General features: G+C 59.3%; 62 protein-coding genes (2 of these 62 only partly in view). 53 read left to right on the top strand and 9 right to left on the bottom strand.

The window, feature by feature from the left end; genetic code table 11:
- The 39 genes from rplK to bfr all read left to right on the top strand — a co-directional run.
- Positions 1-13, top strand: partial view of a 50S ribosomal protein L11 gene (gene rplK / locus NTD82_RS00990; RefSeq protein ID WP_095160013.1) — the end only. Its footprint begins 419 nt before the window's first position; 13 of the gene's 432 nt are visible here — the last part of the coding sequence; its start codon lies off the left edge, out of view; it ends in the stop codon at positions 11-13.
- Positions 13-708, top strand: a complete 696-nt coding sequence (gene rplA / locus NTD82_RS00985) for a 50S ribosomal protein L1 (RefSeq protein ID WP_095160012.1) — start codon at positions 13-15, stop codon at positions 706-708. Before rplK ends, rplA begins: the two co-directional genes overlap by 1 nt.
- Before the next feature lie 200 nt (positions 709-908).
- Complete coding sequence (gene rplJ, locus NTD82_RS00980; protein WP_095160011.1) at positions 909-1409, top strand: 50S ribosomal protein L10; 501 nt, start codon at positions 909-911, stop codon at positions 1407-1409.
- 78 nt (positions 1410-1487) lie between these two features.
- Entirely contained in the window at positions 1488-1853 is a 366-nt protein-coding gene (gene rplL, locus NTD82_RS00975; protein WP_054916699.1) for a 50S ribosomal protein L7/L12, read from the top strand.
- 219 nt (positions 1854-2072) lie between these two features.
- Positions 2073-6146: a DNA-directed RNA polymerase subunit beta gene (gene rpoB / locus NTD82_RS00970; RefSeq protein WP_262127457.1), complete on the top strand. Its 4074-nt coding sequence runs from the start codon at positions 2073-2075 to the stop codon at positions 6144-6146.
- A gap of 64 nt (positions 6147-6210) precedes the next feature.
- A complete protein-coding gene (gene rpoC, locus NTD82_RS00965; protein WP_095160009.1) occupies positions 6211-10410 on the top strand; it encodes a DNA-directed RNA polymerase subunit beta' in 4200 nt (1399 codons plus the stop codon).
- A gap of 209 nt (positions 10411-10619) precedes the next feature.
- Positions 10620-10991, top strand: a complete 372-nt coding sequence (gene rpsL / locus NTD82_RS00960; RefSeq protein WP_003257088.1) for a 30S ribosomal protein S12 — start codon at positions 10620-10622, stop codon at positions 10989-10991.
- Between the two features lie 116 nt (positions 10992-11107).
- Positions 11108-11578, top strand: coding sequence for a 30S ribosomal protein S7 (gene rpsG / locus NTD82_RS00955; RefSeq protein ID WP_008089143.1), 471 nt, complete (start codon positions 11108-11110; stop codon positions 11576-11578).
- Positions 11579-11608: 30 nt separating this feature from the next.
- On the top strand, positions 11609-13756 hold the full coding sequence (fusA, locus tag NTD82_RS00950) for an elongation factor G (protein ID WP_095160008.1): 2148 nt from the start codon (positions 11609-11611) through the stop codon (positions 13754-13756).
- Between the two features lie 30 nt (positions 13757-13786).
- Positions 13787-14980 (top strand): elongation factor Tu, encoded by a 1194-nt coding sequence (gene tuf, locus NTD82_RS00945; RefSeq protein WP_095160007.1) that lies wholly within the window; start codon positions 13787-13789, stop codon positions 14978-14980.
- A gap of 140 nt (positions 14981-15120) precedes the next feature.
- The gene (gene rpsJ, locus NTD82_RS00940) at positions 15121-15432 is read left to right on the top strand and encodes a 30S ribosomal protein S10 (RefSeq protein WP_003186070.1); all 312 of its coding nucleotides are present in this window, start codon (positions 15121-15123) and stop codon (positions 15430-15432) included.
- An 81-nt stretch (positions 15433-15513) separates the two neighbouring features.
- Positions 15514-16149: a 50S ribosomal protein L3 gene (rplC, locus tag NTD82_RS00935; protein ID WP_095160006.1), complete on the top strand. Its 636-nt coding sequence runs from the start codon at positions 15514-15516 to the stop codon at positions 16147-16149.
- 12 nt (positions 16150-16161) lie between these two features.
- Positions 16162-16764 carry a 50S ribosomal protein L4 gene (rplD, locus tag NTD82_RS00930; protein ID WP_095160005.1) on the top strand — a complete coding sequence of 201 codons (603 nt, stop codon included), beginning with the start codon at positions 16162-16164 and terminating at the stop codon, positions 16762-16764.
- Positions 16761-17060 carry a 50S ribosomal protein L23 gene (rplW, locus tag NTD82_RS00925; protein ID WP_095160004.1) on the top strand — a complete coding sequence of 100 codons (300 nt, stop codon included), beginning with the start codon at positions 16761-16763 and terminating at the stop codon, positions 17058-17060. Before rplD ends, rplW begins: the two co-directional genes overlap by 4 nt.
- Positions 17061-17074: 14 nt before the next feature.
- Positions 17075-17899, top strand: coding sequence for a 50S ribosomal protein L2 (gene rplB / locus NTD82_RS00920; RefSeq protein WP_095160003.1), 825 nt, complete (start codon positions 17075-17077; stop codon positions 17897-17899).
- Positions 17900-17915: 16 nt separating this feature from the next.
- Positions 17916-18191: a 30S ribosomal protein S19 gene (gene rpsS, locus NTD82_RS00915; protein WP_002555486.1), complete on the top strand. Its 276-nt coding sequence runs from the start codon at positions 17916-17918 to the stop codon at positions 18189-18191.
- Positions 18192-18202: 11 nt separating this feature from the next.
- The gene (gene rplV / locus NTD82_RS00910) at positions 18203-18535 is read left to right on the top strand and encodes a 50S ribosomal protein L22 (RefSeq protein WP_003103908.1); all 333 of its coding nucleotides are present in this window, start codon (positions 18203-18205) and stop codon (positions 18533-18535) included.
- A 14-nt stretch (positions 18536-18549) separates the two neighbouring features.
- Positions 18550-19236: a 30S ribosomal protein S3 gene (gene rpsC / locus NTD82_RS00905; protein WP_095160002.1), complete on the top strand. Its 687-nt coding sequence runs from the start codon at positions 18550-18552 to the stop codon at positions 19234-19236.
- A 12-nt stretch (positions 19237-19248) separates the two neighbouring features.
- Positions 19249-19662, top strand: a complete 414-nt coding sequence (gene rplP / locus NTD82_RS00900) for a 50S ribosomal protein L16 (protein ID WP_009397508.1) — start codon at positions 19249-19251, stop codon at positions 19660-19662.
- Positions 19662-19853: a 50S ribosomal protein L29 gene (gene rpmC / locus NTD82_RS00895; protein ID WP_002555481.1), complete on the top strand. Its 192-nt coding sequence runs from the start codon at positions 19662-19664 to the stop codon at positions 19851-19853. The genes rplP and rpmC overlap by 1 nt, the downstream gene beginning before the upstream one ends.
- Before the next feature lie 2 nt (positions 19854-19855).
- Positions 19856-20122: a 30S ribosomal protein S17 gene (gene rpsQ, locus NTD82_RS00890; protein WP_031303185.1), complete on the top strand. Its 267-nt coding sequence runs from the start codon at positions 19856-19858 to the stop codon at positions 20120-20122.
- 23 nt (positions 20123-20145) lie between these two features.
- Positions 20146-20514: a 50S ribosomal protein L14 gene (gene rplN / locus NTD82_RS00885; RefSeq protein WP_002555479.1), complete on the top strand. Its 369-nt coding sequence runs from the start codon at positions 20146-20148 to the stop codon at positions 20512-20514.
- Positions 20515-20525: 11 nt separating this feature from the next.
- Positions 20526-20840, top strand: a complete 315-nt coding sequence (gene rplX / locus NTD82_RS00880; protein WP_008374158.1) for a 50S ribosomal protein L24 — start codon at positions 20526-20528, stop codon at positions 20838-20840.
- Between the two features lie 20 nt (positions 20841-20860).
- Entirely contained in the window at positions 20861-21400 is a 540-nt protein-coding gene (gene rplE, locus NTD82_RS00875) for a 50S ribosomal protein L5 (RefSeq protein WP_009397500.1), read from the top strand.
- 13 nt (positions 21401-21413) lie between these two features.
- Positions 21414-21719, top strand: a complete 306-nt coding sequence (gene rpsN / locus NTD82_RS00870) for a 30S ribosomal protein S14 (protein ID WP_095160001.1) — start codon at positions 21414-21416, stop codon at positions 21717-21719.
- A 206-nt stretch (positions 21720-21925) separates the two neighbouring features.
- Positions 21926-22318 (top strand): 30S ribosomal protein S8, encoded by a 393-nt coding sequence (gene rpsH / locus NTD82_RS00865; RefSeq protein ID WP_095160000.1) that lies wholly within the window; start codon positions 21926-21928, stop codon positions 22316-22318.
- A gap of 12 nt (positions 22319-22330) precedes the next feature.
- On the top strand, positions 22331-22864 hold the full coding sequence (rplF, locus tag NTD82_RS00860) for a 50S ribosomal protein L6 (RefSeq protein WP_095159999.1): 534 nt from the start codon (positions 22331-22333) through the stop codon (positions 22862-22864).
- 10 nt (positions 22865-22874) lie between these two features.
- A complete protein-coding gene (rplR, locus tag NTD82_RS00855; protein ID WP_009397496.1) occupies positions 22875-23225 on the top strand; it encodes a 50S ribosomal protein L18 in 351 nt (116 codons plus the stop codon).
- Between the two features lie 3 nt (positions 23226-23228).
- The gene (gene rpsE / locus NTD82_RS00850; RefSeq protein WP_042123536.1) at positions 23229-23729 is read left to right on the top strand and encodes a 30S ribosomal protein S5; all 501 of its coding nucleotides are present in this window, start codon (positions 23229-23231) and stop codon (positions 23727-23729) included.
- 2 nt (positions 23730-23731) lie between these two features.
- Positions 23732-23908 carry a 50S ribosomal protein L30 gene (rpmD, locus tag NTD82_RS00845; protein ID WP_010220317.1) on the top strand — a complete coding sequence of 59 codons (177 nt, stop codon included), beginning with the start codon at positions 23732-23734 and terminating at the stop codon, positions 23906-23908.
- Between the two features lie 3 nt (positions 23909-23911).
- Positions 23912-24346 (top strand): 50S ribosomal protein L15, encoded by a 435-nt coding sequence (gene rplO / locus NTD82_RS00840; RefSeq protein WP_095159998.1) that lies wholly within the window; start codon positions 23912-23914, stop codon positions 24344-24346.
- Positions 24347-25678, top strand: coding sequence for a preprotein translocase subunit SecY (gene secY, locus NTD82_RS00835; protein WP_095159997.1), 1332 nt, complete (start codon positions 24347-24349; stop codon positions 25676-25678).
- 26 nt (positions 25679-25704) lie between these two features.
- The gene (rpmJ, locus tag NTD82_RS00830) at positions 25705-25821 is read left to right on the top strand and encodes a 50S ribosomal protein L36 (RefSeq protein WP_002555468.1); all 117 of its coding nucleotides are present in this window, start codon (positions 25705-25707) and stop codon (positions 25819-25821) included.
- 131 nt (positions 25822-25952) lie between these two features.
- Positions 25953-26309, top strand: a complete 357-nt coding sequence (gene rpsM, locus NTD82_RS00825) for a 30S ribosomal protein S13 (RefSeq protein WP_095159996.1) — start codon at positions 25953-25955, stop codon at positions 26307-26309.
- 30 nt (positions 26310-26339) lie between these two features.
- Positions 26340-26729 carry a 30S ribosomal protein S11 gene (gene rpsK / locus NTD82_RS00820; protein WP_002555466.1) on the top strand — a complete coding sequence of 130 codons (390 nt, stop codon included), beginning with the start codon at positions 26340-26342 and terminating at the stop codon, positions 26727-26729.
- A 15-nt stretch (positions 26730-26744) separates the two neighbouring features.
- The gene (rpsD, locus tag NTD82_RS00815; protein ID WP_095159995.1) at positions 26745-27365 is read left to right on the top strand and encodes a 30S ribosomal protein S4; all 621 of its coding nucleotides are present in this window, start codon (positions 26745-26747) and stop codon (positions 27363-27365) included.
- A gap of 22 nt (positions 27366-27387) precedes the next feature.
- Positions 27388-28389 carry a DNA-directed RNA polymerase subunit alpha gene (locus NTD82_RS00810; RefSeq protein WP_003186012.1) on the top strand — a complete coding sequence of 334 codons (1002 nt, stop codon included), beginning with the start codon at positions 27388-27390 and terminating at the stop codon, positions 28387-28389.
- 42 nt (positions 28390-28431) lie between these two features.
- Complete coding sequence (gene rplQ / locus NTD82_RS00805; protein WP_002555463.1) at positions 28432-28818, top strand: 50S ribosomal protein L17; 387 nt, start codon at positions 28432-28434, stop codon at positions 28816-28818.
- A 281-nt stretch (positions 28819-29099) separates the two neighbouring features.
- The gene (bfr, locus tag NTD82_RS00800; RefSeq protein ID WP_095159994.1) at positions 29100-29564 is read left to right on the top strand and encodes a bacterioferritin; all 465 of its coding nucleotides are present in this window, start codon (positions 29100-29102) and stop codon (positions 29562-29564) included.
- Between the two features lie 64 nt (positions 29565-29628).
- On the opposite strand, the gene uvrA is transcribed toward bfr, so the two are convergent.
- The gene (gene uvrA / locus NTD82_RS00795; RefSeq protein WP_262127449.1) at positions 29629-32463 is read right to left on the bottom strand and encodes an excinuclease ABC subunit UvrA; all 2835 of its coding nucleotides are present in this window, start codon (positions 32461-32463) and stop codon (positions 29629-29631) included.
- A 129-nt stretch (positions 32464-32592) separates the two neighbouring features.
- On the opposite strand from uvrA, the gene NTD82_RS00790 reads away from it, so the two are divergent.
- The 3 genes from NTD82_RS00790 to NTD82_RS00780 all read left to right on the top strand — a co-directional run bounded on the left by NTD82_RS00790 (position 32593) and on the right by NTD82_RS00780 (position 35489).
- Positions 32593-33987, top strand: a complete 1395-nt coding sequence (locus NTD82_RS00790) for an MFS transporter (RefSeq protein ID WP_095160022.1) — start codon at positions 32593-32595, stop codon at positions 33985-33987.
- 9 nt (positions 33988-33996) lie between these two features.
- Positions 33997-34512 (top strand): single-stranded DNA-binding protein, encoded by a 516-nt coding sequence (locus NTD82_RS00785; RefSeq protein ID WP_262127448.1) that lies wholly within the window; start codon positions 33997-33999, stop codon positions 34510-34512.
- Positions 34513-34868: 356 nt separating this feature from the next.
- Entirely contained in the window at positions 34869-35489 is a 621-nt protein-coding gene (locus NTD82_RS00780) for a hypothetical protein (protein ID WP_262127446.1), read from the top strand.
- A 10-nt stretch (positions 35490-35499) separates the two neighbouring features.
- On the opposite strand, the gene NTD82_RS00775 is transcribed toward NTD82_RS00780, so the two are convergent.
- Positions 35500-36300, bottom strand: a complete 801-nt coding sequence (locus tag NTD82_RS00775; protein WP_095160064.1) for a DNA-binding transcriptional regulator — start codon at positions 36298-36300, stop codon at positions 35500-35502.
- Between the two features lie 341 nt (positions 36301-36641).
- Between NTD82_RS00775 and NTD82_RS00770 the strand changes: the two genes are divergently transcribed.
- From NTD82_RS00770 to NTD82_RS00735, 8 genes are all read left to right on the top strand, one after another.
- On the top strand, positions 36642-38309 hold the full coding sequence (locus NTD82_RS00770; RefSeq protein WP_262127445.1) for a bifunctional 3-(3-hydroxy-phenyl)propionate/3-hydroxycinnamic acid hydroxylase: 1668 nt from the start codon (positions 36642-36644) through the stop codon (positions 38307-38309).
- Between the two features lies 1 nt (position 38310).
- Positions 38311-39273 carry a 3-carboxyethylcatechol 2,3-dioxygenase gene (mhpB, locus tag NTD82_RS00765; RefSeq protein WP_262127444.1) on the top strand — a complete coding sequence of 321 codons (963 nt, stop codon included), beginning with the start codon at positions 38311-38313 and terminating at the stop codon, positions 39271-39273.
- A 2-nt stretch (positions 39274-39275) separates the two neighbouring features.
- On the top strand, positions 39276-40133 hold the full coding sequence (locus NTD82_RS00760) for an alpha/beta fold hydrolase (RefSeq protein WP_262127443.1): 858 nt from the start codon (positions 39276-39278) through the stop codon (positions 40131-40133).
- A gap of 13 nt (positions 40134-40146) precedes the next feature.
- Positions 40147-40941, top strand: a complete 795-nt coding sequence (gene mhpD, locus NTD82_RS00755; RefSeq protein ID WP_262127442.1) for a 2-keto-4-pentenoate hydratase — start codon at positions 40147-40149, stop codon at positions 40939-40941.
- A gap of 31 nt (positions 40942-40972) precedes the next feature.
- Positions 40973-41899 (top strand): acetaldehyde dehydrogenase (acetylating), encoded by a 927-nt coding sequence (locus NTD82_RS00750; protein WP_262127440.1) that lies wholly within the window; start codon positions 40973-40975, stop codon positions 41897-41899.
- Positions 41900-41908: 9 nt separating this feature from the next.
- The gene (dmpG, locus tag NTD82_RS00745) at positions 41909-42919 is read left to right on the top strand and encodes a 4-hydroxy-2-oxovalerate aldolase (protein WP_262127439.1); all 1011 of its coding nucleotides are present in this window, start codon (positions 41909-41911) and stop codon (positions 42917-42919) included.
- A gap of 103 nt (positions 42920-43022) precedes the next feature.
- A complete protein-coding gene (mhpT, locus tag NTD82_RS00740; protein WP_262127437.1) occupies positions 43023-44234 on the top strand; it encodes a 3-(3-hydroxy-phenyl)propionate transporter MhpT in 1212 nt (403 codons plus the stop codon).
- 71 nt (positions 44235-44305) lie between these two features.
- Positions 44306-45580: an OprD family porin gene (locus tag NTD82_RS00735; RefSeq protein WP_262127435.1), complete on the top strand. Its 1275-nt coding sequence runs from the start codon at positions 44306-44308 to the stop codon at positions 45578-45580.
- A gap of 57 nt (positions 45581-45637) precedes the next feature.
- On the opposite strand, the gene NTD82_RS00730 is transcribed toward NTD82_RS00735, so the two are convergent.
- Both NTD82_RS00730 and NTD82_RS00725 read right to left on the bottom strand, forming a co-directional pair.
- Positions 45638-46627 carry an asparaginase gene (locus NTD82_RS00730; RefSeq protein ID WP_262127433.1) on the bottom strand — a complete coding sequence of 330 codons (990 nt, stop codon included), beginning with the start codon at positions 46625-46627 and terminating at the stop codon, positions 45638-45640.
- A 92-nt stretch (positions 46628-46719) separates the two neighbouring features.
- Positions 46720-48162, bottom strand: a complete 1443-nt coding sequence (locus tag NTD82_RS00725; RefSeq protein ID WP_262127432.1) for an alanine/glycine:cation symporter family protein — start codon at positions 48160-48162, stop codon at positions 46720-46722.
- 177 nt (positions 48163-48339) lie between these two features.
- Here NTD82_RS00725 and NTD82_RS00720 point away from each other — a divergent pair, with 177 nt between their 5' ends.
- Entirely contained in the window at positions 48340-49158 is an 819-nt protein-coding gene (locus NTD82_RS00720; RefSeq protein ID WP_262127430.1) for a helix-turn-helix domain-containing protein, read from the top strand.
- Between the two features lie 3 nt (positions 49159-49161).
- Here NTD82_RS00720 and NTD82_RS00715 read toward each other — a convergent pair whose 3' ends face one another.
- Both NTD82_RS00715 and NTD82_RS00710 read right to left on the bottom strand, forming a co-directional pair.
- Positions 49162-49959 carry a TSUP family transporter gene (locus tag NTD82_RS00715; RefSeq protein WP_262127429.1) on the bottom strand — a complete coding sequence of 266 codons (798 nt, stop codon included), beginning with the start codon at positions 49957-49959 and terminating at the stop codon, positions 49162-49164.
- 21 nt (positions 49960-49980) lie between these two features.
- Complete coding sequence (locus NTD82_RS00710) at positions 49981-51024, bottom strand: TauD/TfdA family dioxygenase (protein ID WP_262127428.1); 1044 nt, start codon at positions 51022-51024, stop codon at positions 49981-49983.
- Between the two features lie 294 nt (positions 51025-51318).
- On the opposite strand from NTD82_RS00710, the gene NTD82_RS00705 reads away from it, so the two are divergent.
- Together NTD82_RS00705 and NTD82_RS00700 are read left to right on the top strand one after the other, a co-directional pair.
- On the top strand, positions 51319-52203 hold the full coding sequence (locus NTD82_RS00705) for an NAD(P)-dependent oxidoreductase (RefSeq protein ID WP_262127427.1): 885 nt from the start codon (positions 51319-51321) through the stop codon (positions 52201-52203).
- Positions 52196-53125, top strand: a complete 930-nt coding sequence (locus tag NTD82_RS00700; protein ID WP_262127425.1) for an NAD-dependent epimerase/dehydratase family protein — start codon at positions 52196-52198, stop codon at positions 53123-53125. The genes NTD82_RS00705 and NTD82_RS00700 overlap by 8 nt, the downstream gene beginning before the upstream one ends.
- 145 nt (positions 53126-53270) lie before the next feature.
- Here the strand turns inward: NTD82_RS00700 and NTD82_RS00695 are convergent, their stop codons facing one another.
- The 3 genes from NTD82_RS00695 to NTD82_RS00685 form a co-directional block, all read right to left on the bottom strand.
- Positions 53271-53951: an OmpW/AlkL family protein gene (locus tag NTD82_RS00695; protein WP_095159385.1), complete on the bottom strand. Its 681-nt coding sequence runs from the start codon at positions 53949-53951 to the stop codon at positions 53271-53273.
- Positions 53952-54059: 108 nt separating this feature from the next.
- Positions 54060-54581 (bottom strand): DUF3299 domain-containing protein, encoded by a 522-nt coding sequence (locus NTD82_RS00690; protein WP_262127424.1) that lies wholly within the window; start codon positions 54579-54581, stop codon positions 54060-54062.
- 11 nt (positions 54582-54592) lie between these two features.
- Positions 54593-54807: the final stretch of an ABC transporter permease gene (locus tag NTD82_RS00685; RefSeq protein ID WP_262127423.1), read on the bottom strand. Its footprint extends 1051 nt past the window's final position; only the last 215 of its 1266 coding nucleotides appear in the window; its start codon lies beyond the right edge, outside the window — the gene reads right to left on this strand; it ends in the stop codon at positions 54593-54595.

Here is a 54807-nt window from a genome sequence, read left to right as displayed (position 1 = left end):
GGAGGGTGTGTAATGGCTAAGCTGACCAAGCGTCAAAAGGCGATCGCTTCTAAAGTAGAAGCGGGCAAAGCCTACAACTTCGAAGACGCAGCAAAGCTGCTGGCTGAACTCTCTACTGTAAAGTTCAGCGAGTCCGTCGACGTTGCTGTCAACCTCGGTGTTGACCCGCGTAAATCCGACCAGGTCGTTCGTAGCGCTACCGTGCTGCCTCACGGCACTGGCAAGACTGTCCGCGTAGCTGTCTTCACCCAGGGTCCTGCCGCTGAAGCCGCTTTGGCTGCAGGCGCTGACCGTGTAGGTATGGACGATCTGGCTGCCGAAATGAAAGCCGGCGACCTGAACTATGACGTCGTTATTGCTTCCCCGGACGCAATGCGTGTTGTAGGTCAACTGGGTCAGGTTCTGGGGCCTCGCGGCCTGATGCCTAACCCGAAAGTTGGTACCGTGACTCCAGACGTCGCTGGCGCTGTCAAAAACGCCAAGGCTGGTCAGGTTCGTTATCGCACCGACAAAAACGGCATCATCCACACCTCCGTTGGCAAAGTCGGCTTTGAAGCTGACAAGCTGAAGGAAAACGTTGAAGCACTGATCGCTGATCTGAAGCGTATCAAGCCAGCTTCCTCGAAAGGTATCTACGTCAAGCGCGTTACCCTGAGCACCACTATGGGCCCAGGTCTGGTCATCGATCAGAGCTCGCTGGACGCGTAATGAAACGACGGGGTGAGTAATCACCCCATCGTTGAAAAAATTGGGGTCCCTGCCTGGCGGGGGCTATCCAAGACCGTAGGCGGCGCAAGCCTTAAACCAAAAGCCTACGCAGATGGTGCTCCCGGTTCCTTACCGAATCAGACACCAAAACGACATCCGGCTTCGGCCAGATGAAACGGTAACAAGCAGGAGTTAAACCCGTGGCAATTAGACTCGAAGACAAGAAGGCCATCGTCGCTGAAGTCAACGAGGCTGCCAAAGTCGCTCTGTCTGCTGTCGTGGCTGATGCCCGTGGCGTGACTGTAGGCGCAATGACCGGACTCCGTAAAGAGGCTCGTGAAGCTGGCGTATACGTACGTGTAGTGCGTAACACCCTGCTCAAGCGTGCTGTTGCTGACACTGAATACAGTGTCCTCAACGACGTCTTCACCGGCCCGACCCTGATTGCTTTCTCCAACGAACACCCGGGCGCTGCTGCTCGTCTGTTCAAAGAGTTCGCCAAGGGTCAGGACAAGTTCGAGATCAAGGCAGCTGCGTTCGAGGGCAAGTACCTCGCAGCAAACGAGATCGACGTGTTGGCATCGCTGCCGACCCGTGACGAAGCCATTGCAAGGCTGATGAGCGTGATTCAAGGCGCTACCAGCAAGCTGGCTCGTACTCTGGCGGCCATTCGCGACCAGAAAGAAGCTTCTGCTGCCTAAGGCACCGAAAGCGCTTTCAAAATCATACGTTTAATTTGATGGCTGCGTAGGCTGTCACCCCAATACAGGATTCAAGTCATGTCTCTGACTAACGAACAAATCATCGAAGCAATCGGCCAGAAAACCGTTCTGGAAGTTGTTGAGCTGATCAAAGCAATGGAAGAAACCTTCGGCGTTACCGCTGCTGTTGCCGCTGCTGGCCCAGCTGCTGCTGCTGCCGTTGTTGAAGAGCAAACCGAGTTCAACGTTGTTCTGGTTGAAGCCGGCGAGAAGAAAGTCAACGTGATCAAGGCCGTTCGTGAACTGACCGGTCTGGGCCTGAAAGAAGCCAAAGAGAAAGTTGACACCGCTCCTCAAGTCGTAGCTGAAGGCGTTTCGAAAGAAGCTGCTGAAGACGCCAAGAAGAAGCTGGAAGAAGCAGGCGCTAAAGTCGAAGTTAAGTAATTTCGACTTTGCGACTCCAGCCCAAGCGTTAAGCAAACGGCTGATGGCTGGTGGCTCTTGCCACCGGCCTTTTTCCGTTATTGGCTGCCGGTCAGGCCGGCGCCGATAACGAGATGCAACCACCGACGATGGTGGCGCAAACCAAGGGGTTTGCACGATTTTCTGGCTACTCCCGCCGGGGGGGGCCAAACAAGCAGGTGACCAAGCTGGGGAACGCTGATGGCTTACTCATACACTGAGAAAAAACGTATCCGCAAGGACTTTAGCAAGTTGCCGGACGTCATGGATGTGCCTTACCTCCTGGCCATCCAGCTGGATTCGTATCGTGAATTCTTGCAAGCGGGAGCGACCAAAGATCAGTTCCGCGACGTGGGCCTGCATGCGGCCTTCAAATCGGTTTTCCCGATCATCAGCTACTCCGGCAATGCTGCCCTGGAGTACGTTGGCTATCGTCTGGGCGAACCGGCCTTTGATGTCAAAGAATGCGTACTGCGTGGCGTAACCTATGCCGTTCCGCTGCGGGTAAAGGTCCGTCTGATCATTTTCGACAAAGAATCGTCGAACAAAGCGATCAAGGACATCAAAGAGCAAGAAGTCTACATGGGTGAAATTCCCCTGATGACTGAGAACGGTACCTTCGTTATCAACGGTACCGAGCGTGTAATCGTTTCCCAGTTGCACCGCTCGCCAGGTGTGTTCTTCGACCACGACCGTGGCAAGACTCACAGCTCCGGCAAACTGCTGTACTCCGCTCGTATCATTCCTTACCGCGGTTCGTGGTTGGACTTCGAGTTCGACCCGAAAGACTGCGTGTTTGTCCGTATCGACCGTCGCCGCAAGCTGCCGGCTTCGGTGCTGCTGCGTGCGCTGGGCTATAGCACTGAAGAAGTGCTGGACGCCTTCTACACCACCAACGTATTCCATGTGTCCGGCGAGAAGCTGAGCCTGGAGCTGGTGCCTCAGCGCCTGCGTGGTGAAATCGCGGTGATGGACATCCAGGACGAGAACGGCAAGATCATTGTCGAGCAAGGTCGTCGGATCACTGCCCGCCACATCAACCAGTTGGAAAAATCTGGCGTCAAGCAACTGGAAGTGCCGATGGAGTACTTGCTGGGCCGCACCACCGCTAAGGCGATCGTGCACCCGGCTACCGGCGAAATCCTTGCCGAGTGCAACGTCGAGCTGACCACTGAGCTGCTGATCAAGATCGCCAAGGCTCAAGTTGTCCTCATCAAGACGCTGTACACCAACGATATCGACTGCGGTCCGTTCGTCTCGGATACCCTGAAGATCGACTCCACCAGCAACCAACTGGAAGCGCTGGTCGAGATCTATCGCATGATGCGTCCTGGCGAGCCGCCAACCAAGGACGCCGCAGAAACCCTGTTCAACAACCTGTTCTTCAGTGCCGAGCGCTACGACCTGTCTGCCGTAGGCCGCATGAAGTTCAACCGTCGTATCGGTCGCACCGAGATCGAAGGTTCGGGCGTGCTGAGCAAGGAAGATATCGTCGAGGTTCTGAAGACCCTCGTCGACATCCGTAACGGCAAAGGCATCGTCGACGACATCGACCACCTGGGTAACCGCCGTGTTCGCTGTGTAGGCGAGATGGCCGAGAACCAGTTCCGCGTTGGCCTGGTGCGTGTTGAGCGCGCGGTCAAAGAGCGTCTGTCGATGGCCGAAAGTGAAGGCCTGATGCCTCAGGACCTGATCAACGCCAAGCCAGTTGCAGCCGCGGTCAAAGAGTTCTTCGGCTCCAGCCAGCTCTCGCAGTTCATGGACCAGAACAACCCGCTTTCCGAGATTACCCACAAGCGTCGTGTCTCCGCACTCGGCCCTGGTGGTTTGACTCGTGAGCGCGCAGGCTTCGAAGTCCGTGACGTACACCCGACTCACTACGGTCGAGTTTGCCCGATCGAGACCCCTGAAGGTCCGAACATCGGTCTGATCAACTCCCTGGCGGCCTATGCTCGCACCAACCAGTACGGCTTCCTGGAAAGCCCGTACCGTGTGGTTAAAGAGGGCGTGGTTACCGACGAGATCGTGTTCCTGTCGGCGATCGAAGAAGCTGATCACGTCATCGCACAGGCTTCGGCCGCGATGAACGAGAAGAAGCAACTGATCGATGAGCTGGTAGCTGTTCGTCACCTGAACGAATTCACCGTCAAGGCACCTGAAGATGTGACCCTGATGGACGTTTCGCCGAAGCAGGTAGTTTCGGTTGCTGCGTCGCTGATTCCGTTCCTCGAGCACGACGACGCCAACCGTGCATTGATGGGTTCGAACATGCAGCGTCAGGCTGTACCAACCCTGCGTGCCGACAAGCCGCTGGTAGGTACCGGCATGGAGCGTAACGTTGCTCGCGACTCCGGCGTTTGCGTCGTGGCCCGTCGTGGCGGCGTGATCGACTCCGTTGATGCCAGCCGTATCGTTGTTCGTGTTGCAGATGACGAAGTTGAAACCGGCGAAGCTGGTGTCGACATCTACAACCTGACCAAGTACACCCGCTCGAACCAGAACACCTGCATCAACCAGCGTCCGCTGGTCAGCAAAGGTGATGTGGTCAAGCGCAGCGACATCATGGCCGACGGCCCGTCCACCGACATGGGTGAACTGGCACTGGGTCAGAACATGCGTATCGCGTTCATGGCGTGGAACGGCTTCAACTTCGAAGACTCCATCTGCCTGTCCGAGCGTGTTGTTCAGGAAGACCGCTTCACCACGATCCACATCCAGGAACTGACCTGTGTGGCGCGTGACACCAAGCTTGGCCCAGAGGAAATCACCGCGGACATCCCGAACGTCGGTGAAGCTGCGCTGAACAAGCTGGACGAAGCCGGTATCGTCTACGTTGGTGCCGAGGTCGGCGCTGGTGACATCCTGGTCGGTAAAGTCACGCCAAAAGGCGAGACTCAACTGACTCCGGAAGAGAAGCTGCTGCGCGCAATCTTCGGTGAGAAGGCTAGCGACGTTAAAGACACCTCCCTGCGCGTGCCGACCGGCACCAAGGGTACCGTCATTGACGTACAGGTCTTCACCCGTGATGGCGTCGAGCGCGACAGTCGTGCGCTGTCCATCGAGAAGATGCAGCTGGACGAGATCCGCAAGGACCTGAACGAAGAGTTCCGTATCGTTGAAGGTGCGACCTTCGAGCGTCTGCGTTCCGCGCTGAATGGTCAGGTAGTCGATGGTGGTGCGGGCCTGAAGAAAGGCACCGTGGTCACCAACGAAGTCCTGGACGGTCTGGAACACGGCCAGTGGTTCAAACTGCGCATGGCTGAAGATGCGCTGAACGAACAGCTGGAAAAAGCTCAGGCCTACATCGTTGATCGCCGCCGTCTGCTGGACGACAAGTTCGAAGACAAGAAGCGCAAACTGCAGCAAGGCGATGACCTGGCTCCGGGCGTGCTGAAGATCGTCAAGGTCTACCTGGCAATCCGTCGTCGCATTCAGCCGGGCGACAAGATGGCCGGTCGTCACGGTAACAAAGGTGTGGTCTCCGTGATCATGCCGGTCGAAGACATGCCGCACGACGCCGACGGTACTCCGGTCGACGTGGTTCTCAACCCGCTGGGCGTACCTTCGCGTATGAACGTTGGTCAGATCCTCGAAACCCACTTGGGCCTCGCAGCCAAAGGTCTGGGCGAGAAGATCAACCGCATGCTCGAAGAGCAGCGTAAGGTCGCAGAACTGCGCGGCTTCCTGACTGAGATCTACAACGAGATCGGCGGTCGCCAGGAAAACCTGGAAGAGTTCACCGACCAGGAGATCCTCGAGCTCGCTGGCAACCTGAAGAAGGGCGTGCCTATGGCCACCCCGGTCTTCGACGGTGCCAAAGAGAGCGAGATCAAGGCCATGCTCAAGCTGGCTGACATGCCAGAGAGCGGCCAGATGGTGCTGTTCGACGGTCGTACCGGCAACAAGTTCGAGCGTCCAGTGACCGTTGGTTACATGTACATGCTCAAGCTGAACCACTTGGTGGACGACAAGATGCACGCGCGTTCCACTGGTTCTTACAGCCTGGTTACCCAGCAGCCGCTGGGTGGTAAGGCGCAGTTCGGTGGTCAGCGTTTCGGGGAGATGGAAGTGTGGGCGCTGGAAGCATACGGCGCGGCATACACCCTGCAAGAAATGCTCACAGTGAAGTCGGACGACGTGAACGGCCGGACCAAGATGTACAAAAACATCGTGGACGGCGATCACCGTATGGAGCCGGGCATGCCCGAGTCCTTCAACGTGTTGATCAAAGAGATCCGTTCGCTCGGTATCGATATCGATCTGGAAACCGAATAACACGTGACGCGAATCGGGGGCGTGGCTGAAAAGCCCGCTCCCTGCTCCGCCAGGAGGAAAGGCCTTGAAAGACCTACTGAATTTGCTGAAAAACCAGGGTCAAGTCGAAGAGTTCGACGCCATCCGTATCGGACTGGCCTCGCCTGAGATGATCCGTTCGTGGTCGTTCGGTGAAGTAAAAAAGCCGGAAACCATCAACTACCGTACGTTCAAGCCTGAGCGTGACGGCCTGTTCTGCGCCAAGATCTTTGGCCCAGTCAAAGACTACGAGTGCCTGTGCGGCAAGTACAAGCGCCTGAAGCACCGTGGTGTGATCTGTGAGAAGTGCGGCGTTGAAGTCGCGCTGGCCAAGGTTCGTCGTGAGCGCATGGCTCACATCGAGTTGGCTTCTCCGGTTGCCCACATCTGGTTCCTGAAGTCCCTGCCGTCCCGTATTGGCCTGCTGATGGACATGACCCTGCGTGATATCGAACGCGTTCTCTATTTCGAGAGCTATGTCGTTATCGACCCGGGCATGACCACCCTGGAAAAAGGCCAGCTGCTGAACGACGAGCAGTACTTCGAAGCGCTGGAAGAGTTCGGTGACGATTTCGATGCCCGTATGGGTGCCGAAGCTGTCCGCGAGCTGCTGCACGCTATCGACCTGGAGCACGAGATTGGCCGCCTGCGCGAAGAAATTCCGCAGACCAACTCGGAAACCAAGATCAAGAAGCTGTCCAAGCGTCTGAAACTGATGGAAGCCTTCCAAGGCTCGGGCAACCTGCCTGAGTGGATGGTCCTGACCGTTCTGCCGGTTCTGCCGCCAGATCTGCGTCCTCTGGTTCCGCTGGATGGCGGTCGCTTCGCGACTTCCGACCTGAACGACCTGTATCGCCGCGTAATCAACCGTAACAACCGTCTGAAGCGCCTGCTCGATCTGTCCGCTCCGGACATCATCGTGCGCAACGAAAAGCGCATGCTGCAGGAAGCGGTCGACGCCCTGCTGGACAACGGTCGTCGTGGTCGCGCAATCACCGGTTCGAACAAGCGTCCTCTGAAATCCCTGGCTGACATGATCAAGGGTAAACAGGGTCGTTTCCGTCAGAACTTGCTCGGTAAGCGCGTTGACTACTCTGGTCGTTCGGTAATTACCGTAGGCCCGACCCTGCGTCTGCATCAGTGCGGTCTGCCGAAGAAAATGGCCCTGGAGCTGTTCAAACCGTTCATCTTCGGCAAGCTGGAAATGCGTGGTCTGGCGACCACCATCAAGGCTGCCAAGAAGATGGTCGAGCGCGAGCTGCCTGAGGTCTGGGACGTTCTCGCTGAAGTGATTCGCGAACACCCCGTACTGCTCAACCGTGCACCGACCCTTCACCGTCTGGGTATCCAGGCCTTTGAACCGGTTCTGATCGAAGGTAAGGCTATCCAGCTGCACCCTCTGGTCTGCGCCGCGTACAACGCCGACTTCGACGGTGACCAAATGGCCGTGCACGTGCCGCTGACGCTGGAAGCCCAGTTGGAAGCGCGCGCGCTGATGATGTCGACCAACAACATCCTGTCGCCAGCCAACGGTGAGCCAATCATCGTTCCTTCGCAGGACGTTGTACTGGGTCTGTACTACATGACCCGTGAAGCCATCAATGCCAAGGGCGAAGGTCGCGTGTTCGCTGACCTGCAGGAAGTCGACCGCGTATTCCGCGCCGGCGAAGCTGCCCTGCACGCGAAGATCAAGGTTCGTATCAACGAAACCGTGAACGACCGTGATGGTGGCAGCGTCAAGAACACCCGTATCGTCGACACCACTGTCGGCCGTGCGCTGCTGTTCCAGGTTGTGCCGCCAGGTCTGTCGTACGACGTGGTCAACCAGCCTATGAAGAAAAAGGCGATCTCCAAGCTGATCAACCAGTGCTACCGCGTGGTTGGTCTGAAAGAGACCGTGATCTTCGCTGACCAGCTGATGTACACCGGTTTTGCCTACTCGACCATTTCCGGCGTCTCCATCGGTGTTAACGACTTCGTTATCCCGGATGAGAAGGCCCGCATCATCGGTACCGCAACTGATGAAGTGAAGGAAATCGAGAGCCAGTACGCCTCCGGCCTGGTTACCCAGGGCGAGAAGTACAACAAGGTCATCGACTTGTGGTCGAAGGCGAACGATGAAGTTTCCAAGGCGATGATGGCCAACCTCTCGAAAGAGAAAGTCATCGACCGCGAAGGTAACGAAGTCGAGCAGGAATCGTTCAACTCGATGTACATGATGGCTGACTCCGGTGCCCGGGGTTCGGCTGCTCAGATCCGTCAGTTGGCGGGTATGCGTGGTCTGATGGCCAAGCCGGACGGCTCGATCATCGAGACGCCGATCACTGCGAACTTCCGTGAAGGTCTGAGCGTACTCCAGTACTTCATCTCGACTCACGGTGCTCGTAAAGGTCTGGCGGATACCGCGTTGAAAACCGCGAACTCCGGTTACCTGACCCGTCGTCTGGTAGACGTTGCCCAGGATCTGGTCGTGACCGAGATCGACTGCGGCACCGAGCAAGGTCTGCTGATGACGCCGCACATTGAAGGCGGCGACGTGGTCGAGCCACTGGGTGAGCGCGTACTGGGCCGTGTTATCGCCCGCGACGTGTTCAAGCCAGGCACCGACGACGTGATCGTTCCGGCCGGTACCCTGGTCGACGAGAAGTGGGTTGAGTTCATCGAACTGAACAGCATCGACGAAGTAATCGTCCGCTCGCCAATCAGTTGCGAAACCCGCTACGGTATCTGCGCCAAGTGCTACGGCCGTGATCTGGCCCGTGGTCACCAGGTGAACATCGGTGAAGCTGTCGGCGTTATCGCTGCACAGTCGATCGGTGAGCCGGGTACCCAGCTGACCATGCGTACGTTCCACATCGGTGGTGCTGCAAGCCGGACCTCGGCTGCCGACAGCGTCCAAGTGAAGAACGGCGGTATGGTCCGTCTGCATAACCTGAAGCAGGTTGAGCGTGCTGATGGCAACCTGGTCGCGGTGTCGCGTTCCGGTGAGCTGGCCATTGCCGACGAATTCGGTCGTGAGCGTGAGCGTTACAAGCTGCCTTACGGTGCGGTGATTTCGGTCAAGGAAGGCGACAAGGTCGACGCTGGCGCAATCGTCGCCAAGTGGGACCCGCACACCCACCCGATCGTTACCGAAATGAAAGGTACCGTGACCTTCGTGGGCATGGAAGAAGGCATCACGATCAAGCGTCAGACAGACGAACTGACCGGCCTGACCAACATCGAGGTTCTGGACGTCAAAGACCGTCCGGCTGCAGGTAAGGAAATTCGTCCTGCAATCAAGATGGTCGACGCCAATGGCAAGGACCTGCTGCTGCCAGGTACCGACGTACCGGCACAGTACTTCCTGCCGGCGAACGCCCTGGTCGGTGTGGCGGACGGTTCTCAGATCGGTGTTGGTGACGTTATCGCGCGTATCCCGCAAGAAACGTCGAAGACCCGTGACATCACCGGTGGTCTGCCGCGTGTTGCCGACCTGTTCGAAGCGCGTCGTCCAAAAGAAGCTTCGATTCTTGCGGAAGTCAGCGGCACCATCGCATTCGGCAAGGAGACCAAAGGCAAGCGCCGTCTGGTCATCACTCCGAACGACGGTACCGATCCGTACGAAGAGCTGATTCCGAAGTGGCGTCACCTGAACGTCTTCGAAGGCGAACAAGTGAACCGCGGCGAAGTTATCTCCGACGGTCCGAGCGATCCGCATGACATCCTGCGTCTGCTGGGTGTGAGCGCGCTGGCCAAGTACATCGTCAACGAGATTCAGGACGTTTATCGTCTGCAAGGCGTGAAGATCAACGACAAGCACATCGAGACCATTCTGCGTCAGATGCTGCGTAAAGTTGAGATCAGCGAGTCTGGCGACTCCACCTTCATCAAAGGTGACCAGATGGAGTTGACTCACGTGCTGGTCGAAAACGAGCGCCTGGCTGCCGACGACAAGTTCGTGTCCAAGTTCTCGCGTGTGCTGCTGGGTATCACCAAGGCCTCGCTGTCCACCGAATCGTTCATCTCGGCGGCCTCCTTCCAGGAGACCACTCGAGTTCTGACCGAGGCGGCGGTAACCGGCAAGCGCGATTACCTGCGCGGCCTGAAAGAAAACGTGGTCGTGGGTCGTCTGATCCCGGCCGGTACTGGTCTGGCATACCACAGCGAGCGCAAGCGTCGCCGTGATGCCGACAAGCCGCTGCGCGTAAGTGCCAGTGAGGTGGAAGCCGCACTGACCGAAGCGCTGAATTCCAGCGGTAACTGACAGTAGGGCAGGGCCTCGGCGGATCTTCTTCAGTCATCGGTGACATGAATTGTCACCGATGACCGGAGTCGGTAAGCCGGGGCCTTGTCTTGACTGAGTACAAGATCCTCTTTAGACTCTTGTACCCCTAAATTTGGTAGGGCTCTGCCCTGCCAATTTATGCTTTCTTGCAAGACAATAGCGTCGCAAGACAACAGTGGAGCTAGTAGATGGCAACTATCAACCAGCTGGTACGTCAGCCGCGTAAGCGTACCGTCGAGAAATCCGACGTACCTGCGCTGCAGAACTGCCCGCAACGTCGTGGCGTGTGCACCCGTGTGTACACTACTACGCCGAAAAAACCTAACTCGGCACTGCGTAAAGTATGCCGTGTGCGTCTGACCAACGGTTTCGAGGTTTCCTCGTACATCGGCGGTGAAGGCCACAACCTGCAAGAGCACAGCGTCGTACTGATTCGCGGCGGCCGTGTAAAAGACTTGCCAGGTGTTCGTTACCACACCGTTCGCGGCTCTCTGGATACCTCGGGCGTTAAAGGCCGTAACCAGGGTCGTTCGAAGTACGGTACCAAGCGTCCGAAGTAATTGGTCGCTTGCAGTAGTTCATTCATTTTTTTGAGTCGATAAGAGTAAGGTCGGGCGCAAACCCTCGAGAGGGTGGATGTCCCGGGCTAACCTGAAGACCGTTTGAGGGCTTATCAATGCCAAGACGTCGTGTAGCAGCCAAGCGTGAGATTCTGGACGATCCGAAATACGGAAGCCAGATCCTCGCCAAGTTCATGAACCACGTGATGGAAAGCGGCAAAAAGGCCGTTGCCGAGCGTATCGTTTACGGTGCGCTGGACAAGGTCAAAGAGCGCAAGAACAGCGATCCCCTGGAAATCTTCGAGAAAGCTCTCGACGCCATCGCTCCGCTGGTCGAAGTGAAGTCGCGCCGTGTTGGCGGTGCTACTTACCAGGTTCCTGTTGAAGTTCGTCCATCCCGTCGTAACGCTCTGGCAATGCGCTGGTTGGTAGACTACGCCCGTAAGCGTGGCGAGAAGTCCATGGCTCTGCGCCTGGCCGGCGAATTGCTGGATGCTGCTGAAGGCAAAGGTGCTGCAGTCAAGAAGCGTGAAGACGTACACCGTATGGCCGAAGCCAACAAAGCGTTCTCGCACTACCGCTTCTAATTCTGGCATCACTATTTTCGCGAGGGCTTTATGGCTCGTACTACACCAATCAACCGCTACCGTAACATTGGTATTTGCGCGCACGTTGATGCGGGTAAAACTACCACTACCGAGCGGATCCTGTTCTACACAGGCCTGAGCCACAAAATGGGCGAGGTGCATGATGGCGCCGCGACCACCGACTGGATGGTGCAGGAACAGGAGCGGGGTATTACCATTACCTCCGCTGCTGTTACCACTTTCTGGCAGGGTTCCCGTGGTCAGTACGACAACTATCGCGTAAACGTCATCGATACCCCTGGCCACGTTGACTTCACTATTGAAGTTGAGCGTTCGCTGCGCGTACTTGACGGTGCGGTCGTTGTGTTCTGCGGTACCTCCGGCGTTGAGCCGCAGTCCGAAACCGTATGGCGTCAAGCCAACAAATACGGTGTTCCACGTGTTGTTTACGTGAACAAAATGGACCGTGCCGGTGCCGACTTCCTGCGCGTCGTAGGTCAGATCAAGAACCGTCTGGGTCACACCCCGGTTCCTGTTCAGTTGGCCATCGGTTCGGAAGAGAACTTCCAGGGTCAGGTCGATCTGATCAAGATGAAGGCTATCTACTGGAACGACGACGACAAAGGCACCACCTATCGCGAGGAAGAAATTCCTGCCGATATGCTGGACCTGGCTGAAGAATGGCGTGCCAACATGGTTGAGGCTGCTGCCGAAGCCAACGAAGAGCTGATGAACAAGTACCTTGAAGAAGGTGAGCTGACCGTCGACGAGATCAAGGCAGGCCTGCGTGCGCGCACCCTGGCTAGCGAGATCGTTCCGGCTGTTTGTGGTTCTTCCTTCAAGAACAAGGGCGTTCCTCTGGTTCTCGATGCTGTTATCGACTTCCTGCCTGCTCCGACCGAGATTCCTGCGATCAAGGGTATCCACCCAGACCTGATCGAGAAGCCAAAGGAAGAGCTGGTCGAGGCTGACTACGACGAGCGTCATGCAGATGACAGCCAGCCGTTCTCGGCTCTGGCGTTCAAGATTGCTACTGACCCGTTCGTGGGTACCCTGACCTTCGTGCGCGTTTACTCGGGCATGCTGCAGTCTGGCGATTCCGTGATCAACTCGGTCAAGGGCAAGAAAGAGCGCGTTGGTCGTATGGTGCAGATGCACGCCAACCAGCGTGAAGAAATCAAGGAAGTTCTGGCGGGCGACATCGCTGCCCTGATCGGCATGAAGGACGTCACCACTGGTGACACTCTGTGCAACGCCGACAAGCCAATCATTCTTGAGCGTATGGACTTCCCGGAGCCTGTGATCTCGGTAGCTGTTGAGCCGAAGACCAAGCAGGACCAGGAGAAGATGGGTATCGCACTGGGCAAGCTGGCTCAGGAAGACCCGTCGTTCCGCGTCAAGACCGATGAAGAAACCGGCCAAACCATCATCTCCGGTATGGGCGAGCTTCACCTGGACATCCTTGTTGACCGCATGAAGCGCGAATTCAACGTTGAGGCCAACATTGGTAAGCCGCAGGTTTCGTACCGCGAGCAGATCAGCAAGGACAACGTCGAGATCGAAGGCAAGTTCGTTCGTCAGTCCGGTGGTCGCGGTCAGTTCGGTCACTGCTGGATTCGCTTCTCGCAGCCATCAGTAGACGCTCAGGGCAACATTACCGAAGGTCTGGAATTCACCAACGAAGTTGTAGGTGGTGTGGTTCCTAAGGAATACATCCCGGCGATCCAGAAGGGTATCGAAGAGCAGATGAAGAACGGCATTGTTGCCGGCTATCCGCTGATCGGCCTGAAGGCAGCCGTGTTCGATGGTTCCTACCACGACGTCGACTCCAACGAGATGGCGTTCAAGGTGGCTGCCTCCATGGCGACCAAGCAACTGGCTACCAAAGGTGGCGGTAAGGTGCTTGAGCCGATCATGAAGGTAGAAGTAGTAACCCCAGAGGACTACATGGGTGACGTGATGGGTGACCTGAACCGTCGTCGTGGTCTGATCCAAGGTATGGAAGACTCGGTCTCCGGCAAGGTGATCCGTGCTGAGGTGCCGCTGGGTGAAATGTTCGGTTATGCGACCGACGTTCGTTCCATGTCTCAGGGTCGCGCGAGCTACTCCATGGAATTCTCCAAATACTCCGAAGCTCCGGCGAACATCGTCGAAGCGCTCGTTAAAAAACAAGGCTAATCCAGCCCTTTAGGCAAGAGGTTCACTGTCGTGGCTAAAGAAAAATTTGATCGTTCCCTTCCCCACGTTAACGTCGGCACTATCGGCCACGTTGACCACGGTAAGACCACTCTGACTGCAGCTCTGACTCGCGTCTGCTCCGAAGTTTTCGGTTCGGCAGTCGTTGAGTTCGACAAGATCGACTCGGCTCCAGAAGAGAAAGCGCGCGGTATCACCATCAACACCGCTCACGTTGAGTACAACTCGAAAATTCGTCACTACGCTCACGTTGACTGCCCAGGTCACGCTGACTATGTGAAGAACATGATCACCGGTGCTGCCCAGATGGACGGCGCGATCCTGGTTTGCTCGGCCGCCGATGGTCCGATGCCACAAACCCGTGAGCACATCCTGCTGTCCCGTCAGGTTGGCGTTCCGTACATCGTGGTCTTCCTGAACAAGGCTGACCTGGTAGACGACGCTGAGCTGCTGGAACTGGTCGAGATGGAAGTTCGCGACCTGCTGTCCACCTATGACTTCCCAGGCGACGACACTCCGATCATCATCGGTTCGGCTCGTATGGCGCTGGAAGGCAAAGACGACAACGAAATGGGCACCACCGCTGTCAAGAAGCTGGTTGAGACTCTGGATAGCTACATCCCAGAGCCTGAGCGTGCTATCGACAAGCCGTTCCTGATGCCAATCGAAGACGTATTCTCGATCTCGGGTCGTGGTACCGTTGTTACCGGTCGTATCGAGCGTGGCATCGTCCGCGTTCAGGATCCGCTGGAAATCGTTGGTCTGCGTGACACCACCACCACTACCTGTACTGGTGTTGAGATGTTCCGCAAGCTGCTGGACGAAGGTCGTGCTGGCGAGAACTGCGGCGTTCTGCTGCGTGGCACCAAGCGTGACGACGTTGAGCGTGGCCAGGTTCTGGTCAAGCCAGGTTCGGTCAAGCCGCACACCAAGTTCACCGCAGAAGTTTACGTTCTGAGCAAGGAAGAAGGCGGCCGTCATACTCCGTTCTTCAAAGGCTACCGTCCACAGTTCTACTTCCGTACTACTGACGTGACTGGTAACTGCGAGCTGCCAGAAGGCGTTGAAATGGTAATGCCAGGCGATAACATTCAGATGACTGTTACCCTGATCAAAACCATCGCGATGGAAGATGGTCTGCGCTTCGCTATCCGTGAAGGCGGTCGTACCGTCGGCGCCGGCGTCGTAGCCAAAATCATCGAGTAATTTCGATCGATGAAAAAACCCCCGCTTAGCGGGGGTTTTTTTATTGGGTTGACACCTAATGGGGGCGTCTATAGAATCACGCCTCCTTTTAACGGGCGTAGTGCGCCCGGTGGGAATAGCAGCCTGGAGTCTGAAATCCAATGCAAAATCAGCAAATCCGTATCAGGTTGAAGGCTTTTGACCATCGCCTGATCGACCAATCCACCCAGGAAATCGTGGAAACCGCGAAACGTACTGGTGCTCAGGTACGTGGTCCAATTCCACTGCCTACCCGTAAAGAGCGGTTCACCGTTCTGGTCTCCCCGCACGTCAACAAAGACGCGCGCGACCAGTACGAGATCCGTACTCATAAGCGCGTTCTGGACATCGTCCAGCCAACGGATAAAACCGTTGATGCGCTTATGAAGCTTGATCTTGCAGCAGGTGTGGAAGTGCAGATCAGCCTCGGCTAAGACTTGGGTCTTAGTCGTGTAACGCTCTGAAATGGGCGGCCATAGCGGGTGAAAGCCCCGTACACTCATGAGGTTTACAACATGACTATTGGTGTAGTCGGTCGTAAGTGCGGTATGACCCGCATTTTCACCGAAGAAGGTGTCTCCATTCCGGTCACGGTCATTGAGATCGAGCCGAATCGCGTCACCCAGTTCAAAACTGAAGAAACCGATGGCTATCGTGCAGTGCAAGTCACTGTCGGTGAGCGTCGTGCTTCGCGTGTGACTGCTGCTCAAGCAGGCCACTTCGCTAAAGCAAACGTTGCCGCTGGTCGTGGTGTCTGGGAATTCCGTCTTGAAGACGGCGAATACCAGGCTGGCGACTTGATCAACGCTGAACTCTTCGCTGCAGGCCAACTGGTAGATGTTACCGGTCAGTCCAAGGGTAAAGGCTTTGCCGGTACCATCAAGCGCTGGAACTTCCGCGGTCAAGACAACACCCACGGTAACTCCGTTTCCCACCGCGTCCCGGGCTCTATCGGCCAGTGCCAGACTCCTGGTCGTGTATTCAAGGGCAAAAAAATGTCCGGTCACATGGGCGCCGAGCGCGTGACCGTTCAGTCCCTGGAAGTAGTGCGCGTCGACGCTGAACGCAATCTGTTGCTGGTCAAGGGTGCCGTTCCGGGCGCCACTGGTGGCAATTTGGTTGTGCGTCCGGCTGCCAAGGCTCGCGGTTAAGGGGAAGCTGACATGCAACTAAATGTAAATGACGCTCAAGCGATCGAAGTTTCCGAACTGACTTTCGGTGGCGAATTCAACGAGACGCTGGTTCACCAAGCAGTCGTGGCCTACATGGCCGGCGGCCGTCAAGGCACCAAGCAGCAGAAAACCCGTTCCGACGTATCTGGTGGCGGTAAGCGCCCTTGGCGTCAGAAGGGTACTGGTCGCGCTCGTGCCGGTACTATCCGTAGCCCAATCTGGCGTGGCGGCGGTACCACTTTCGCAGCTCGTCCTCAGGATCACTCGCAGAAGCTCAACAAGAAGATGTACCGCGCAGCAATGCGTTCCATCCTCGCTGAGCTGGTGCGTACCGACCGTCTGGTCGTGGTTCAAGACTTCGCTGTTGAAGCACCGAAAACCAAAGACCTGCTGAACAAGCTGAATGGCATGGGTCTGAGCGATGTACTGATCGTTTCTGATGCTGTTGATCAGAATCTGTACCTGGCTGCCCGTAACCTGCCGCACGTTGACGTGCGCGATGTACAGGCCTCCGATCCGGTCAGTCTGATCGCATACGACAAAGTGTTGATCACTGTGTCGGCCGTGAAGAAATTCGAGGAGCTGCTGGGATGAACCAGGAACGCGTATTTAAAGTTCTACTTGGCCCGCACGTTTCCGAGAAGGCCACGGTTCTGGCTGACAAGAAAGGCCAGTTCGTTTTCAAGGTTGCTACTGACGCAACCAAGCTGGAAATCAAGAAGGCCGTCGAAAGCCTGTTCAGCGTGAAAGTGGAAAGCGTAACTACCCTGAACGTTCTGGGTAAGTCCAAGCGCACCGCTCGCGGCCTGGGCAAGCGTAATGACTGGAAGAAGGCGATCATCTCCCTTCAACCAGGCCAAGATCTCGATTTCAGCAGCAGTGCTGAGTAAGGAAGGGGTGCATCATGGCAATCGTTAAATGCAAACCGACTTCCCCTGGCCGCCGTTTTGTGGTCAAGGTGGTCAACAAGGAGCTGCATAAAGGCGCTCCTCACGCACCGCTGCTCGAGAAAAAATCGAAGTCTGGTGGTCGTAACAACAATGGCCGTATTACCACTCGTCACGTTGGTGGTGGTCATAAGCAGCATTACCGTCTGGTCGACTTCCGTCGCAACGACAAGGACGGCATCGCCGCCACTGTCGAGCGTATCGAATACGATCCAAACCGTACTGCTCACATCGCTCTGCTGTGCTATGCGGACGGCGAACGTCGCTACATCATCGCCCCTAAAGGCGTGAGCGCTGGTGACCAGCTGATCGCAGGTGCTCTGGCTCCTATCAAGCCGGGCAACTCGCTGCAGCTGCGTAACATCCCAGTCGGTAGCACCATTCACGGCATCGAACTGAAGCCGGGTAAGGGTGCGCAAATCGCTCGTTCCGCTGGTGCTTCGGCTCAGCTCATCGCTCGCGAAGGTGTCTACGTGACCCTGCGTCTGCGCTCTGGCGAAATGCGTAAAGTACTGGCTGAGTGCCGTGCGACCCTGGGCGAAGTCTCGAACTCCGAGCACAGCCTGCGTTCGCTGGGTAAAGCTGGTGCCAAACGCTGGCGTGGCGTTCGCCCAACCGTTCGTGGTGTTGCCATGAACCCGGTTGACCACCCACATGGTGGTGGTGAAGGTCGTACCTCCGGTGGTCGTCATCCGGTATCGCCATGGGGCTTCCCGACCAAGGGTGCGAAGACTCGTGGTAATAAGCGTACCGACAAAATGATCGTCCGTCGTCGCAAGTAAATAGAGGGATACGACAGTGCCACGTTCTCTGAAAAAAGGTCCTTTTATCGATCTTCACCTACTGAAGAAGATCGAAGTGGCGGCGGAAAAGAACGATCGCAAACCAGTTAAAACCTGGTCGCGTCGTTCGATGATCCTGCCACAAATGGTCGGTCTGACCATCGCGGTACACAACGGTCGTCAACATGTCCCAGTTCTCGTGAACGAAGACATGGTCGGCCATAAACTGGGCGAGTTTGCCGGTACCCGCACCTACCGCGGGCACGTGGCTGACAAGAAAGCCAAGCGTTAAGGGGTTAGGAAATGGAAGTAGCCGCTAAGTTGTCGGGCGCTCGAATCTCCGCCCAGAAAGCCCGCTTGGTCGCCGACCAGATCCGCGGGAAGAAGGTGGGCGAAGCGCTCAACCTGTTGGCCTTCAGCAGCAAGAAAGCTGCTGAAATCATGAAGAAAGTCCTCGAGTCGGCCGTAGCCAACGCCGAACACAACGAAGGCGCAGACGTTGATGACCTGAAGGTCTCCACCGTTTTCGTCAACGAAGGGCGTTCGCTGAAGCGCATCATGCCGCGTGCCAAAGGCCGCGCTGATCGCATCGTCAAGCGGTCTTGCCATATCACTGTCAAGGTTGCGGACAAGTAACGGAGTCGATACAGATGGGTCAGAAAGTACATCCCACTGGCATTCGCCTGGGAATCGTCAAGGAGCACACCTCCGTCTGGTACGCCGACGGTAGGACTTACGCAGATTACCTGTTGAAGGATCTGCAAACCCGTGAGTACCTCCAAGACAAACTAAAAAGCGCGTCCGTGAGCCGTATCGATATTCATCGTCCGGCCCAAACTGCACGCATCACCATCCACACCGCTCGTCCAGGTATCGTTATCGGGAAGAAAGGTGAAGATGTTGAGAAACTGCGTCAGGACCTGACCAAGCAAATGGGTGTGCCTGTGCACATCAATATCGAAGAGATCCGCAAGCCGGAGCTCGACGGTATGCTGGTTGCTCAGAGCGTAGCTCAGCAGCTGGAGCGTCGTGTCATGTTCCGCCGTGCTATGAAGCGCGCCGTACAGAACGCCATGCGTATTGGTGCCAAGGGCATCAAGATCCAAGTGAGCGGTCGTCTCGGCGGTGCTGAAATCGCACGTACTGAATGGTATCGCGAAGGTCGTGTGCCACTGCACACCCTGCGTGCCGATATCGACTATGCCACTTACGAAGCTCACACCACTTACGGTGTGATCGGTGTCAAGGTTTGGATCTTCAAAGGCGAAGTTATTGGTGGTCGCCAAGAAGAACTGAAACCACAAGCACCAGCGCCTCGTAAAAAAGCTGCTAAGTAAGGGGTACGCCAAATGTTGCAACCAAAGCGTACAAAATTCCGTAAGCAGATGACTGGCCACAACCGTGGTCTGGCACTGCGCGGTAGCAAGGTCAGCTTCGGCGAGTTCGCCCTGAAAGCTGTTGCTCGCGGTCGTCTCACCGCTCGCCAGATCGAGTCGGCACGTCGTGCTCTGACTCGTCACGTAAAACGTGGCGGCAAGATCTGGATCCGTGTATTCCCGGACAAGCCGGTTACCAAGAAGCCTCTCGAAGTGCGGATGGGTAAAGGTAAGGGTTCCGTTGAGTACTGGGTTGCCCAGATTCAGCCAGGCAAAGTCCTGTACGAGATCGAGGGTGTTTCTGAAGAGCTGGCGCGTGAGGCTTTCGCCCTGGCTGCTGCAAAGCTGCCTCTCGCCACCTCCTTTGTTAAGCGGACGGTGATGTGATGAAAGCGAATGAACTTCGTGAAAAATCAGCACAGCAGCTGAACGAGCAACTGCTCGGCCTGCTGCGCGACCAGTTCAATCTGCGTATGCAGAAAGCAACTGGCCAGTTGGGGCAGTCGCACCTGCTCTCGCAAGTTAAGCGTGACATTGCTCGCGTGAAAACTGTGCTCAACCAGCAGGCAGGTAAGTGATCATGGCTGAAGCTGAAAAAACCGTCCGTACGCTGACTGGCCGTGTCGTCAGCGACAAGATGGACAAGACCATCACCGTTCTGATCGAGCGTCGCGTAAAGCACCCGATCTACGGTAAATACGTTAAGCGTTCGACTAAGCTGCACGCGCACGACGAAAACAACCAATGCCATATCGGCGACAAGGTTTCCATCCGTGAAACCCGTCCGCTGGCCAAGACCAAGTCCTGGGCGCTGGTTGAAGTTCTCGAACGCGCTGTTGAAGTCTAAGGGCTAAGGGTCGGAGAAATTTTATGATTCAGACTCAATCCATGCTCGATGTGGCCGATAACAGCGGCGCTCGTCGCGTCATGTGCATCAAGGTTCTCGGCGGTTCGCACCGCCGTTACGCCGGTATCGGTGACATCATCAAAGTAACCGTCAAGGAAGCAATTCCGCGCGGTAAAGTGAAAAAAGGCCAAGTGATGACTGCTGTTGTAGTCCGCACTCGCCACGGTGTTCGTCGCGCTGACGGCTCCATCATTCGCTTTGATGGCAACGCTGCTGTTCTGTTGAACAACAAGCAAGAGCCGATCGGCACCCGTATCTTTGGGCCAGTGACCCGTGAACTTCGTACCGAGAAGTTCATGAAGATCGTCTCGCTCGCCCCAGAAGTGCTGTAAGGAGATCCGACATGCAAAAGATTCGTCGTGACGACGAGATCATCGTGATCGCCGGCAAAGACAAAGGTAAGCGCGGTAAGGTGCTGAAGGTGCTCGCTGACGACCGTCTGGTCGTTGGTGGGATCAACCTGGTGAAGCGTCATACCAAGCCTAACCCGATGTCGGGCGTACAAGGCGGTATCGTCGAGAAAGAAGCGCCTCTGCACGCTTCCAACGTCGCCATTTTCAACGGCGAAACCAACAAGGCTGACCGCGTTGGTTTCAAAGTAGAAGAAGGCAAAAAAATTCGTGTCTTCAAGTCGACCCAAAAAGCGGTTGATGCTTGAACACTGCTAGGTAGAAGACCATGGCACGACTGAAAGAGATTTATCGGAAGGAAATCGCTCCGAAGCTTAAGGAAGAACTTAAGCTGGCGAACGTGATGGAAGTTCCGCGCGTTACCAAGATCACCCTGAACATGGGTCTGGGCGAAGCGATCGGCGACAAGAAAGTCATCGAGCACGCTGTTGCTGACCTGGAAAAGATCACCGGTCAAAAAGCCGTTGTGACTTTCGCTCGGAAATCCATCGCAGGCTTCAAAGTCCGTGAAGGTTGGCCGATCGGCGTCAAAGTCACTCTGCGCCGTGATCGTATGTACGAGTTCCTGGACCGCCTGCTGGCGATCTCCCTGCCTCGGGTTCGCGACTTCCGCGGCCTGAATGCCAAGTCCTTCGATGGTCGTGGTAACTACAGCATGGGCGTGAAAGAGCAGATCATCTTCCCGGAAATCGACTACGACAAGATCGATGCTCTGCGCGGTCTGGACATTACCCTGACCACCACTGCTCGTACGGATGACGAAGGCCGCGCTCTGCTGCGTGCTTTCAAATTCCCGTTCCGCAACTGATTGGAGTAGGAAAATGGCCAAGAAGAGCATGAAAAACCGCGAGCTGAAGCGTCAGCTGACGGTTGCTAAGTTCGCCAAGAAGCGTGCTGAGCTCAAAGCGATCATCGTTAATCTGGAAGTAACTCCAGAAGAGCGTTTCGCTGCGGTTGTAGCTCTGCAGAAGCAGCCACGTGACGCCAGCGCTTCGCGCCTGCGTAACCGCTGCCGCATCACTGGTCGTCCACACGGCGTTTACCGCAAGTTCGGCCTCGGCCGTAACAAGCTGCGTGAAGCAGCAATGCGCGGTGACGTTCCAGGTCTGGTCAAAGCCAGCTGGTAAGACGTACCTGCAGTGTCCCGGTGGTGGAAGAGCGATCTTCCGACCACCGGTGACCCGGCATCGAAACAAGCCCCTTTTGGGGCTTGTTTCGTTTTTGGTATGTGTCTAGAATGACCGGCTCGCCTGAGCCCGGGTTTTTCCGTGCAGCTTCGGGCGACAGTAGTAGCCGAAAGGCTAATTTTTTTTGCATCAGGAGCGTCTAGCCCATGAGTATGCAGGACCCGTTAGCGGACATGCTAACTCGCATCCGTAATGCCCAGATGGCTGAAAAGTCCGTCGTAAGCATGCCTTCGTCAACTCTGAAGGTTGCGGTCGCCAAAGTTCTGAAAGACGAAGGTTACATTGCTGGCTACCAAGTCAGCAGCGATGTAAAGCCATCGCTCTCCATCGAGCTGAAATACTTCGAAGGCCGTCCGGTCATCGAGGAAGTCAAGCGCGTAAGTCGTCCAGGTCTGCGTCAGTACAAGTCCGTCGATGAACTGCCGAAAGTACGTGGCGGTCTGGGCGTGTCTATCGTCTCCACCAACAAAGGTGTGATGACGGATCGTGCTGCGCGCGCTGCCGGTGTTGGCGGCGAAGTTCTCTGCACAGTGTTCTAAGGGGGGATAAGCATGTCTCGCGTCGCTAAGAACCCCGTTAAGCTGCCAGCTGGCGTCGAAGTAAAATTCGCCGGCCAACAGCTTTCGGTGAAGGGTGCCAAGGGCACTCTCGAACTGAATGTTCACTCGTCTGTAGAAGTGATCGAAGAAGCTGGTGAGCTGCGTTTCGCTGCTCGCAACGGCGATCAACAGACCCGCGCTATGGCCGGTACTACCCGTGCCCTGGTAAACAACATGGTCCAAGGCGTAAGCCAAGGCTTCGAGCGCAAGCTCCAGCTGGTCGGTGTTGGTTACAAAGCACAAGCCAAAGGCACCGTGCTCAACCTGGCGCTCGGCTTCTCGCATCCAGTGGACTACGAACTGCCAGCCGGTATCACCGCTGAAACTCCAAGCCAGACCGATATCCTGATCAAGGGTATCGATAAGCAGCTGGTAGGTCAGGTGGCCGCTGAAATCCGCGACTTCCGTCCACCAGAGCCTTATAAAGGCAAGGGTGTGCGTTACGCGGACGAAGTAGTCCGTCGTAAAGAAGCCAAGAAGAAGTAGGGCATAGCAAATGACCGACAAAAAAGTTACTCGTCTGCGTCGCGCTCGCAAAGCACGCCTGAAAATGCACGAACTCGAAGTCGTGCGTCTCTGCGTGTTCCGCTCCTCGCAGCATATCTACGCCCAGGTCATCTCGGCCGACGGCAGCAAAGTCTTGGCCAGTGCCTCGACTTTGGACAAAGAACTGCGTGATGGCGCCACCGGCAACATCGACGCGGCCACTAAGGTTGGCAAGCTGGTAGCTGAGCGTGCGAAAGCCGCCGGTGTATCTCAAGTTGCCTTTGACCGTTCCGGCTTCAAGTATCACGGCCGCGTCAAAGCGCTGGCTGATGCTGCTCGTGAAGGCGGGCTGGAGTTCTAAGTTATGGCAAATAACGATCAAAAGCGCGACGAAGGCTACATCGAGAAGCTGGTTCAGGTTAACCGCGTTGCCAAGACCGTAAAAGGCGGCCGTATCTTCACCTTCACCGCGCTGACCGTGGTAGGTGATGGCAAAGGTCGCGTTGGTTTCGGCCGTGGTAAGTCGCGTGAAGTACCTGCTGCGATCCAGAAGGCTATGGAAGCTGCTCGCCGCAACATGATTCAGGTTGACCTGGATGGCACCACTCTGCAGTACGCAACCAAGTCCGCCCATGGCGCGTCGAAGGTTTACATGCAGCCTGCCTCCGAAGGTACCGGTATCATCGCCGGTGGCGCCATGCGTGCCGTCCTGGAAGTTGCTGGCGTTCAGAACGTCCTGGCCAAGTGCTACGGCTCGACTAACCCTGTAAACGTGGTTCACGCCACTTTCAAGGGTCTGAAGGCTATGCAATCTCCTGAGTCCATTGCTGCCAAGCGCGGCAAGAGCGTTGAGGAGATTCTCTGATCATGGCTACCGTTAAAGTAACGCTGATCAAAAGCACCGCCGGCCGTCTGCCTAACCACAAACTGTGTGTTAAAGGTCTGGGTCTGCGCCGCATCGGTCACACTGTAGAAGTCCTGGATACTCCCGAGAATCGCGGGATGATCAACAAGGCTTACTACATGCTGCGCGTCGAGGGTTAATCGATGAAACTCAATGATCTGAGTCCAGCGCCGGGTTCCCGTCGCGAGAAGCATCGTCCGGGTCGTGGTATCGGTAGTGGTTTGGGTAAGACTGGTGGCCGCGGCCACAAAGGTCAAACCTCCCGCTCCGGTGGCACCATTGCTCCTGGCTTTGAAGGCGGTCAACAGCCGCTGCACCGTCGTCTGCCGAAGTTCGGCTTCGTTTCCCTGAAAGCCATGGACCGCGCAGAAGTGCGTCTGTCCGAGCTGGCCAAAGTGGAAGGCGACGTTGTTACCGTTCAGTCCCTGAAGGACGCCAACGTGATTAACCAGAACGTACAGCGTGTGAAAATCATGCTGTCGGGCGAAGTTACTCGCGCGGTCACCATCAAGGGTATCGCCGTCACCAAAGGTGCACGTGCGGCTATCGAAGCAGCTGGCGGCAAGTTCGAGGAATAAATGGCTAAGCAAGGTGCTCTCTCTTCGCTCGGCAAAGGCGGAATGTCTGAACTCTGGGCTCGTCTGCGTTTTCTGTTCCTGGCGATCATCGTCTATCGAATAGGCGCACACATCCCGGTTCCAGGCGTTAACCCTGAGCGGCTGGCGGAACTGTTTCGACAGAATGAGGGGACCATTCTTAGCTTGTTCAACATGTTTTCCGGCGGTGCGCTGGAGCGTATGAGCGTATTTGCACTGGGGATCATGCCGTACATTTCGGCATCGATCATCATGCAGCTCATGACCGCTGTCAGCCCACAGCTGGAGCAGTTGAAGAAGGAAGGTGAAGCTGGCCGTCGCAAGATCAGCCAGTACACCCGCTACCTCACCGTTACTCTGGCGTTGGTCCAGGCCATTGGCATGTCCATTGGTCTGGCTGGTCAGGGTGTGGCGTTTGCTGCTGGTTTCGGCTTCCATTTCGTTGCGGTTTCCACGTTTGTGGCCGGCGCAATGTTCATGATGTGGCTAGGCGAGCAGATTACCGAGCGCGGTGTGGGCAACGGTATCTCGATGCTTATTTTCGCGGGTATCGTTGCCGGTCTTCCGAGAGCAATCGGGCAGTCTTTCGAGTCTGCGCGTACAGGCGATATCAACATCTTCGCCCTGGTCGCTATCGGTTTGCTGGCAGTAGCGATTATCGGTTTTGTGGTCTTCATCGAGCGTGGTCAGCGTCGTATTGCTGTTCACTACGCGAAGCGTCAGCAGGGCCGCAAGGTCTTTGCTGCGCAGACGAGCCACTTGCCGCTTAAAGTGAACATGGCCGGTGTTATTCCGGCTATTTTCGCAAGCAGCATTCTGCTGTTTCCGGCTTCGCTGGGTGCCTGGTTCGGTCAGTCTGAGGGTATGGGCTGGTTGCAGGACATCTCGCAGTCGATCGCTCCTGGTCAGCCGTTGAATATTCTGCTGTTTAGTGCAGGGATCATTTTCTTCTGCTTCTTCTATACGGCGTTGATGTTCAATCCGAAAGACGTAGCGGAAAACCTGAAGAAGTCCGGTGCCTTTATTCCGGGTATCCGTCCTGGCGAGCAGTCGGCGCGCTACATTGATGGCGTTCTGACCCGTTTGACCATGTTCGGTGCTCTTTATATGACGGCCGTGTGCCTGCTTCCCCAGTTCCTGGTGGTCGCAGCAAACGTTCCGTTCTACCTTGGCGGGACCTCGTTGCTGATTGTGGTAGTGGTTGTGATGGACTTTATGTCCCAAGTACAATCGCACCTCGTTTCGCACCAGTACGAATCCCTGATGAAGAAAGCCAACCTGAAAGGCTACGGCGGCAGCGGTCTGCTGCGCTGAAACCCCTAAGGTTCGAGGAGTTGGTGATGAAAGTTCGTGCATCGGTGAAAAAACTGTGCCGTAACTGCAAAATTATTCGCCGCGAAGGTGTCGTTCGAGTAATTTGCAGCGCGGAACCACGTCACAAACAGCGCCAAGGCTGAGTGTGATCTGCGCTTCAAGCCCAGCAGCTAGTGTGCTGCTGGGTTGATTAATTGTTTCTACAGCGATATTATCTCGCGCCCTATTTCTTGGCTTCCGGGGCGTAGGTAGCTGTCAATTGGAGTCCCACTGAATGGCCCGTATTGCAGGCGTTAACATTCCAGATAACAAGCATACTGTTATCTCGCTGACCTACATCTACGGTGTTGGTCGCACCACTGCACAGAAAATCTGTGCAGACACTGGGGTAAACCCAGCCGCAAAGATCAAGGATCTGAGCGACGAGCAGATTGAACAGCTGCGTAGCGAAGTTGCGAAGTTCACCACTGAAGGTGACCTGCGTCGCGACATCAACATGAAAATCAAGCGGTTGATGGACCTGGGTTGCTACCGCGGCCTGCGTCATCGTCGGGGTCTGCCAGTACGCGGTCAGCGTACCAAGACCAATGCCCGTACCCGTAAAGGTCCGCGCAAGCCGATCCGCAAGTAATCGCACCAGCGAATCGACAGGAATTTAGACATGGCAAAACCTGCTGCTCGTCCTCGTAAAAAAGTCAAAAAGACAGTGGTTGATGGCATCGCCCACATCCACGCGTCTTTCAACAACACCATCGTGACCATCACCGATCGTCAAGGTAACGCTCTGTCCTGGGCTACCTCCGGCGGTTCGGGTTTCCGTGGTTCCCGCAAATCGACCCCGTTCGCCGCTCAGGTAGCTGCAGAACGTGCTGGTCAAGCTGCGCTGGAATACGGCCTGAAGAACCTCGACGTCAACGTCAAGGGTCCAGGTCCAGGTCGTGAGTCCGCTGTTCGTGCACTGAACGGCTGCGGCTATAAGATCGCCAGCATCACCGACGTGACGCCAATCCCGCATAACGGGTGCCGTCCGCCGAAGAAGCGTCGCGTGTAATCAGGAGACAGATAAATGGCACGTTACATTGGTCCAAAATGCAAACTGTCTCGTCGTGAAGGCACCGATCTGTTCCTGAAGAGTGGCGTTCGCGCTCTGGAATCGAAGTGCAACATCGAAGCAGCCCCAGGTATCCACGGTCAGCGCCGTGGCCGTCAGTCCGACTACGGCACCCAGCTGCGTGAGAAACAAAAAGTCCGTCGTATCTACGGCGTGCTCGAGCGTCAGTTCAGCGGTTACTACAAGCAAGCGGCTTCCAAGAAAGGCGCTACTGGTGAGAACCTGCTGCAACTGCTCGAATGCCGTCTGGATAACGTCGTTTATCGTATGGGCTTTGGCGCTACTCGTGCCGAATCCCGTCAGCTGGTTTCGCACAAAGCGATCAGCGTAAACGGCAAGACTGTAAACGTTCCGTCCTACCAAGTTCGTCCGGGTGACGTGGTCGCAGTTCGCGAGAAATCGCTGAACCAGCTGCGCATTGTTCAAGCCCTTGAACTGTGCGCTCAGCGTGGCCGCGTTGAGTGGGTAGAAGTGGACGCTGCCAAGAAGTCGGGCGTTTTCAAGAACGTTCCTGCTCGCAGCGACCTGTCTGCCGACATCAACGAAAACCTGATTGTCGAGCTCTACTCCAAGTAAGGGCTAGAAAATAGGTGCATCCATGCAGATTTCGGTAAATGAGTTCCTGACGCCCCGCCACATCGATGTGCAGGTCGTCAGTCCAACCCGCGCTAAGATCACGCTCGAGCCTCTCGAGCGTGGTTTCGGCCATACCCTGGGCAACGCGCTGCGCCGCATCCTGTTGTCCTCTATGCCTGGCTGTGCAGTAGTCGAGGCCGAGATTGACGGTGTACTCCATGAGTACTCCGCGATCGAAGGTGTACAGGAAGATGTCATTGAAATCCTGTTGAACCTTAAAGGCCTGGCTATCAAACTGCATGGTCGTGACGAAGTTACGCTGACCTTGTCGAAGAAGGGTTCGGGGGTGGTTACCGCTGCCGATATTCAGCTGGATCATGATGTCGAGATCGTTAACCCCGATCACGTAATCGCTAACCTGGCGTCCAACGGCGCTTTGAACATGAAGCTCACCGTAGCTCGTGGTCGTGGTTATGAGCCGGCCGATTCGCGTCAGAGCGATGAAGACGAAAGCCGCAGCATTGGTCGCTTGCAGCTTGACTCTTCGTTCAGCCCGGTTCGCCGTATCGCATACGTGGTGGAAAACGCCCGTGTCGAGCAGCGTACCAACCTGGACAAGCTGGTTATTGATCTGGAAACCAACGGTACCCTGGATCCTGAAGAGGCTATCCGTCGTGCTGCAACCATCCTGCAACAGCAGTTGGCTGCGTTCGTCGACCTCAAAGGTGACAGCGAACCCGTGGTAGTCGAGCAGGAAGACGAGATCGATCCGATCCTGCTTCGTCCAGTTGACGATCTGGAATTGACCGTGCGTTCGGCCAACTGCCTGAAGGCGGAGAACATCTACTACATCGGCGATCTGATTCAGCGCACCGAAGTAGAGCTGTTGAAAACTCCGAACCTCGGCAAGAAGTCCCTGACTGAAATCAAGGACGTTCTGGCTTCCCGTGGTCTGTCCCTCGGCATGCGCCTCGACAACTGGCCGCCTGCAAGTCTTAAGAAAGACGACAAGGCGACTGCCTGATCGTCGTAATCACCGAACGTAGTGTTTGGTAAGGAATGAATCATGCGTCATCGTAAAAGTGGACGTCACCTGAGCCGTACCAGCTCTCACCGCAAGGCCATGTTCCAGAACATGGCGGTGTCGCTGTTCGAGCACGAGCTGATCAAAACTACCCTGCCAAAAGCCAAGGAACTGCGCCGCGTTGCCGAGCCGCTGATCACCCTGGCCAAGGAAGACAGCGTAGCTAACCGTCGCCTTGCTTTCGACCGTACTCGTTCGAAAGAAATCGTCGGCAAGCTGTTCAACGATCTGGGCAAGCGCTACGCCACCCGTCAGGGCGGTTACCTGCGTATCCTCAAGTGCGGTTTCCGCGCTGGCGACAACGCGCCTATGGCGTACGTCGAGCTGGTTGATCGTCCTGTCGGTGGCTCGGTAGAAGCTGCTGAGTAAGACGAACAGTCTTGAACAAAAAACCGGGCCTTGTGCCCGGTTTTTTGTTTTCTAGTGATCGCTTTTCCTATTGGCTAGTCGATATGCAGTCCGCTGTTGCGCCGTTTTGAAGAAACATTGCGCTTAACTCGAAGTGATAAGGAGAAACTCCCTCATTTGGACGCTTTTCAATGAAAATCACTACTGTTCGCCCGCTTTTTTCGACATTTATGCGTAAATCACAGTGACCTCCCAGTCATCCTGGTTCAAACTATGGCTTTCACACAGGGAGAGGCGGGACGATGCAAGGTCACCCGGACGTAATCGACTATCTCAACACGTTGCTGACGGGCGAACTGGCGGCACGTGATCAGTACTTCATTCACTCGCGGATGTACGAAGACTGGGGCTTCAGCAAGCTCTACGAACGCATCAATCACGAGATGGAAGAAGAAGCCCAACACGCTGATGCCTTGATCCGCCGCATCCTGATGCTGGAAGGTACGCCGCGCATGCGTCCGGACGATCTGGATATCGGTGCTACCGTGCCAGACATGATCGCCGCCGATCTGCGCCTGGAATACAAAGTCCGCGCTGCACTGTGCAAAGGCATTGAGCTGTGCGAACTGCACAAGGACTACATCAGCCGCGACATCCTCCGTCTGCAACTGGCTGACACCGAAGAAGATCACACCTACTGGCTGGAAAAGCAGAAAGGCTTGATCAAGTCGCTGGGACTGGAGAACTACCTGCAATCGCAGATGTAATGAGCCCGGCAAAGAAAAGCCCCTGTCGTGTGAGCGACAGGGGCTTTTTCATTTCAGTGCCGGATCAGGCTCGGTCCCGTTCCAGCAGTGGCTTGAGGTAGTGCCCGGTGTGGGACTGCTTCATGTTCGCCACTTCTTCTGGCGTGCCGCAGGCGATGATCTGACCGCCCTTGGAACCACCTTCCGGACCAAGATCGACCAGCCAATCTGCGGTCTTGATCACATCCAGGTTGTGCTCGATCACCACCACGGTATTACCGTGGTCGCGCAGTCGGTGCAGTACATCGAGCAACTGCTGGATATCAGCGAAGTGCAGGCCCGTGGTGGGTTCGTCGAGGATGTACAGGGTTTTGCCGGTATCGCGCTTGGATAGCTCACGGGACAGTTTGACCCGTTGCGCTTCGCCGCCGGACAGCGTTGTAGCCGACTGCCCGAGCTTGATGTAGGACAGACCCACATCCATCAACGTTTGCAGCTTGCGAGCCAGCGCTGGCACCGCATCGAAGAACTCGCGGGCTTCCTCGATGGTCATTTCCAACACCTCGTGGATGTTCTTGCCCTTGTACTTGATCTCCAGTGTCTCGCGGTTATAGCGCTTGCTCTTGCAGACGTCGCAAGGGACGTAGATGTCTGGCAGGAAGTGCATCTCCACCTTGATCAGCCCGTCGCCCTGGCAGGCTTCGCAGCGTCCGCCCTTGACGTTGAAGGAGAAGCGGCCCGGGCCGTAGCCCCTCGAGCGCGATTCCGGGACGCCGGAGAACAATTCGCGGATCGGCGTGAACAGACCGGTATAGGTCGCCGGGTTGGAACGTGGCGTACGGCCGATCGGGCTCTGGTCGATATCCACCACCTTGTCCAGGTGCTGCAGGCCGTCGCAGCTGTCGTGCGCGGCGGCTTCCTGGGTCGTGGCACCATTGAGGGCGGTGGCTGCGAGAGGGAACAAGGTATTGTTGATCAGCGTCGACTTGCCAGAACCGGATACACCGGTCACGCAGGTCAACAGGCCGATTGGAATCTCCAGGTCGACGCTCTGCAGGTTGTTGCCGCGCGCGCCCTTGAGCTTGATCGAGAGCTTCTTGTTGCGTGGCGTGCGCTTGGCCGGCACCGCGATCTTGATCCGCCCGGAGAGGTATTTCCCGGTCAGTGAGTCAGGGTGCGCCATCACTTCTGCGGGCGTACCTTCGGCAACGATCTGGCCACCGTGTACTCCGGCGCCGGGACCGATGTCGACCACATAGTCCGCGAGGCGGATGGCGTCCTCGTCGTGCTCCACCACAATCACCGTGTTGCCGATGTCGCGCAGGTGATTGAGGGTGGCCAGCAGGCGATCGTTATCACGCTGGTGCAATCCAATGGATGGCTCGTCGAGGATATACATCACCCCGACCAGGCCGGCGCCGATCTGGCTGGCCAGACGGATGCGCTGGGCTTCGCCGCCGGACAGTGTGTCGGCACTGCGATCAAGGGTCAGGTAATCGAGGCCAACGTTCACCAGGAACTGAAGACGCTCGCAGATTTCCTTGAGGATCTTGTCGGCGATTTCGCCACGGCGTCCGGTCAGCTTCAGGCCACCGAAATACTGGCTTGCATCGCCGATGGGCAGGCCGGTCACCGAAGGCAAGGTCTTCTCGCCAACCCACACGTGACGCGCCTCGCGGCGCAGACGGGTGCCGCGGCAGTCCGGGCACGGCTGGGTACTGAGGAACTTGGCCAGCTCCTCGCGGACCGTAGCCGATTCCGTTTCCCGATAGCGGCGCTCCAGGTTCGGCACGATGCCCTCGAACGGGTGCGAGCGCTTGACGATATCGCCACGGTCGTTGAGGTACTTGAAGTCGACGTTCTGGTTACCGCTGCCGCTGAGAATGATTTTCTGGCGGTCGGCGGGCAGTTCGTTGAACGGGACTTCCAGGCTGAAGCCGAAGTGTGCCGCCAGCGACCCGAGCATCTGGAAGTAATAGACGTTACGTCGGTCCCAGCCGCGGATCGCGCCCTCGGCCAAGGTCAGCTCACCATTGACCAGGCGCTTGGCGTCGAAGAACTGCTTGACCCCCAGGCCGTCGCAGGTCGGGCAGGCGCCGGCGGGGTTGTTGAAGGAGAACAGCTTCGGCTCCAGCTCGCTGATGGCGTGGCCGCAGATCGGGCAGGCGAAGCGTGCGGAGAAGATCATCTCTTCGCCGCCTTCATCATCCATCGGCGCGACGAGCGCAATGCCGTCGGCCAGTTTCAGCGCGGTTTCGAACGACTCGGCCAGACGCTGCTGCAGGTCTTCGCGGACTTTGAAGCGGTCCACTACCACATCGATGCTGTGCTTCTTCTGTTTGTCGAGCTTGGGCAACTCGTCCAGCTCGCAGAGCTTGCCGTTGATACGGGCACGGACGAAGCCTTGAGCGCGCAGCTCCTCGAATACCGCCAGGTGCTCGCCCTTGCGCTCACGAATCACCGGGGCCAGCAACATCAGCTTGCTGCCTTCCGGCTGCGCCAGGACCAGGTCTACCATCTGGCTGACCGTCTGGGCCTCGAGCGGAATGTCGTGGTCCGGGCAGCGTGGCGTACCGACGCGGGCATACAGCAGGCGCAGGTAGTCGTAGATTTCGGTGATGGTGCCGACGGTGGAGCGAGGGTTGTGCGAAGTGGACTTCTGCTCGATGGAAATCGCTGGCGAGAGGCCTTCGATGGTATCGACGTCCGGCTTTTCCATCATCGACAGGAACTGCCGCGCATAGGCCGACAGCGACTCCACGTAGCGCCGCTGGCCTTCGGCATAGAGGGTGTCGAATGCCAGGGATGACTTGCCGGACCCGGACAGGCCGGTGATGACGATCAGCTTGTCGCGGGGCAGCGTCAGGTCGATGTTCTTCAGGTTGTGGGTACGTGCCCCACGAATCAGGATCTTGTCCACTACGGCCTCGCTTGGCGGGCTTAAACGGAGCAGTATACGGCTCGCCGCCGGTGCGCGGCAAAGCGTCGCGTAGATGCTGTTAAACGATGGGACTGGTAGAATCGCCGCCGGTTCACACGAGGTTAATCCATGCACGATCCCCACAGCGAACGCATGAGTGGCAGCGAAACCCGCGCCGCAGGCGGCCTGGCCCTGGTGTTCGCCTTCCGTATGCTGGGCATGTTCATGGTCCTGCCGGTACTGGCTACCTATGGCATGGACCTGGCGGGCGCGACGCCGGCACTCATTGGTCTGGCTATTGGCGCCTATGGGCTGACCCAGGCGGTATTGCAGATTCCATTCGGCGTCATATCCGACCGCATCGGCCGGCGTCCGGTGATCTACCTGGGATTGGTGATCTTTGCGCTGGGGAGTGTGCTGGCGGCTCAGGCCGACTCGATCTGGGGCGTGATTGCCGGACGGATCCTGCAAGGTGCTGGGGCGATTTCGGCGGCGGTAATGGCGTTACTGTCGGACCTTACCCGCGAGCAGCACCGCACCAAGGCCATGGCCATGATCGGCATGAGCATCGGTTTGTCGTTTGCCGTGGCGATGGTTGTGGGGCCGTTGTTGACCCGCAGCTTCGGTCTGTCCGGGCTGTTTCTGGCGACAGCGGCGATGGCACTGGTGGGTATCGCTCTGATCGCGTTCGTCGTGCCTGCTTCCAGCGGACCGCTGCACCACCGCGAGTCCGGGGTGGCGAAGCAAGCGCTCGGCCCGACCTTGCGACACCCTGACCTGTTGCGCCTGGACGTTGGTATTTTCGTCCTGCATGCCATCCTCATGGCCAGCTTCGTTGCCCTGCCACTGGCGTTCGTTGAACGCGGCGGGCTGCCCAAGGAAGAGCACTGGTGGGTGTACCTGACCGCTCTGCTGATTTCATTCTTCGCAATGATTCCCTTCATTATCTATGGTGAGAAAAAGCGCAAGATGAAACGTGTCCTTCTGGGCGCGGTCAGTGTCTTGCTGCTGACGGAGCTATTCTTCTGGGAGTGGGGGAACAGCCTGTCGGCCCTGGTGATCGGGACCGTGATCTTCTTCACCGCCTTCAACCTGCTGGAAGCGTCGTTGCCGTCGTTGATCAGCAAGGTGTCGCCTGCCGGCGGCAAGGGCACGGCGATGGGGGTCTATTCCACCAGCCAGTTCCTTGGCGCGGCGCTGGGCGGGATATTGGGTGGATGGATGTTCCAGCATGGTGGCTTGACCACGGTGTTCCTCGGCTGCGCGGGTTTGTGCGGGCTCTGGCTTGCCGTAGCTGTTACCATGCGCGAACCACCTTATGTGACAAGCCTGCGCATGCCGTTGTCGCCCGAAGCGCTACGCGAAGCGGGCTTGACCGAGCGCCTGAAGGCCGTGCCGGGTGTGACCGACGCAGTGGTGGTGGCAGATGAAGCCGCCATCTATATCAAACTGGATACACAAATTTTGGATCGTTCGACCCTGGAACGCCTGGTCAATCCGGCGTCCGCGGCGTGCGAAGCCTAGGAGAACGTTATGGCCCGTGGGGTTAACAAAGTCATATTGGTCGGCACCTGTGGCCAGGATCCTGAAGTACGCTACCTGCCGAACGGCAACGCCGTGACTAACCTGAGCCTAGCCACCAGTGAGCAGTGGACCGACAAGCAGACCGGCCAGAAGGTCGAGCGCACCGAGTGGCACCGCGTCTCGATGTTCGGCAAGGTCGCCGAGATTGCTGGTGAGTACCTGCGCAAGGGTTCTCAGGTGTACATCGAAGGCAAGCTGCAAACCCGCGAGTGGGAAAAAGACGGCATCAAGCGTTACACCACCGAAATCATCGTGGACATGCAAGGCACCATGCAGTTGCTAGGCGGTCGTCCGCAGAACCAGGATGGTAGCGGTGCGCCGCAAGGCAACTACAACCAGGCGCCGCAGGCTCCACGCCAGCAAGCGCCTCGTCCGCAGCAGGCTCCTCAGCGTCCGGCTCCTCAGCAACCAGCGCCGCAGCCGGCTCCGGATTTCGACAGCTTTGATGACGATATTCCGTTCTGATATCAGTTGTAGAAACTCTTTGTAGAGTTGCCTCACAGAACCCCCGCCATGCGGGGGTTCTTCGTTTCTGCCGTTTAAAGATATTGATCAGCGCAATGGCAATGCTGCAAGGGCAATGTACCTGGGCGCGTGATGAGTCTGGCTAATGCTGGCTGGACAAACTGTCGAAGTTTTAGTTCGAGTTTGCTGGTTGCTGGATTAGATCAATTCAGATGCACTCTTTCGTCTTCTGGCTTGCTTTCTGTAGTCCCTATTAGTTCCCGCTGTAGGCGTATTCTGATTTTTATAGTCTGGCGGGTTCGTGGCGCTATCGGAGGATCATGCGAGGTAGTATTGGCCTCTTTCGGGAGGTGCGCATGAAAGAAAAGTTGGTTGAGTCGGAAAAACAAAAAGTAGTCTTCTCACCTTCGGTGCAGAACTACACGAGCAAAGATTTTTCAGGTGAGGATGCAGACAATATAGATGCCGGTCATATGGAGAATTCAGGTCGGCAGGTTGCCTGTGGGGAAGAACACACGAAGAAAAGTAAGATTCCAGTCAGTCTATCTGGCGTTGACGAAAAATTTCAGGTTAAAGGCTTTGTCGAAGCATATGAAACATTTATTGATGAAAATCCCTCCTGTCGTCCGCTCAATAAGGTGCCCGACCTATTGTTCACGTTGGTTGGTGGGGTAATTGCAGTGATCGGATTGCTGATGATGTTGTTTGGTCCTGACAGCATCATGGTAAGTGTCGTATCTGGTCCGACCTTTTTTCAATACATTCAACTTTATCCAGGCTATGTATTTAGTCTTGGCGCTTTTCTGTCTTCAGTTGGAGTGAAGCTTTTCAGGGAGGCCAAAGGCGTATCGCGTGAGCAGTTTCTAGCTGACGAATATGAGTTGTCAGGAAAGGAGGGTGTGCTACGCGATGGTTCTTACTCACTCCGATATAAGGGTAAGGGAAATTTCTTGATCAAGTATCAATCCGAAGGTTGAGACTCAGCGCTCACGCGCCCATCGTGCTGCTCGCCTCCTGCTCAATCCGCAACGCTGTCCTCTGCAACGCCGGCAAATAACGCACAACCGCCTGCTCGATACTCATCGCCTTCGCCACATACACCAGATTCAGGCACCCCAGCAGTTGTTGCTTACCGCGGATCGGCACGGCGATGGAGGCGATCTTTTCTTCCTGGTCCCAGGTCATGAAGTTTTCCCCGTAACCCCGGTGGCGGGTTTTGCGCAGGAGGTTGTCCAGTGCTTCGGGATTACGTGCCAGACGGCTGTCTTCGTCGTCGCGGCTGGCCAGCAACTCGATGATGTGTTCGCGTTCGGCATCCGGGCAGAAGGCGAGGTAGGCCAGGCCCGTGGCGGTGAGCAGGATGGGCAGGCGTCGGCCGACGATGGAGCGGTGAAACGACAGGCGGCTGAAGCGGTGGGTCGATTCACGCACCACCATCGCATCGACATCCAGGGTACAGAGGTCGGTCGGCCACACCACCTCCTGCAGCAGCTCGGCCAGCAGTGGAGCGGCGAGGGCGGAGATCCATTGGTCGTCGCGGAAACCTTCGCTCAGTTCGCGTACCTTCAGGCACAGGCGGAAGCTGTCGTCTGATTCGCTGCGACGTACGTAGCCTTCTTCCTGCAAGGTCTCAAGCAGGCGTCGCACGGTGGTGCGGTGCAGGCCCGTCAGCTCGGCCAGACGGGTCGGGCTGGCGCCACCGCCGAGGTGGTTGAGAGTGTTGAGCAGCAGCAGACCGCGGGTCAGTCCGCGAACCGTCTTGTAGTCGGATTCGCCTTCGGATGCCATGAATTCACCAGAAATTCGTTGTAAATCAGCACTGTGCACTAGGTGCACGGCGCGGCGGTTTTTGATTGTAGGGCAAGAAATGGCGTTCTTATACTAGCGCCAACAAGAACGAACACCCTTACAAGGGAAACCACCATGCTGCCTGCCCGCGCCCCCTCTCTGCCCGACGCGCCGTCTTGACGCACTGACGGCCCGACCCTGCCACCTCTGAGCAAGGTCGCCCACCGAACCCTTTTGCAACCTTCACACCCACGAACTTTTCCAGGTTCGGGGGCTGGCCCCGGCTTGCCTGATGTTTGTCCAGCCGGCCGCCGTGACGCTGTCCGATACGGTGAAAAACAATGAAAACAACCCCTACCTTTTCCTCGCAGACTGACCACAAGGCCCAGGTTGTGGTGTTGGGTGCCGGCCCGGTGGGCCTGGCGATCGCCAACTACCTTGGTCAGTCCGGCATTGACGTGCTGGTGGTGGAGAAGCTCGACAAGCTGATCGACTACCCCCGCGCCATCGGCATCGATGATGAGTCGCTACGTACCGTGCAGGCCATCGGTCTAGTGGACCAAGTATTGCCGCACACCACCCCGTGGCACGCCATGCGTTTCCTCACGCCCAAAGGGCGTTGCTTCGCCGATATTCAGCCGCTGACGGAGGAATTCGGCTGGTCGCGGCGCAATGCCTTTATCCAGCCGCAGGTGGATGCCGTGCTGCTTAACGGCCTGAAACGCTTCGGTAATGTGCGCATCCTGTTCAGCCGTGACGTCACCGAATTCACCCAGGATGACAGCGGTGTGAGCCTGCGCATGGAAGGTCCCGGCGCAGTCCAGGAAACCGTGCGCGGCGACTATCTGGTGGCTTGCGATGGCGGCAACAGCTACGTGCGTCGCACCCTCGGCATTTCGTTCGACGGCAAGACCGCGCCGAACCAGTGGATCGTCGTCGATATCGCCAACGATCCGCTGGGCACGCCGAACGTGTACCTGTGCTGCGATCCGGTGCGCCCCTACGTCTCCGCCGCATTGCCCCACGGCGTGCGCCGCTTCGAATTCATGGTGATGCCCGGTGAAACCGAGGCGGAACTGAGCAAGCCGGAAAACATGCGGCGCCTGCTGGCCAAGGTGCTGCCGGACCCGGACCGCATCGAACTTATCCGCAGCCGCGTCTACACCCACAACGCGCGCCTCGCCGGGCAATTCCGCAGCAAGCGGGTCCTGCTTGCCGGCGATGCCGCGCACATCATGCCGGTCTGGCAGGGGCAGGGTTACAACAGCGGCATGCGCGATGCCAGCAACCTCGGCTGGAAACTGGCGATGGTGGTCAAGGGCCTGGCCGGCGATGGTTTGCTGGATACCTATGAACTGGAGCGCCGTGACCACGCCCGGGCGATGATCAATCTGTCGGTGCTGGCGGGCCATGTGCTGGCGCCGCCGAAGCGTTGGCAGGGCGCGCTGCGCGACGGGATTTCCTGGCTGCTCAACTACCTGCCGCCGGTCAAACGCTACTTCCTGGAAATGCGCTTCAAGCCGATGCCGCAGTACAGCGCCGGTGCCCTGGTGGCCAGCACGCCGCAACTGGCGAACTCGCCGGTGGGTCGCATGTTCATCCAGCCCAAGGTGCAGACCGAAGATGGCCGCCAAGTGTTGCTGGACGACGTGATCGGCGACAACTTCGCGATCATCGCCTGGGGCACCAACCCGATCTGGGGCCTGAGTGCGGCGCAGGTGGCGTTCTGGCAACGCCTCGGCACCCGCTTCATTCAGGTGCTGCCGGCCGTGCAACTGGAGGCTGGGCGCGAGGCCATCGACGGTGTGATCCGGGTCGGCGATTGCAGCGGAAGTTTGAAGGAGTGGTTCGGTCGTTATCCAGCCTCCGTCGCCGTGGTGCGCCCGGACCGCTTCCTCGCGGCACTGGCCATTCCGCAGACGCTGGACAAGGCCTGCGACGCGCTGGCGCAGGCGGTTCATGCCACCGCGCCGCGGGTCAATCAGCCTGTCGCCAGCAAGGTAGCTTGAGATGGCCGCCCTGGTGCAATGCCTCTCGCACACGCCGTTGGTGGGGTTTGTCGATCCTGCGCAGGCGGTGCTGGATGAAGTGGACGCTGTGATCGCCAACGCCCGGGCCCAGGTCGAAGCCTTCGACCCGGAGCTGGTGTTCCTGTTCGCGCCGGACCACTACAACGGCTTTTTCTATGACGTCATGCCGTCGTTCTGCATCGGCATGTCGGCGCAGGCGATCGGCGACTTCGACACCGCCGCCGGTCCGCTGAACGTACCGAAGGACCTCGCCGAAGCCTGCGCCGAGGCGGTGCTGGAGGCGGGGGTGGATGCTGCGGTGTCTTACTGCATGCAGGTCGATCACGGTTTCGCCCAGCCTTTGGAACTGCTGCTCGGCGGCATCGACCGTTGCCCGGTGATCCCGGTGTTCATCAATTCGGTCGCGGTGCCGTTGCCGGGTTTCCAGCGCGCTCGCCTGTTCGGCGAGGCGATTGGCCGGTACGCCCGGACGCTGAACAAACGCGTGCTGTTCATCGGTTCCGGTGGCCTGTCGCATCAGCCGCCGGTGCCGGAGTTGGCGAAGGTGGACGCGCGCATGGCCGACCGCCTGATGGGCAGCGGCCGCAACTTGCCCGCCGATGAACGCGAGGCGCGCCAACAGCGGGTCATTCAGGCCGCCCGGCGTTTCGTCGAGGACCAGCACTCGCTGCATCCGCTCAATCCGGTCTGGGACCAGCAGTTTCTCGACGCCCTCAGCGAAGGCCGGCTGGCCGAGCTGGACGGCTTGAGCAACGCCGAACTGTCCGCCCTGGCCGGCAAATCCACCCATGAAGTGAAGACCTGGGTCGCCGCGTTCGCCGCGCTGTCGGCGTTCGGTCCCTATGCGGCCAGCGACCGCTATTACCGGCCGATCCCCGAATGGATCGCCGGCTTCGGCGCCCTTGCGGCGCGCCCCGTATCCACCGCATCGAAGGAAGCCTGAACATGACTACCGCAACCGAAGCCTCCAGCAGCCGTCTGGTTCGAATCCAGGAAGGCGATCTCGATCTGCAACTGCATTACAACGACGTTGGCCAGGGTGATGAAACCGTGGTCATGCTGCACGGTTCCGGCCCTGGCGCCAGCGGCTGGGCCAACTTCAACCGCAACATCGAACCACTGACCGCCGCCGGTTACCGGGTGATCCTGATGGACTGCCCGGGCTGGAGCAAAAGCGATCCGATCGTCTGCCGCGGCTCGCGCTCGGACCTCAACGCCCGCGCCCTCAAGGGCCTGCTCGACGCCCTCGACCTCGACCGCGTGCACATTCTCGGCAACTCCATGGGCGGCCACAGCGCCGTCGCCTTTGCCCTCGCCAACCCGCAGCGGGTCGGCAAGCTGGTGCTGATGGGCGGCGGGACCGGCGGCGCAAGTCCGTTCGTGCCGATGCCCACCGAGGGCATCAAGTTGCTGAACGGCCTGTACCGCGAGCCGACCATCGACAACCTGAAGAAGATGATGAATGTCTTTGTCTTCGACGCCAGCAGCCTCACCGAAGAACTGTTCCAGACCCGCCTCGACAACATGCTGGCGCGCCGCGACCATCTGGAAAACTTCGTCGCCAGCCTGGCCGCCAATCCGAAGCAGTTCCCCGACTTCGGCCCACGGCTGCACGAAATCAGCGCCCAGACTCTGGTGGTCTGGGGCCGCGAAGACCGCTTCGTGCCAATGGACGCCGGCCTGCGTCTGCTCGCGGGCCTGCCCAACGCGCAACTGCATGTGTTCAACCGTTGCGGCCACTGGGCGCAGTGGGAACACGCCGACGCCTTCAACCGCATGGTCCTGGATTTCCTCAGCCATTGATCTGGAGTCGAGCATGACAATTTCCCAGCAGACCCTGGATCAACTGGCCGCCGAGCTGCGCCAGGCCGAAGCCAGCGGTGCAGCCATCGCCCCGTTGCGCGAGCGCATCGGCGAAGACAACGGCGAGGCGGCCTACGCCATCCAGCGCCTGAACATCGCCCATGCCGTGGCCGGCGGACGCCGGGTGGTGGGGCGCAAGATCGGCCTGACCAATCCCAAGGTGCAGGCCCAGCTCGGCGTCGACCAGCCGGACTTCGGCACGTTGTTCGCCGACATGTGCTACGGCGACAACGAAACCGTGCCGTTCGGCCGTGTGCAGCAAGCGAAGATCGAGGCGGAAATCGCCCTTGTCCTCAAGCGCGATCTGCCGGCCGTGGACACCACTTTTGCCGAGGTCCTCGCGGCGACCGGTTGGGTGATGCCGGCGCTGGAGATCGTCGGCAGCCGGGTGGCGGGCTGGAATATCCGCTTCGTCGACACCGTTGCCGACAACGCCTCCAGCGGCTGCTTCGTGCTCGGCGGGCCGATGCGGCGCATTGATGGCCTCGACCTGCGCAACGCGGCCATGCGCATGACCCGCAACGGCGAAGAAGTCTCCAGCGGCAGCGGCGCCCAGTGCCTGGGCCATCCGCTCAACGCTGCGGTGTGGCTGGCGCGGACCATGGCCCGGCTGGGCGAACCGCTGCGCGCCGGCGACGTGATCCTCACCGGCGCCCTCGGGCCGATGGTCGTGGTTGCCGCGGGTGATCGCTTCGAGGCCGAGATCGACGGTATCGGCCAAGTGGCCGTGGAATTCACGGTCGAGTGATTGCGACCTGCGTGCACAAGAGATGAACACAATGAAAAAACTCAACGTCGCCATCATCGGCTCCGGCAACATCGGCACCGACTTGATGATCAAGATCCTGCGCAACGCGCAGCACCTGGAAATGTCGGTGATGGTCGGCATCGACCCGAACTCCGATGGACTGGCGAGAGCTGCTCGCATGGGCGTGGCCACGACCCACGAAGGCGTGCAAGGCCTGACCCGTATGGCGCAATTCCAGCACATCGACTTCGTCTTCGATGCCACCAGCGCCGGCGCCCACGTCAAGAACGACGCCTTCCTGCGTTCGATCAAACCCGGCATCCGCCTGATCGACCTGACGCCGGCGGCCATCGGCCCGTACTGCGTGCCGGTGGTGAATCTGGAACAGAACCTCGACCAACTCAACGTCAACATGGTCACTTGTGGCGGCCAGGCCACCATTCCGATGGTCGCGGCCGTATCTCGCGTGGCCAAGGTTCACTACGCCGAAATCGTCGCCTCGATTGCCAGCAAATCCGCTGGCCCCGGCACCCGCGCCAATATCGACGAGTTCACCGAAACCACCTCCCGCGCCATCGAAGTGATCGGCGGCGCGGCCAAGGGCAAGGCGATCATCGTGATGAACCCGGCCGAGCCGCCGCTGATCATGCGCGACACCGTTTTCGTGCTGTCAGAAGCGGCTGATCGGGCGCAGGTCCAAGCGTCCATCGAAGAGATGGCGCAGGCGGTGCAGGCCTATGTGCCGGGTTATCGACTGAAACAGAAGGTGCAGTTCGAAGAGGTCAGCGACCTGAAGATTCCGGGACTCGGGATCTTCTCCGGTCTGAAGACCTCGGTGTTCCTCGAAGTCGAAGGCGCCGCCCATTACCTGCCGGCCTACGCCGGCAACCTCGACATCATGACGTCCGCCGCCATGGCCACCGCCGAGCGCATGGCCCTGTCGATGATCAACGGCTGAGGAACGACCATGAAAAAAATCTACATCTCCGACGTCACCCTGCGCGACGGCAGCCACGCGGTGCGCCATCAGTACACCCTCGACAATGCGCGGGATATCGCCCGTGCACTGGACAAGGCCAAGGTCGATTCCATCGAAGTCGCTCATGGCGATGGTCTGCAGGGGTCGAGCTTCAACTATGGCTTTGGCCGGCACACTGATCTTGAGTACATCGAGGCGGTGGCGGATGTGGTCAGCCACGCCAAGATCGCCACGCTGCTGTTGCCGGGGATCGGCACGGTCCACGACCTCAAGGCCGCCTACGATGCTGGCGCCCGCGTGGTCCGCGTCGCCACTCATTGCACTGAGGCCGACGTGTCCCGCCAGCACATCGAATACGCCCGCGAGCTGGGCATGGACACCGTCGGTTTCCTGATGATGAGCCACATGATCCCGGCCGAGCAGTTGGCGGCCCAGGGCAAATTGATGGAGAGCTACGGCGCCCAGTGCATCTACATGGCCGACTCCGGCGGCGCGATGAACATGCAGGACATTCGCGACCGGATGCGCGCCTTCAAGGCGGTACTGAACCCGCAAACCCAGACCGGCATGCACGCCCACCACAACCTCAGCCTCGGCGTCGCCAACTCGATTGCGGCGGTGGAAGAGGGCTGTGATCGCATTGATGCCAGTCTCGCGGGCATGGGTGCAGGCGCGGGTAATGCGCCGTTGGAAGTGTTTATCGCCGCCGCCGAGCGCCTCGGTTGGAACCATGGCACTGACCTGTACACCTTGATGGATGCGGCGGACGACATCGTCCGGCCCTTGCAGGACCGGCCGGTGCGGGTGGACCGCGAGTCGCTGGCGCTGGGGTATGCGGGGGTTTATTCGAGCTTCCTGCGCCATGCGGAAATCGCGGCAGCGCGGTATGGGTTGAAGACCGTGGACATTCTGGTGGAGCTGGGCAAGCGGCGGATGGTCGGGGGGCAGGAGGACATGATTGTGGATGTGGCGTTGGATCTGCTGGCTCGGCGGAATTAGCCGAAATCGCGAGCAAGCTCGCTCCTACAGGGGGGGCTTGCGTACGCAGGTCCCTTGTAGCCAAAAACAAAGGCCTCTACAACAATAAATCGAGGTACATCCCATGACCGGGATAACCGCAACAAATCGCGTGCAACTCGCCACCACCATCGCCCTGTGCTTCCTGGTGGCACTGATGGAAGGTCTCGACCTGCAGGCCGCTGGCATCGCCGCGCAAGGTATGGCCGCGGCCTTCGGGCTGGACAAGATGCAGATGGGCTGGGTGTTCAGCGCCGGGATTCTCGGCCTGTTGCCCGGCGCGTTCGTCGGCGGCTGGCTGGCCGACCGGATCGGCCGCAAGCGGGTATTGATGGCCGCCGTGGCGCTGTTCGGCCTGTTCTCGCTGGTGACCGCTGTGGCCTGGGATTTCCATAGTCTGGTGGCCGCCCGCTGCCTGACCGGCATCGGCCTCGGCGCTGCGCTGCCGAACCTGATCGCACTGACCTCCGAAGCCGCCGGCCCGCGCCTGCGCGGCACGGCGGTGAGCATGATGTATTGCGGCGTGCCGCTAGGCGCGGCACTGGCCGCGGTCATCGGCATCATCGGCTTTTCCGGCGGCTGGAAAGTGGTGTTCTACGTCGGCGGCCTGGTGCCGCTGTTGATCGTGCCGCTGCTCGGGCGCTACCTACCGGAGTCGGCGCAGTTCCAGGCCCGCCAGGCCGAGACCGCCAGCGCCGAGGAACACGGCGTCTGGCACGGACTGTTTCGCAACGGCGCGGCGCCGGCCACCTTGCTGTTGTGGCTGAGCTACTTCTTCACCCTCATGGTGGTCTACATCCTGGTCAACTGGCTGCCGAGCCTGCTGGTCGCCCAAGGCTTCGATTCGCGGCAGGCGAGTTGGGTGATGCTGGCGCTGCAACTGGGTGCGGCGGTAGGCACGCTGGCGCTGGGCGCGCTGATGGACCGTCTGCCGGCCTGGGCCATGGCGCTGCTGATTTATGTCGGCATCCTCGGTTCGCTGGCGGCGCTGGGCCTGGCCAACGCGTTGCCCGGCATGCTGGTGGCCGGCTTTGTCGCCGGGCTGTTCGCCACGGGCGGGCAGGGCGTGCTCTATGCCTTTACGCCGCTGTTCTATCCGACCCGCATGCGCGCCACCGGCGTGGGTTCGGCGGTCGCGGTGGGGCGGCTTGGCGCCATGAGCGGTCCGCTGATCGCCGGCAAGATGCTGGCGCTGGGCACCGGCACGGCGGGGGTGATGCTGGCCTCGGCGCCGGGCATCGTGCTGGCCGCGGCAGCGATGTTCTGCCTGTCGCAACGCAGCCGACAGGCCGACTGATTACCTCACTCCATTTCTCGCGCCAGGTCGCTGGCGCGGGTTCGCTTACAACAACAATAAAGTGAATGACCATGCCTGCATTTCTGCTCCGGGCGTTCGGCCTGTGGTTGCCGTTCGTCCTGATTTCCAACGCCTGCGCCGCAGGTTTCGTCGAGGACAGCAAAGCCAGCCTGACCGCCCGCAACTACTACTTCGATCGCGACTACAAAGGCACGTCGGCCCAGTCCGCTGCGCGCGAGTGGGCCCAGGGTTTTATCGTCCGCTTCAACTCGGGCTTCACCGAAGGCCCGGTGGGCTTCGGGCTCAACGCGCAGGGCATGTTGGGGATCAAGCTGGATTCCTCGCCCGACCGCGTCGGCACCGGTCTGCTGCCCTATGACCCGGCGACCCGCGAGCCCGACGACAACTATTCGGAACTGGGCCTCACCGCCAAGATGAAAATCTCGAAGACCGAGTTGCAGGCCGGCACCATCAGCACCCTGTTGCCGGTGATGTTCGCCAGCCCCAGCCGCCTATTGCCGCAGACCCTGCGTGGCACCTACCTGCGCTCCGAGGACATCGACGGCTTCACCCTGCACGCCGGCTGGCTTGATCGAATGAACCAGCGGGATTCCAGCAACTATCAGAAATTCACCGTCGCCGCGCCCAATGGCCGCTTCAACGGCAAGGCCGAGTCGGACCAGTTCCTGTTCCTCGGCGCGGACTGGCGCTGGTCTGATGCGCTGACCCTGAAGTACTACCACGCGGCTTTGCAGGATCTGTATCGCAAGGACTTCGTCGGCTTCGAGCACGTGACGCCGGTGGGCGCCGGCAAGCTGAAGAGCGACGTGCGTTATTTCATGGCTGGCGAGGACGGTGCGGCCAAGGCGGGGCGTGTGGATAACCGCAATCTGGCGGCGATGTTCAGCTATGCGCTGGGCGCCCACACCTTCGGTGCCGGTTACATGCACCTCAGTGGCGACAGCGCCATGCCCTATGTGGCGGGCACCGAGCCGCTGGTGATTACCGAGGGCTCGCTGAGTTCGGAGTTCATCAACGCGGATGAGCGCAGTTGGCAGGTGAAGTACGACTATGACTTCGGCGGGGTAGGCGTGCCGGGCCTGAAAGGAATGCTGCGCTACATCGATGGCAGCAACATCAGCCTGCCGACCGCGCTGGGCGGCGATGACCGGCACGAGCGGGAAACTGATGTCGAAGTCTCCTACGTGCTGCAGTCCGGAACCTTCAAGGGTGTGGGATTGCGGGTGCGGCATGCCTGGTACCGCAATGACTTCGCCCCGGCGGCGACCTTCAGGGACGGCAATGAACTGCGGGTGAATGTGGATTACACAATTGCGCTGTGGTGATGGTTTCTGACTGAGCGCGACGGTTCGGTGTGCCGAGCCGTCGCGAACGTCTGGGCATCAGGCCCGCTCGCCGCACAGGTCCAGCTCGAACCAATGCCGCGCCGTGGACAGGTCCAGCCCGGCGCCGAGCAGGGCGAACAGTTTGCCCAAGGCCGCCTCGCGGGTCATGCCACCGGCTGAAACCAGCCCGGTATCCCGCAGCCGGCTGCCGGCGGCGTAGGTGTCGAACACCACGCTGCCTTCCGCGCACTGGCTGATCGCCGCGACCAGCACGCCGCGCTTGCCGGCGTCGCGCAGGGCATCGAGCAACGCGTCGTCATCCGATGGGCCGGTGCCGCTGCCGTAGCACTCCAGCAGCAATCCCTTCACGCCGGTCTTCACCAGCGCCTCGACGTGCGCCGCCTGCAGGCCGGGATACACCGGCACCACCGCGAGGTTCACGGCGATGCGCGGCTGGCAGTAGCTCAGCACCGCGGGCACTTCAGCGGCGCGCTCGCCTTCGCGATGACGGGGCAGGGCGGCGAAGGCGTCAAAGGCTTCGCTGCGCAATTTGCTGGCGCGCACACCGGACATCAGCTTGCCGGCGAAGAACAACTGCACGCCGCTTTCCACGCCCGCGGCAAACAACGCCAGGGCGCCGCCGAGGTTGTCCCAGGCATCGCTGTCCGGCGCGCCGGCCGGCAGCATCGAGCCGGTCAGCACCACCGGCACGTCCAGGCCAAGCAGCAGGAACGACAGCGCTGCGGCGCTGTAGGCCAAGGTGTCGGTGCCGTGCAGCAGCAGGACGCCATCGTGGCCATCCTGTTTTACCGCCTCGACGATGGCATCACGCATCGCCAGCCAGTTCGCCTGCTGCATGTTGGCGCTGTCGAGCAGCGGCGCCATTTCGCGCAGTGTCCAATGCGGGCACGGTGTCTCGGGATGCTGTTCGAGCCAGGCACGCATGCGCGCGTCGAAGCCACCCGCCGGGGCCAGGCCCTGAGGGGTTTCCAGCATGCCGATGGTGCCGCCGGTGTAGAGGACAAGAAGGTTCTTTACTGCGCGCATGGGGGTATTCCGGAGCATGAAAAGAAAAATCGGGGCAAAAAAAAGCCGCCCGCGAAGGGGCGGCTTTCTTGTCGAGCGACAGCCAGGAAGGCTTAGCGCTGGGTTTGCGCGTCGCCTACCGCGGCGGCACGGTCGGCCTCGGCCTTGGCGCCGGCTGGCCAGGCGTCACGGTCCAGGTCCAGGTCAGCGAATTTCGCCGAGTCGAACACTGGCTGCTTGATGCCGGCCTTGCGCTGCTCGTCGTAGTCACGCATCACCCGCAGGCCGATGTTGAACAGCATGGCCAGGGCGATCAGGTTGACGAAGGCCAGGCAGGTCATGGTGATGTCGGCGAAGGCGAACACGGTGGACAGGTTCTGCACCGAACCCCAGACGATCAGGGCCAGGACCAGACCACGGTAGGCCATCAGCACCACGCGGTTGCGGGTCAGGAACTGCAGGCTGGTTTCGCCCAGGTAGTAGTTGTAGAGAATGCAGGTGAAGACGAACAGCGACAGCGCGACGCTGACGAACAGACGACCCCAGTCACCGACGACCGCCGCCAGGGAGTTCTGGGTCAGGACGATGCCGTCACCTTCGAAGCCCGGGGTGTAGAAGCCCGACAGCAGGATCAGCAGGGCGGTGCAGGTGCAGATGACGAAGGTGTCGAGGAACACGCTGAACGCCTGGACTACGCCTTGGGCGCCAGGGTGTTTCACCGCGGCGACGGCGGCGACGTTTGGCGCACTGCCCAGACCGGCTTCGTTGGCGAACACGCCACGCTTCACGCCCATGACAATGGCGCTGCCGAGCAGGCCGGCGAAGGCTGGGTCAAGACCGAAGGCGCTTTTGAAGATGGTTTCCAGCATCGCCGGAACGTGGTCGATCTGGCTGCCGATCACGTACAGGGTGACGCCGATGTAGGCCAGGGTCTTGACCGGAACCAGCAGGTCGGACACCGCGGCGATACGCTTGATGCCACCGAGGAACACGATTGCCAGCAGCACGGCCAGGGCGATGCCGGTGTGGCTTGGGTCGAAGCCGAAGGCGTTCTGCAGCGAGTGGGTCACGGTATAGGACTGCAGGCCGTTGAAGGCGAAGCCGTAGGTCACCAGCAGCAGGATCGAGAACACCACCGCCATGCTTTTCAGCTTCAGGCCGTGCTGGATGTAGTACGCCGGGCCGCCGCGGTACAGGCCATCGCCATCGGCGCGCTTGTAGACCTGGGCCAGGGTGCATTCGAAGAAGCTGCTGGACATGCCGACCAGTGCGGTGACCCACATCCAGAACACGGCACCCGGGCCGCCGAGGGTCACGGCGATACCGACACCGGCGATGTTACCGGCACCGACACGACCGGCCAGGCTCAGCATCAGCGCCTGGAAAGAGCTCAGTTGGCCAGCCTGGCCGCGCAACGATTCCTTGAACACACTGAACATGTGGCCGAAATGGCGGAATTGGACGAAACGGGAGCGGAGGGTGAAATAGCTGCCCAGTCCGACGATAAGCACGATGAGGAGTTTCCCCGAGAGGAAATCGTTGAGCGCTTCGAGCATGGAAGTGACCTCGGATTCTTATTCTTTGCATGAAAGACAGATCGGCCGGCGTCGACGCGCCTGGTCCGTGGGGCGCATGTTTGGCTATGACACCGGTGGTTACAATTTCGCCAGTTGCTCTCAATTGATGCGACTTGATGCTAAACTCGCGCCCATCGCATCAGTCCGGATTTCCCCATGAGTGAACACCTTGGCCCCAACCTCAAGTTGGCCTGCAGCCACTACCGCTCTATTTCCGAGGTTTGCCGGCAGCTCTCGATCAACCGGGCGCAGTTCAACAAGTACCTGAGCGGCCAGAGCCAGCCGACGGCCTACAACCTCAAGCGCATCGGCGATTTCTTCGGCGTCGAGGATTACGAGCTGTGCCTGCCGCCGGAACAGTTCGCCCGCCTGATCGGTGCGCGCAGCAGCAGCCTCAACGTGCCGGCCAAAAACGACCCGCTGCTGGAGTTGCTGCGTCCGTTGCGCGAGCACAGTGGCAACCTGTCGCGCTACTGCGGTTACTACTTCGAGTACTCCAACTGCATGTCGGTGCCGGGCAATGTCCTGCTGTCGCTGGTGCATTTGCGCGAGGAGAACGGCAATTTCCTGTTTGAACGCCAGGAGCGCCAGGAGCGCTCCAGCAGCACCGACGTGCAAGCCGAGGACTGGGTGCGTTGCCGTTACCTGGGCGCCGCATTCCAGTTGCAGGATCGGCTGTTTCTGCTGGATTACGAGTCACTGACCGTCAATGAGATGAGCCAGACCATCCTGATTCCCAGCTTCAAGAGCCGCATCACCCGCCTCAATGGCCTCAAGACCGGCGTTTCCAGCGGCGACCGACGCACCCCGGCCTGCACCCGGGTGGTCTGGGAATACCTGGGCCCGGAGATCAACCGCATCAACGCCTATCGCCAGGTGAAGCTGTATCGCCCGGACGATCCGCGCATCGACGATGACGTGCGCGAACGGCTGACCGCCGGGCCGATCAGCAACGGCCTGTTCGAGATCGAGTAAGCGTTACGGCCATTGGTGCGCGACCCACTCCACCAGCGGGTTGCCGGCATCGAGAAACAGCTTCATCGCCATCACACAGCAGACGAAGACCACCAGCGGGCGGATCAGCTGCGGCCCGAAGTACACCGCGCAGCGTGCCCCGAATTGCGCGCCGAGCATGGCGCAGAACGCCATCGCCAGGGCCAGCGGCCAGAGAATGGTGCCGGTCGAGGCGAACACCGACAGCGCACCGAGGTTGCACGCGGCGTTCAACAGTTTGCTGTTGCCCACCGCACGCAGCATGCCCTGGCCGAGCAGCAGCATGAACGCCAGCATGAAGAACGAGCCGACCCCGGGGCCGAACACGCCGTCATAGAAACCGATCAGCGGGGCGATCAGCAGGCAGAACAGGCTGATGGAGATCCGCGGCGTGCGCATCTGCTGATCGTCCAGCCGGGGGCTGAAGGCGAACCAGGCGGCGACCACCACCAGCAGCACCGGCACGCAGGCCTGCAGCAGGTCTTTCGGCACCAGGCTGACCGACAGCGCGCCCAAGGCTCCACCGGCAAAAGCCATCAGCGCCATTGGCCAGCCGCTGCGCCAGTCGAGCATGCCGCGGCGGGAGAAGGCGACGGTGGCCGAGACGGTGGCACTGGCGGCCTGGAACTTGTTGGTGGCCAGCGCCGCCAGCGGATCGATACCGACGAGAAACAGCATGGGCAGGGTGATCAGCCCGCCGCCACCAGCAATGGCGTCGAAAAAGCCGGCCAGCAGGGCGAGACCGGAGAGGGCGAGCAATAGCGTCAGATCGACTTCGAGCATGTGTGAGGAACTCCAGACCATTCAGCCGCGGACCAGCAGCGGGTCTTCCTTGATGACCAGGGGGCGGGCGAAACGCGAATAGCCGAACAGCCGCACCAGCAGGCGGCGGTTGTCTTGCAGCAGTTCGCGGCCATGCAGCGCGCGGGTGTTGTTGACCAGCAGAACGCTGTCCGGCTGCAGCACGAATTCCAGCGGCGGGGTCTGCGCCAGGCGTGCCTTGAAGGCATCGAACGCCCGTGCTGCGGCGTCGCTGGCCTGCTCGTTGACGGAAAAACGGTAAGCGTTGTAACGCACGCTGAACCCGCCCTGTTCGTCGAACTGGACGATGGAGGTGGCGTGGCCGGCGTCGCCGTGGCCGTCGACGAAGCATTCGCTGCGAGTGAAATCGAAGGAGTTGGAGGCCAGGGCCAACACGTCCAGGCTTCCCAGCCCTTCGATGATGCTGCGCAGCGGAACGATATGGGTGGCCTCGTTCGCCGGGTTCCAGCGGGCACTCAGGATCAGCGCGGAAGGGGCGGGCGAATGGCCGTCGCGCGCCACTACCGAGCAATGGTACGGCGCCTCGGTGTGCGGTCCGAGGCGCAGGCCGGCGTGGGAGCTGAGCTCCACGGCCTCGTAGGGGTCTTCATCGGGGCGCGGTTGCTGGCCACCGCCCTTGAAATTGCCGACCAGCCGCACGTGTTTGCCGTCGTTGTCGATATCGAAGGCGAAGGCCCGGTAGTGGACCAGCTCCAGCAGCACCTGATTGCGCGAGGCGAGGTAAAGGCACGGGTGGTCCCGTTCCAGGGCCGCGAGTGCGGGCAACTGCTCGGGCAGTTCATCGTTGCGCGGTGGCAGCAAGCGGGAAAACAGCAGCACTGACAACCGGCCATCGGCGAACAGGTTGATGATGGCCTGCTGCAGCGGGCTCAGGGTTGTCTCCAGCAACCGGGCCCAGAGGCGGGCCTTGAGCGCAGCGCCGAGCACCTGCGGGCCGCCGTGGTGAGCGAGGTCCTGGCTGGCTTTGTGCAGTTGGTCGAGCTGGTCTTCATCGAAGTAGAGCGTGGCGACTTCGGAGTCCTGCATGGAGAACCTTCCTTAGCGATCTGGCGGGTTTTAGGGCATTCCACGCCCCGAATGGCTCCTGACGGCAGGACAGGTAACCGGTTAGCGCTAATTGAAGGCGGTTTTTTCAACCGTAGAAGTCAGTAGGTTCTTTTGGATTTGTAAGCTAATTCTTATTTATTGGTGTGGGAAAGCGGGCATATTGCGCCTGACGTTAAACACACTGTGTCTCGGGGCGGGTTGGACTTCCCCTGGCGGAAGCCGCAAACTACGCGCTTTCTTTTTCAATCAACCTGAGCGGACCTGCCAAACGTTATGCGAATGCGCCTGATGCTGTTGGGTGGTGGAAATGCCCTTGGGCAAGCGCTGATTCGTCTCGGGGCCGAGGAGGACATCGGCTTTCTCGCGCCGCGTCCGCCAGAGCAGGGCTGGGACACCGCCAGCCTGACCCAGTTACTCGACGACACCCGCCCGGACGCGCTGGTCAACCTGGCCTACTACTTCGACTGGTTCCAGGCGGAGTCGGTCAGCGAGCAGCGGCTGGCCGCGCAGGAGCGCTCGGTCGAGCGCCTCGCCGAGCTGTGTCAGCACCACAACATCATCCTCGTCCAGCCTTCCAGCTACCGGGTGTTCGATGGCTCGCGCGCCACCGCCTACAGCGAGAAGGACGAACCCGTGCCGCTAGGCCTGCGTGGCCAGGCGCTGTGGCGCATCGAGCAGAGCGTGCGCGCCACCTGCCCGCAGCATGTGCTGCTGCGTTTCGGCTGGGTGCTCGACGACAGCATCGACGGTGTTCTCGGTCGCTTCCTGACCCGTGCCGAAACGGCTCAGGAACTGCTGCTGGCCGACGACCGCCGCGGCAATCCGACCCCGGTGGACGACGCCGCGCGGGTGATTCTCTCAGTGCTCAAGCAACTCGATTGCGCGGCGCCGTTGTGGGGCACTTACCACTACGCCGGCAACGAGGCGACCACGCCGCTGGCGCTGGGCCAGGCGATCCTCGGCGAGGCCTCGCAATTGCGCACGCTGGCGGTCGAGAGCCCCACCGCCCAGGCTCATGCCGCGCGTTCCGACGCCAGCGAAGAACCGCAACACGCGGTGCTCGCCTGCAAGAAAATTCTCCACACCTTCGGCATCAAGCCACGCGCCTGGCGCTCCGGCCTGCCGACCCTACTGGATCGATTCTACCGTCATGGCTGATGCCCCCATTCTGATCACCGGTGGCGCCGGTTTCATCGGCTCCCACCTGTGTGATGCGCTGCTGGAAAAAGGCTACGCCGTGCGCGTGCTGGACGACCTCTCCACCGGCAAGCGCGACAACCTGCAACTGGATCACCCGAACCTGCACCTGATCGAAGGCGACGTTGCCGATGCCGCCCTGGTCAACCAGGCTGCCGCCGGTTGCCGCGCGGTGGTGCACCTGGCGGCGGTGGCCTCGGTGCAGGCCTCGGTGGAAGACCCGGTCAAGACTCACCAGAGCAACTTCATCGGCACCCTGAATGTCTGCGAGGCCATGCGCCTGAACGGCATCCGCCGTGTGGTGTTTGCCTCCAGCGCTGCGGTCTACGGCAACAACGGTGAAGGCCAGTCCATCGCCGAAGATACCCCCAAGGCGCCGCTGACCCCTTATGCGGTGGACAAGCTGGCCGGCGAGCAGTACCTGGATTTCTACCGTCGTCAGCACGGTCTGGAACCGGTGGTGTTCCGCTTCTTCAACATCTTCGGGCCACGTCAGGATCCGTCCTCGCCGTATTCCGGGGTGATCAGCATCTTCTGCGAGCGCGCCTTGAGCGGCACGCCGATTACCGTGTTCGGTGATGGCGAGCAGACCCGCGACTTTTTGTATGTCGGCGACCTGGTGTCGGTGATGGTGCAGGCGCTGGAGATGGCGCAGGTGGAAGAGGGCGCGGTGAATATCGGCCTGAACCAGGCGACTTCACTGAATCAGTTGCTGGAGGCGCTGCGCACGGTGCTGGGCGGGTTGCCCGATGTCAGCTATGGGCCGGCGCGCAGTGGTGATATCCGCCATTCGCGGGCGGACAATCAGCGCTTGCTGGCGCGTTTCGCGTTTCCGGTGGTGACGCCGTTGGCCGAGGGTCTGGCGCGGTTGTTGGGGCGCTGAGTTCGTAAAAACAGTGGGGCCGTTTTGTAGCCCCTTCGCGAGCAAGCTCGCTCCTACAGGGATTGCGTCAATTGCGACGGGGTCCTTGTAGGAGCGAGCTTGCTCGCGAAGGAGCCGCAAAACGGCCCCAACTGTTTTCGAATGCTTAGAACTTGTAACCCAGGCCAACCATGTAGACCCATGGATCGACGTCTACGTCGACCTTGGTCTTGCCGATCGACAGTGCGCTCGGGCCGTCGATGCTGGCTTCGGTGTTGATGTCGACGTACCAGATCGCGGCGTTGACCAGCAGGTGGTCGTTGACCAGGTAGTCCATGCCCAGTTGGCCAGCCAGGCCTACCGAGTTCTTCAGTTTCATGTTGCTGAAGCCCTGGGCCTTGCGGTCGCTGGTCAGTTCTTCGTCGAAGAACAGGGTGTAGTTCACACCGATACCGGCGTACGGCTGGAATTTCGAGCTGGCTTCCATCGGGTAGTACTGCAGCGACAGGGTCGGTGGCAGTTGCTTGATGTCGGCAAGCTTGCCGTCCAGGCCACCGAGGCCTTTCACGCCCACTTCATGCTGGAACGGGGTGGCTGCCAGCAGCTCCAGGCCGAAGTGGTCGGTGAGCATGTAGGCGAAGGCCAGGCCCAGTTGGGTGTCGCTGGTCAGGGTGGCTTTGGTGCCGGAGGCTTTGACGCCGTCGAACTTCAGCTCGCCGCTGTCTTCGTTTGGCGCGGTGGTGACGGCACCGGCGCGCAGGATGAAATCACCGGCCTGGTAGGCGTGGGCGGCAGGGGCTACAAGCGCGAGGGCAACGAGCGAGGCGCCGAGCAAAGACTTGTTCATGGAAGCTCCGGGGGGACATTAGGATTCATTGGTCCCAATGTTAAGGAGCTACCGTCGCGAGAATTTTGATTCAGCTCAATGAAAGCGAAGGCGCCGGGGTGCGGGCAATCATTGTAGTTCGTAGGCGTAGATTTTCTCGGCTTCCATCTGATAACCCGCTTCGGCCAGCTCACTGGCCGACGACTGGACGCGCATCGGCCCTTCAATCCAGTACGGCTGGTACAACTCCTCGACCTTGATCCCGATCTCGCTGAACACATGCACGATCTGGTTCGACGGCGGCGGCGGCACATGAATGCAGGCGCCGTAATACGGCACCAGGAGAAACTCCGTGGTGCGACCTTCTTCGCTCACTTCCAGCGGCACGATATAGCCCGGCAGCTTGATCTGCTGGCCGTCCAGCTCCTTGACCACCGGTGCGTCGGGCACCTCCTGGCGAGCTGCTGGCGCCGCTTCGGCGGCCAGCGCATCGCCCAACTGCGAGAGTTGCGAGAGGTTGTGCAGCGGCGCCAACTGCGGCGTGATCACCGGCGCACCCGGCGGAATCAGTTGCGGCCATTCCAGGGTACGCGGCTCGCCCGCCCAGGCGGGCGCGGCGATCAACAGCAGGAGCAGCAGGACACGACGCATTACAGGGTTACTCAGAGATGGATGGACAGGCCGTCGGCCAGTGACTGTCGATAGGCCCGCCAGGCAGGGATGCTGCCCATCAGCAACGCGGCGCCGAGGATGATCCCGAGCAACAGCCATTCGTGGCTGCTGGGCCAGGCCAGCGGCAGGTATAAACCATAGTTGGCCTGCACGTAACCCTGCGCGACGGCGATACCCGCGTACAGCAAGCCCAGCCCGGCGCCGA

The organism is Pseudomonas sp. 5P_5.1_Bac1, from assembly GCF_025466015.1.
Lineage (GTDB): Bacteria > Pseudomonadota > Gammaproteobacteria > Pseudomonadales > Pseudomonadaceae > Aquipseudomonas.
The sequence above is the reverse complement of the archived record's forward strand: the minus strand, read 5'-3'. Positions and strand labels throughout refer to the sequence as shown.

What these genes read in the sequence shown, in the direction of transcription:
- rplA (WP_095160012.1), top strand. Translation starts at nt 13, where the DNA reads ATGGCTAAGCTGACCAAGCGTCAAAAGGCGATCGCTTCTAAAGTAGAA.
- rplL (WP_054916699.1), top strand. Translation starts at nt 1,488, where the DNA reads ATGTCTCTGACTAACGAACAAATCATCGAAGCAATCGGCCAGAAAACC.
- rpoB (WP_262127457.1), top strand. Translation starts at nt 2,073, where the DNA reads ATGGCTTACTCATACACTGAGAAAAAACGTATCCGCAAGGACTTTAGC.
- rpsL (WP_003257088.1), top strand. Translation starts at nt 10,620, where the DNA reads ATGGCAACTATCAACCAGCTGGTACGTCAGCCGCGTAAGCGTACCGTC.
- rpsG (WP_008089143.1), top strand. Translation starts at nt 11,108, where the DNA reads ATGCCAAGACGTCGTGTAGCAGCCAAGCGTGAGATTCTGGACGATCCG.
- fusA (WP_095160008.1), top strand. Translation starts at nt 11,609, where the DNA reads ATGGCTCGTACTACACCAATCAACCGCTACCGTAACATTGGTATTTGC.
- rpsJ (WP_003186070.1), top strand. Translation starts at nt 15,121, where the DNA reads ATGCAAAATCAGCAAATCCGTATCAGGTTGAAGGCTTTTGACCATCGC.
- rplC (WP_095160006.1), top strand. Translation starts at nt 15,514, where the DNA reads ATGACTATTGGTGTAGTCGGTCGTAAGTGCGGTATGACCCGCATTTTC.
- rplD (WP_095160005.1), top strand. Translation starts at nt 16,162, where the DNA reads ATGCAACTAAATGTAAATGACGCTCAAGCGATCGAAGTTTCCGAACTG.
- rplW (WP_095160004.1), top strand. Translation starts at nt 16,761, where the DNA reads ATGAACCAGGAACGCGTATTTAAAGTTCTACTTGGCCCGCACGTTTCC.
- rplB (WP_095160003.1), top strand. Translation starts at nt 17,075, where the DNA reads ATGGCAATCGTTAAATGCAAACCGACTTCCCCTGGCCGCCGTTTTGTG.
- rplV (WP_003103908.1), top strand. Translation starts at nt 18,203, where the DNA reads ATGGAAGTAGCCGCTAAGTTGTCGGGCGCTCGAATCTCCGCCCAGAAA.
- rpsC (WP_095160002.1), top strand. Translation starts at nt 18,550, where the DNA reads ATGGGTCAGAAAGTACATCCCACTGGCATTCGCCTGGGAATCGTCAAG.
- rplP (WP_009397508.1), top strand. Translation starts at nt 19,249, where the DNA reads ATGTTGCAACCAAAGCGTACAAAATTCCGTAAGCAGATGACTGGCCAC.
- rpmC (WP_002555481.1), top strand. Translation starts at nt 19,662, where the DNA reads ATGAAAGCGAATGAACTTCGTGAAAAATCAGCACAGCAGCTGAACGAG.
- rpsQ (WP_031303185.1), top strand. Translation starts at nt 19,856, where the DNA reads ATGGCTGAAGCTGAAAAAACCGTCCGTACGCTGACTGGCCGTGTCGTC.
- rplN (WP_002555479.1), top strand. Translation starts at nt 20,146, where the DNA reads ATGATTCAGACTCAATCCATGCTCGATGTGGCCGATAACAGCGGCGCT.
- rplX (WP_008374158.1), top strand. Translation starts at nt 20,526, where the DNA reads ATGCAAAAGATTCGTCGTGACGACGAGATCATCGTGATCGCCGGCAAA.
- rplE (WP_009397500.1), top strand. Translation starts at nt 20,861, where the DNA reads ATGGCACGACTGAAAGAGATTTATCGGAAGGAAATCGCTCCGAAGCTT.
- rpsN (WP_095160001.1), top strand. Translation starts at nt 21,414, where the DNA reads ATGGCCAAGAAGAGCATGAAAAACCGCGAGCTGAAGCGTCAGCTGACG.
- rpsH (WP_095160000.1), top strand. Translation starts at nt 21,926, where the DNA reads ATGAGTATGCAGGACCCGTTAGCGGACATGCTAACTCGCATCCGTAAT.
- rplF (WP_095159999.1), top strand. Translation starts at nt 22,331, where the DNA reads ATGTCTCGCGTCGCTAAGAACCCCGTTAAGCTGCCAGCTGGCGTCGAA.
- rplR (WP_009397496.1), top strand. Translation starts at nt 22,875, where the DNA reads ATGACCGACAAAAAAGTTACTCGTCTGCGTCGCGCTCGCAAAGCACGC.
- rpsE (WP_042123536.1), top strand. Translation starts at nt 23,229, where the DNA reads ATGGCAAATAACGATCAAAAGCGCGACGAAGGCTACATCGAGAAGCTG.
- rpmD (WP_010220317.1), top strand. Translation starts at nt 23,732, where the DNA reads ATGGCTACCGTTAAAGTAACGCTGATCAAAAGCACCGCCGGCCGTCTG.
- rplO (WP_095159998.1), top strand. Translation starts at nt 23,912, where the DNA reads ATGAAACTCAATGATCTGAGTCCAGCGCCGGGTTCCCGTCGCGAGAAG.
- secY (WP_095159997.1), top strand. Translation starts at nt 24,347, where the DNA reads ATGGCTAAGCAAGGTGCTCTCTCTTCGCTCGGCAAAGGCGGAATGTCT.
- rpmJ (WP_002555468.1), top strand. Translation starts at nt 25,705, where the DNA reads ATGAAAGTTCGTGCATCGGTGAAAAAACTGTGCCGTAACTGCAAAATT.
- rpsM (WP_095159996.1), top strand. Translation starts at nt 25,953, where the DNA reads ATGGCCCGTATTGCAGGCGTTAACATTCCAGATAACAAGCATACTGTT.
- rpsK (WP_002555466.1), top strand. Translation starts at nt 26,340, where the DNA reads ATGGCAAAACCTGCTGCTCGTCCTCGTAAAAAAGTCAAAAAGACAGTG.
- rpsD (WP_095159995.1), top strand. Translation starts at nt 26,745, where the DNA reads ATGGCACGTTACATTGGTCCAAAATGCAAACTGTCTCGTCGTGAAGGC.
- NTD82_RS00810 (WP_003186012.1), top strand. Translation starts at nt 27,388, where the DNA reads ATGCAGATTTCGGTAAATGAGTTCCTGACGCCCCGCCACATCGATGTG.
- rplQ (WP_002555463.1), top strand. Translation starts at nt 28,432, where the DNA reads ATGCGTCATCGTAAAAGTGGACGTCACCTGAGCCGTACCAGCTCTCAC.
- bfr (WP_095159994.1), top strand. Translation starts at nt 29,100, where the DNA reads ATGCAAGGTCACCCGGACGTAATCGACTATCTCAACACGTTGCTGACG.
- NTD82_RS00790 (WP_095160022.1), top strand. Translation starts at nt 32,593, where the DNA reads ATGCACGATCCCCACAGCGAACGCATGAGTGGCAGCGAAACCCGCGCC.
- NTD82_RS00785 (WP_262127448.1), top strand. Translation starts at nt 33,997, where the DNA reads ATGGCCCGTGGGGTTAACAAAGTCATATTGGTCGGCACCTGTGGCCAG.
- NTD82_RS00780 (WP_262127446.1), top strand. Translation starts at nt 34,869, where the DNA reads ATGAAAGAAAAGTTGGTTGAGTCGGAAAAACAAAAAGTAGTCTTCTCA.
- NTD82_RS00775 (WP_095160064.1), bottom strand. Translation starts at nt 36,300, where the DNA reads ATGGCATCCGAAGGCGAATCCGACTACAAGACGGTTCGCGGACTGACC.
- NTD82_RS00770 (WP_262127445.1), top strand. Translation starts at nt 36,642, where the DNA reads ATGAAAACAACCCCTACCTTTTCCTCGCAGACTGACCACAAGGCCCAG.
- mhpB (WP_262127444.1), top strand. Translation starts at nt 38,311, where the DNA reads ATGGCCGCCCTGGTGCAATGCCTCTCGCACACGCCGTTGGTGGGGTTT.
- NTD82_RS00760 (WP_262127443.1), top strand. Translation starts at nt 39,276, where the DNA reads ATGACTACCGCAACCGAAGCCTCCAGCAGCCGTCTGGTTCGAATCCAG.
- mhpD (WP_262127442.1), top strand. Translation starts at nt 40,147, where the DNA reads ATGACAATTTCCCAGCAGACCCTGGATCAACTGGCCGCCGAGCTGCGC.
- NTD82_RS00750 (WP_262127440.1), top strand. Translation starts at nt 40,973, where the DNA reads ATGAAAAAACTCAACGTCGCCATCATCGGCTCCGGCAACATCGGCACC.
- dmpG (WP_262127439.1), top strand. Translation starts at nt 41,909, where the DNA reads ATGAAAAAAATCTACATCTCCGACGTCACCCTGCGCGACGGCAGCCAC.
- mhpT (WP_262127437.1), top strand. Translation starts at nt 43,023, where the DNA reads ATGACCGGGATAACCGCAACAAATCGCGTGCAACTCGCCACCACCATC.
- NTD82_RS00735 (WP_262127435.1), top strand. Translation starts at nt 44,306, where the DNA reads ATGCCTGCATTTCTGCTCCGGGCGTTCGGCCTGTGGTTGCCGTTCGTC.
- NTD82_RS00730 (WP_262127433.1), bottom strand. Translation starts at nt 46,627, where the DNA reads ATGCGCGCAGTAAAGAACCTTCTTGTCCTCTACACCGGCGGCACCATC.
- NTD82_RS00725 (WP_262127432.1), bottom strand. Translation starts at nt 48,162, where the DNA reads ATGCTCGAAGCGCTCAACGATTTCCTCTCGGGGAAACTCCTCATCGTG.
- NTD82_RS00720 (WP_262127430.1), top strand. Translation starts at nt 48,340, where the DNA reads ATGAGTGAACACCTTGGCCCCAACCTCAAGTTGGCCTGCAGCCACTAC.
- NTD82_RS00715 (WP_262127429.1), bottom strand. Translation starts at nt 49,959, where the DNA reads ATGCTCGAAGTCGATCTGACGCTATTGCTCGCCCTCTCCGGTCTCGCC.
- NTD82_RS00710 (WP_262127428.1), bottom strand. Translation starts at nt 51,024, where the DNA reads ATGCAGGACTCCGAAGTCGCCACGCTCTACTTCGATGAAGACCAGCTC.
- NTD82_RS00705 (WP_262127427.1), top strand. Translation starts at nt 51,319, where the DNA reads ATGCGAATGCGCCTGATGCTGTTGGGTGGTGGAAATGCCCTTGGGCAA.
- NTD82_RS00700 (WP_262127425.1), top strand. Translation starts at nt 52,196, where the DNA reads ATGGCTGATGCCCCCATTCTGATCACCGGTGGCGCCGGTTTCATCGGC.
- NTD82_RS00695 (WP_095159385.1), bottom strand. Translation starts at nt 53,951, where the DNA reads ATGAACAAGTCTTTGCTCGGCGCCTCGCTCGTTGCCCTCGCGCTTGTA.
- NTD82_RS00690 (WP_262127424.1), bottom strand. Translation starts at nt 54,581, where the DNA reads ATGCGTCGTGTCCTGCTGCTCCTGCTGTTGATCGCCGCGCCCGCCTGG.